Below are 57,671 nucleotides of genomic sequence, written 5' to 3' on the forward strand. Positions count from 1 at the left end.
TTAAAATTGACACCCTTCGGGATTGAGATAAATGGAGGCCTAAGGGTTTCCGAATATACTTTTATCCTTAGGAGAGGGTGGAATGATAGTTACTAATAATGAAGAATTACACAGAAATGCACTCTTATTACATAATCTTGGAGCTAGTAAGAAGATTGCTAATCAATATAGTGTTAATTTGAATTTAGGATGGAATTTTAGGATTCCTGAATTGGTATCTGCAGTTGGATTAACGCAATTAAAAAAAATAAATGAAATTATAAGCTATCATAAGTTAATTGGAGATTGCTTTAATTCTATTTTAACAATTGATGATTTTATTCCACAAAAACATATGTATAGTAATCATGTTTATTGGAGATGGGTTTGTAGGGTTAAAGATCCAGGTAGATTTTTGTATCTTGAAGAAAAATTTAAAGATAATAAGCTAATGCATTTTGGACATAATAGAAAAAACACCGTAAATGACTTTGAACTAATAAAAAGATATAGAAACAAAGATAATTGTAGTTTACTAATTAATGCTAATAAAGTTGTAAATGAAATATTAAGTGTTAAAATCTTTTATGGAGTAAAGGTTGATGAGTATAAAAATTTAGCTATGGCTATATTAAAGTAAAATAATTAGTTGGGTAATTATTTATTACAATCTATATTCAGAAAGATAGTAACAATAAGGTCTATTGGACATGAAGAGTTAGGAAGAAACTCAGTATATTACATTCCTGAATATGATGTTATATTAAAACTATATAAAGATAAAAGAAGATGGGAAAGAGAAGTAGCATCCCTTACTTATCTTAATGGTAAAAAAAGTATTCGTGTTCCATGTATAATTAATTATGGAGTTTTTCAAGAAAGAAATTATTGGATTTTAATTGAAAAGTTAGAAGGCATTAATTTATCTGATGTGATTTGTGATTTAGATGAAAGTCATAGATTGGATATACACAAGGAAGTCGGCAGTTTACAGGCAGCTTTCCATAAGGAGTGTGCTATGGATGTATTTGGTGATTGGGACATAAATGGCAATATAGTGGATGTAAGAGAATCATATTTTTTATATGCTAAAGAAAAAAATAATAAGCAAGCTAAAAAGATAATTTCAAAGGGTTATCCGGATACTAAGCTATTTATTACATCAGCAGAAAAACTAAGTTCTTTGGAATATACTATAAAAGATTGTAATGAGAAATCATTATGTCATAACGATCTTACATTTAGGAATATTTTAGTTGATAATAAATATAACTGTAAAATTAAAGGTGTTATTGATTTTGAAAAGTGTTATCCAAGCGACCCTGAAACAGATCTCACACCTATGTATCTATATATTTATATGAAAAAAGAAATGGATTATTTTTTAAATGGTTATACAAAAGTACGTACATTAAGTAATACATTTGATGATAAAATGAAATACTATTTAATTGGATTTTGTTTAGAGGTATGTAGTTGGTCTTATAATGTTAACATTAATTACTACCATAGAGCAAAAGAAATGCTAGAATATTTAATTAATAAGTAATAAATCATGAGAATACAAATCTATAATAAATAATTTATCGGATAGTTCTTTTGAGTTATAACTATGATAATATTGCAATGTAATTATGTATCTTTCTAAATGTACTATCTTGCTGTAATCTTTATTAATTCAATGAGATGGCATTAGTTAGTAGAATGTACGTTTTCGATGGAATAATAATATGTTTAAGTAAAATAAAGTATAATAATATGGAGGAGAAAAAATGTATGATGTTTATTTTGATAAGTTAGAAAATGGTTTTAATATTAATGAAATGCTAGACAATTTTACTTACTATGAAGATGATGTAATATATTTAAGTGGATCGTTAGTAGAAGGACAAATGTGCAAATATTCAGAAGGTATGGGAAATAAAAAATCAGATGTTGACGTTTTTATCTTGAGAAATAAAAAGCATATGGAATCCAAATCGTACACATATAACGAATTGATTAAAAGAATATTTTTCTTTACTCATAATAATATTAACTTTGATGTAGAGGTTTTTGATAAGGAAGTAATAGAACAAATAATATCATCCCTAAATGATGTAAATTTAGACATAAATACAAAAACTTTAAACCTTATTAATTTACCAAGAGGTTGGGATATTGAAAATCTTAATTCATTCATTAAAAGAATAAAATATAGCACATGCATCTTTAATAAAGGCGATTATAAAAAAATAATCAATAATATTGATCAAGATAAGTTTGCTAAAATATTTATTAGATATTTAATTAATGATATTGATCAATATTATGATGATGCATTGGGAAATATGGAAAGAGATACTATAGATACTTCTTTGTATGTAACAAGGAAAATGATTTACTTAATGTTAAATACCGTTTTATATCGTAATGGTAGTTATACTGATAAATTTACTTAGAGTATAATTTTAGTAGGCGAAGGTAGTAGTAATTACTGTTTAAAAAAATAAAGGAGATACAAAAAAGTATCTCCCATGTACACAATATATCCATTATAATGTAAGTTGAAGAGACTATACAGAAATGGGTGATATTATGTACATTATAAGTTTAAATGATAAAGCAATAACTTTCAATGATTTAGAGAAAAAAATATATAAATATGCATGTGAGGAAGCATGTAGGTTCATGAAAAAGGTGCTAACGCACCTAGACCGAAGGTTGTTGGATGAAAGAGATACTAAGGTTTATAGAAATAAAGGTTTTAAACATACCTGCTTAAAAACTATCATGGGAAATATAGAGTTTGATAGACGTATATATGAGTATNAATTTAAAAAAGTGTAAAAGTAAATTCAAAAACTATATTATAATGGATAAAATTTTAGAAAATAAAATTGCCCACTAGAACTTGACACAAACATAAATTTAAGTGGATTGGACTAAAGTTTAAAAATCTTGTAAAGTATGAAAAGAAATATCAATACTTATTTGATGTATATAATTTATGTATTAAGTCAGATGTATCAGATTCTGACTTACAGACAGTAATATGATAAATTCATGATTTTATTCATAAATTAACTTGAACTTCATTATATTTGAAATGGAATAATATAAAAAAATATACTCAAAGTCTTCAAATTTGTTGAATATAAAAATATTGGAAATTAATAAATGTATAAATATCCTATAATAACTCAATATTTTTTTTAATTTTACCCCAAATTATATGTCATATAGTACAAAATCAAATTTAAGCTTGTACTTATTTCTATCAGAAGTATAGCATCTATTAAACCATTTTAATCCACTTCTAAATAAGCTATAAATCCTAACAACTTTATTTTTAATTTTTTTAGTTGCACCTATTATTTTACTTTTTTTATTTTTAGAGCAATCAGCTCCCAATATTATCATCCAAGTATATGCTATACTTAAGCATAAATATAAGTTTTCAAAGTAAGTTAAATCTTCAGTCCAAGTATCTTCCATATTGAAACCCGCTGATTTCAAATCTCTAAACATTTCTTCTATAACAAATCTTTTCTTATATTCTCTAACTGCTTTTTTACTATCCATATTAGTTGCTAAATACCAAGTATCATTAGAATCAATATCCTTACAAACTGCTAAATTACACTTATATTTCTTAGCTGTTAATAATACAGATTTGAATTTTTTCACTCCATTTTTTAAGGGTTTTATGTCCTCTAGATATTTAATCTTCCCTTTACCTTGTATCTCTACAAGTAAATCTTTTGTGCATCTTATGCAGTATTTCCATCCAAGCTCCTGTATAAATTGAAATAAGTCTACACTTTTGAAACCCCTATCTCCTAATAGAATAACATCATAATTATAGGAAGAGAAAATTTCATAAAGCTCCGCTATGCCTTCTTTTACATGTTTAAAATTTTTATTATCTTTTTCATCATATTCAAATATTTTGTACCACAAGGGTATAGCTCTTTTACCTACTTTAAGTGAAAATTTAAGTATTAAAAATCTATCATCAATCGTTGTATGGTCAAACATTATGACAATCTTCTTATTAGCACTTCTCTTTACATATTTTTTTAATAATTCTTCTATAAAAAAGCTATATAAATAATCTGGATTTATTGGTTTTGAAGTGAAAAACCTCTCTATTTTTTTATTTTACTAGCTTCAGTTGCATCAGTATAAGAATCATTCAATTTCTCTGATATCTTCGATATTATTACAGATTCAGAAAGTATTATTCCTATGATTATATTTACTAGATTCTTTAACCGTTTACTTGTTATGGGTAATATTTCATATAGCATTTTTTCTAATTCTGCTGTAATATATTCTTGTGAATTGGTCATAGCTATCTCCTTTTTATTAAGTTATTGTTGTTTATAACTTATATTTTAAGGCGGTAGCTATATTTTTTTAACCCTTTTTTTATTGGTAATTTAAACCTTGGATAGTATCCCCTTTTTACTGTCTGTAAGTCAGGTTATACAACATATTCATATTGTGAAAATATTTTACAAAATTATAATTAAGTAATGTGCCATTTGTATCCAAACCAGGCAGTAGAGAAATATTATAGTCGTTACATATTGATAGTACATTATCATATAAGTATTTAATTTGTTGCATTGCTAACAATGGTTCGCCCCCTATAAAATCAAGTCGAACCGTTGAAAATGTATTTATTGTTAAGCAGTTTCGAATATAATTTATTAATTGATTCATTGTTGTTTTATCAATTATGTGTCTTTTTGTCCAATTATGTTGATAACAATACTTACAATTTAAATTACATTCAGTTGTTAATTCAACTATTATTACTAATGTATCAGAGGATTCATTAAATTTTTTTTGAAAATGCTCAATATTAGTTTTATAATCATCCAAATAGCCTAAATGTTCTAATGTATCAATATTATTTTTGTCGAGTCTATCGAAAATTAATTCATTAGTATCATTAAAATATTTTTTTTCTATTTTTACTATGGATCCTGTAAAAGAATTATATAATATATTAAATAATTCATTGTAATCAAAAGTAAAAGTATATTTTGATAAATTCATAAAATCACCCCTTACTGTATATCTACAATTATTAGTTAAATATGATATAATAACAATAAATAGTTAAAGATAATATAATATTACATAATATCAAATATAAGGGATATAAAGGAGATGAATTATGGGTATTATTAATATTAAAGATTTAAGTAAAGAATATATTTACAGAAAAAATATAAACAAAGCATTAAATAAGGTTTCTATGCAAATAAATGAAGGGGAAATTGTAGCAACAAGAAAAAGTTTTTCGCTCCGCTACAACCTTTTTCTGGCAGTACCCCAGGGGTCGTGACATAAACTGGAAGTAATATATAAAGAATTGCCAGAAGAAAATTAGATCAATTGTAATTGTAAATGTTTTTTATAGGGCAAAAGATAACTCAACGCCAGCGAAGCATGGCATTGAGTGGAAAAAGAAAAAATTTATATGCATTATAACTGTCTATTCAAATAAGAATGGGCAGTTTTTTTATGTTTGAAATTAAATATTAAGGAGGTCGTATCATGTACAATAAATTAGAATTATCAATTTCAGAAGAAATAAAAGGTGATATAAAAAATAATTTGTTATCAAGAATTATCTTTACCTACAAGAAATTAAATAAGGAAGAAAGGGAGATTTTACAAAATCTAACACCAGAATATGTATCAGCTTATTATGCAATCTATAGCAAAATCAATGATGAATCACAGGCTAAAAATAATATAGTTTGGATTAAGAGAGCTTATTGTTTCCTTTGGGATGAATTAAAAGGTTGGAAAAATTTAAAGCATGAATGGACAGAAATTTGTAATAAGAATCTTATTGCAATCAGAAGGGATTTAGGATTGGATGGAGATGAAGTATTAAATATAGAACAGATTACAAAAGAAGAATATGATGATTTAATGTATCTTAAAGAGCAGATAGATAAAAGTGATAAAAATAAAAATTATGTGGAAGGGTTGATAATTGCACTAAATGAAAAATTGATTGAATGCTGTAAATATATAGAGAATATATCTTTCGAAGACTTTTGTTCACTTGTAGGAATTAATAAGGTTACAGCAGATAAAAATTTAAAAGAGGATTATGACTATACCAAAGATGGAAGTTTTCCTTATTATTATAGTTTGCTTTGGTGGGGAATAGAGGATGGTAGAGAAGAGGAAGGCTGGAAGAGTAATAGAAATGGAATGCCATACTTTGATATTTGTACGAAGGCTTTTGTATTTGAATTAGATAGAAATAAGGAAGTTAAGAAAAAGGTTGATGATTATTTAATTTATGAAATGGGCTTAGGAAATGCCATGTATACTGTAAAAACAAATGAAAATGGGGAACAAAGTATTGAAAAATATTATCCACCATTAAAGGTGATTAAATAGGAGTGTCTCATAGTAGATACTCTTTTTATGCCTAAATTTAAAAGAAAGAAGGGACTATTATTGAAAATAGAAATGTTATCAGTGAATCAGCTTGTGCCTTATACTAAAAATGCTCGTCATAATGAAAAGGCAGTTGATAAGGTTGCAAGTAGTATAAAGGAATTTGGATTTAAGAATCCTATTATAATAGATGCAAATAATGAAATTATTGCAGGACACACTCGATTGATGGCTGCTAAAAAATTAGGTATCGATGAAATACCAACAATTAAGGTAGATGATTTATCACCAGAGCAAGTGAAGGCTTTTAGAATTGCAGATAATAAAACAAGTGAGTATGCAGAGTGGGATTTTGAATTATTGGCAAAAGAATTAGAGGATTTAAAGAATGATGGATATTCATTGGATTTAACGGGATTTGATTTTAGTGAAGCAGAGAAGCTGATGGATGATTTTAAAGAAGAAGTAGAATCAGATGAAACAGAAGAAGAAACTGTACCTCCACCTCCAGATGATCCGATTACAAAGAGAGGAGATATTTGGCTATTGGGTAAGCATAGACTTATGTGTGGAGATAGTACTGTTAAAGCTGATGTTGAGAAATTGATGGATGGTCAAAAGGCAAATTTGATTGTGACAGACCCTCCGTATAACGTGGATTATACAGGTAAGACAAAGGATGCTCTAAAGATTGAAAATGACAAAATGGATAACGACAGCTTTTATGATTTTCTATTTGATGCATTTACTAGACTTTATGAAGTAGCTGAAGATGGTGCAGGTGTCTATATATTTCATGCAGATAGTGAAGGATTAAATTTTAGAAAAGCTATGATAGAATCAGGGTTCAAATTAGCTCAATGCTGTATATGGGCAAAGCAGACAATGGTTATGGGGAGACAAGATTACCATTGGCAACATGAACCTGTACTTTATGGATGGAAACCTACAGGAAGTCATTATTGGAATACAGACAGAAAGCAAACTACTATATGGCATTTTGATAGACCTTTTAGAAACGAATATCATCCAACGATGAAGCCTGTGGATTTGATTTGCTATCCTATTAAAAATTCAAGTAAATTAGGAGATTTAGTACTTGATACGTTTGGAGGTTCAGGTTCAACTCTTATGGCTTGCATAGAAACTGATAGGATATGCTATACTATGGAGCTTGAAGAGAAATATGCAGATGTAGTAGTAAATAGATATATTAATAAAATTGGTTCAAGTGAAGATGTTTATTTGATTCGAGATGGTAAGAAATTTTCATATAAAGAATTAACAGAACAATTCCTTTAATGTATTGATTTAAGTGTGTTTCAGAGGTATGATGTGACACACTAAATACATTGGAGGGATGTTTTTATGGATAGAAAAGAAATCATTAGGGCATTAGAAAATCATTTTGATGTAAAAGCGAAGTATATGAAAGCACCTAGTTTTGCTTATGAAATTGAAGCAGGAGATAAAGTATTTACTATTGGAAGAGAGGGTGAAATTACTGATGCAAATGGCAAGGAATATGAACTTGACGAGGTACTAAATCCAAAAGAAGAAGCAGAAATTGAATCAGAATGTAGGTTTGAAGTAGTAGTAGATTTTGATGGACATACAGGAAAGAGCTTAAGAAATCTGTTGAATATGCTGTATAGCAAACAAAATTTTATTAAGAAGGCTTTTCATATTGAAGATGATTTTATAGATAGAGAGGTTATTGAAGAACTTGCTGGAACTAATATTAATGATATTGGAGATTTTCAGAAGGCAATATCAGAAATTGATGATAATAAGTGCTTTGGTATAGGCTTTGATTTTGAAAATGAAAAGATTACTTTTAAATTTTATGAGGGAGAGATAAAATCAGAACGCACTACAGCATATACTCAATTAGTTAGCTTGGTAAATATAAGAGCAAAAGAAATCAAAAGGGCAAGTAGCAAGATAACTATTAGTGATAATGCCAGATATACTTTTAGGACTTGGCTTTTAAGGCTTGGAATGATAGGGGATGAATACAAAGTAACAAGAAGGATATTACTTGCAAACCTTGAGGGGAATATAGCCTTTAGGAATAAGAATTAACTTGATGATTTCAACACCCAGAGGTATCATGTGAACACTAATTGAATATGGAGGTGCTTGTGATGAAAGAATTCTTGATAAAGACAACTTTGCAAGGATTGATATTTACAGCTAAGGAGAAGGTATGTGTACTAGGAGATGAAGCTAACGATGATGTAAATCAGCTTAGGGAGATATATGAAGAACTGGTGAGGTTTTGGGAATTTGATGAAAGATATATTGATGAATTTGATATGGAAGTAGGAAGTATGGGAGCTGAGTGATCAGTTCCTTTTTTAGTCGTTTTATTTGGAGGGATGCTAATATGTTTAATTTAAAAATAAACAATACAAAATGTTTGAACTGCATTTTATTTAAGGAAGAAATATGTGCAGGAAAGATATTTTTGTCTAGAAAACCATGTAAAAAACTAAAAGCCACAAAGGGCTTTTAATTATACAGTCATACTAGAAACTAAATTGTTATCAGAATCATAAAGACAAGCAGTATCACCGTCATTATTCCAAACAAACCAATCTTTATTCCAATATAAATGATATTGTGGTAATGCATTGTTAGAAGGTTGAGAATTGTACCAGTCAGTTCCATGTCCAGTCATAACAAAAATTAATTCATTAGGTTTTAAAACTAAATCGGTGGTATTACTTACACTTGAAGGAAATGTATAAACATGAATATGTTTTTGACCTTCACGATAATCTGTTAACTTCCAGCTAGAAACATCAACGTTAGAATCTCCTGTGTTTTTAATTACAACATATTCATCGTTTAATTTCTCTTTAGTGTCAGTTCCTTGTGGGTCTTTGTTGATTTTGATAATTTTAACACTCATTTCAATATCCCCCTTGTCTAAATTTGTAATACAGTAACATTATAAACCTATTTATGGAAAATTAAAATGATTATACAGTAATAATTAACGTAAAAAAGAAAGGTGGTGAGGATTATGGCAAATGTGATTACAAAATATGATACCCATGTAAAGCCTAGATTTAGTGAAATATATAAATGGGTACGTGAAGGATTAACTGATGTAGATATGGCTAAAAAGCTAGGGATACATGAGTGGACACTTAGAGATTACAAGAAAAAGCATGAAGAACTAGCAAAGGTATTAGAGCGACCTACCTATTGGGAACTCAAGGTACAACCACGCTTAGTTGATATAAAACAGTGGTGTGAAGAAGGTGCTACAAATGCAGAGATTGTAGCTAGATTAGGGATATCAGAAGGCTTATGGTATGAATATATAAATAAGTATCCGATACTAAATGAGTTCGTTTCGCTGGGCAGGTCTGTTACTAACGCAGAGGTGGAGAAGTCACTTTATAAACTTTGTACTGGATATGAATATGAAGAAATTAAAACAGTTATTGAAGAAGCACCAAATGGTAAAAAGAAAACTAGAATTGAAAAGACTAAAAAATATGTTCCACCTTCCTCACAGGCGATACAGTTTTATTTGAAAAATAGAATGCCTGAACAGTGGAACGATAAGAAGGAATTTATATTTGATACCAAAGAGAATGAAGAGGCTAGGAAGAAGCTATTCCTTGAAATGATTGATGATGACTTAATTGAAGCAGATTATTCAGAAGTAGAAGATAGTATTGTTGAAGTATCTGAAGAAGAACAGCAATCTACTGATTAGATAGAGATTATGTATTGAGTTTTTAGGGAGATAAATGCCCTTTTTATTGAAAATATTAGCCTGAATAAGCCAAAACTGACAACATAATTACGGTTATGTATTGAGTTTTATCTTTACTTTCAGTACCTACAGAGGTAACATTAACACACCAAATAAAGTGTGGAGGTGCTGAATATGTCTTGTATCAAAGCTTTTAAGCAATATCTATTAGGTCAAGACAAACGTGATAATACTATTTCCTGCTATATCAGGGATACAAAAGCTTTTATTGATTGGTATAGTAGTAGAACTGATTATGGTTTGGATAAACTTATAGAACTAGATGCAGTTGAATATAAAAAGTATCTGCAAAATGGTTCTGATTCAATCATAACCATAAACCGTAAGATTGCAAGTATAAATTCCTTTTTATCTTGGCTTTATAGAGAAGAAAAGATTGAAAGGGAACTTAGTATCAAACCTATTAAAAACAAGGACACAAAGCAATATAAAGGGCTTGAGGATAGAGAACTAAGGAAGATAAGGGCAGAGATTCATCGCCTTGGTAAACCAATGCATATAGCCATAATAGAGATATTACTTGGAACAGGCATTAGGGTAAGTGAACTTGTAGATTTAAAGATTTCAGATATAGAAATATCCGATAGAAAAGGCAAAATAGTGGTACTTGGCAAAGGAAATGCAGTAAGAACTGTTCCTTTAAATAAGGATACTAGAAAAGCTATCAATGAATATTTGAAAGTGAGAAAGCAATCAGCAGAGGATCATTTATTTATAGGGCAAAGAGGAGCTTTAAAAAGAAATGCCATCAACCTTATATTAAAAAAATACGGAGATAGATTAGGAATAGACATAACTCCCCATAAATTAAGACATACACTAGGATATAAGCTAGTCCGAGAAGGTAAGCCGATAACAACTATCCAGCAGATACTTGGACATGATAATATTCAAACTACTAATATATATACCTTAACTACTGAAAGTGATAAGATAGAAGCACTTGAAGGATTAGAGTGGTAGAGATACCATTCTTTTTTTGTCTTCAAATGGGAGGGGTACTTCTATTTGAGGGAGAGAGGCTGCCAGTAGGAGGGGTGGAAATTTTTTTGATAAAAATTTTGTCTAACTTTTTAATATATTTAGTTATGAGGAAATATTTTCTACCTTGATGTATAATTATATTATTAAAGATAATCATTGGAGGAGAAAACATGAGTAATAATACATTAGAAAATATTTTAGACAATTTTTTTAAAGAGTTTGATTCAGAATTTCAAATTTACTACATTATACGAGAATATGATAAAGTTGAAAAAGATTATATTTATGATTCTTTTTATTGTAATATGCCTAATGAACTAAAGAAATCATTAATTAAAGACTATCGAGAAAGCATAGACAAATATAAAAATATAGTAATTAATGATTTTGATGTGATAGGTTCTGAAGCAGATTGCATTGAAAAATTGGATACGAAAAATATTGATACTATGAGTAAGTTTATAAAACTTACAAATAATATTCATTCTAAAAAAGCTTCTGAAATTGATGTTGATATAAATAAAATATGGGGATATGCAATAGTATTCAAAAATAATAATGATGAAAAAATGACATTATTTAGAAAGTATTCGATTTCAAAATCAATTAATGAGAATAGAAAATTAAGTTTTTTAAATGGAAACATTGAAGAAGTAAATAAAGAGATTTTTTCTTTAGATTTGAAAATTGATGCTATCGAAATTAATGACATTACATATATTATTAGTAAGTATTATTTTGAATTATTTTTTTCTTTTAAAGAAGAGTATGTGAAATATGTAAATGAATCACTTGAAGATCTAAAGAATGAAGATGTTATTGAGAATTTTGATGAATTTTCATTGAGATGTCTTGACAGTGGTAATCTTGTAAGAAAATTAGTTTATGTAGTACAAAATGATAGATTGAAATGGCTTAAAAATAATATTAAATCTGCAAAAGAGGTTGTTGATGAATATGGTTTAAAAGTTAAAGTTGAGGATAATAAAATAAATTATTCAAATAAACAATGCAATATATCCGATGTAATGAAGTTGATTTGTGGCTGTTGTGTTAAAGATGCTGTTGACATGAGAAAATATTTTGCAACAAGTGTCAAGGCTGTAAGTTAAGTAAAGTCAAGTTTGCTAGAGGAGGTGACTACATGTTTAAAAAATCAAAGCTTCGAAATAGTCGAATTTTATTTATATCATCTTATTTTCCTCTATATATTATTATTCTTGTTCAAAATGTAAGTTCTTTAGGAACAAAGTGCTTAGAAATATTAAGAAGAAAAGATATTGAATTAAGTCAATTGTTTCAATCCACGCAGTTATTAAAAAAGGCTATTAAAGGTATGGCAATGTATCCAAAGACTTATTTGATTATAGCTTGTTTGGGATTGATAATTTTTTCATATTTTTCAGTTAAATATATGCTAAAAGACATGGCGAAATATTCAGGAAGTGCATTTAAAGTTAAAATAGCTAAAGCTACTAGTTTGAATTATGAATATGTGTTGACATATTTTTCAATATACATTTTTCCTTTCATTACTTTAAATTTGAGTAGTTTTTCAGGAATAATTCAATTTTCAATATTATGGATATTTATCGGATATATATACATTAAAAATGATTTAATTTATATTAATCCAATGCTTAATATTATTTTCAAATACAATATATATAAAACTACTATTGAATTCAAGGATGGTAAGGAAACCTATAAAGAAGAAATTATTTTATGCACTAAAAAAGATAAGTATAAATTAAGTAATAGATCGATAAATGTTATAAAAGAAAATAGTCAATTTTACATTGAGCTGTGAGAGGGGGTGATGATTATTGAAACAAGAATTTAAAAGGCAAAACCAATTACTAAAACAATACATGGAGAAGAATTTCTCTCCATCAAAAATAAAAGAACTAATAGAAACATTTACATTTTCAGAACTCCGAAAACTTCTTGGAGAACTTGATATCGAATTTTTTGCTCTCTGCTATTTTCCTAAGTATTTTGATAGACAATTTGGGAAATTTCACAGGGAGCTTTTTACTGAATTAAAATATATGCTAAATAATAAAGGGTTGATTGAGGCTTTTGGACTCCCAAGGGAGCATGGAAAGTCAACGATTAACTCTTTTTTATTTCCTTTATATTCTACACTCTACAATAAATCTCAATTTACATTAATCATTTCAGCTACAGAACAAATTGCATTACCATTCTTGGATATGATAAAAGATGAACTTGAAAACAATCAATTACTAAAAGAGGACTTTGGAATTGAAAAAGGCAGTCGCTGGAATAATAATGAAATATGGATTAAAAGTAGAGGAGGACTTGATTCTTGTATTATGATTAGAGGAATAGATGGTTCTTTAAGGGGAATACATTATAAGCAGCATAGACCAACATTGGTATTATTGGATGACCTATTAAAAGATGATACAGCTAAATCAGAAACAAAGCGTGACCAAGTAAAAGCTACATTTAGAGATGTAGTAATACCAATAGGTACAAAGGATACCAATATTCTTGTAGTAGGAACAATTCTTCACGAAGAGGATTTGATGTCTGATTTACTTAAGGGAAGAATTCCAGGGGTTAGAAGTATAAAGAAATCAGCTATTATAAGCTGGTCAGCACGAGATGATTTATGGAGTGAGTGGGAAAAACTATATAATAATTTGAAGGACTTAGACAGGATAGAAACTGCTAAGTCTTTTTTTTATGCCCAAAAACAAGAAATGCTTGAGGAAACAGAAATATTATGGGATGAATATTTGGACTATTATTATCTAATGTGTAAGAAGCAAAGTATGGGAGATAAATCTTTTTATAAAGAAATGCAAAATGATCCAAGAAGTACAGATGATTATGTATTTCAGGATATTGGATATTGGGAGAAGTTACCTGAGTTTGAAGAGATGGAAATTGTGGTTTATATTGACCCAGCTATTAAAGCAGGAAAAAGAAATGACTATAGTGCCATTACGGTATTGGGTCAGCATAGAAAAACAAAGCAGATGTATGTGATTGATGGGAATATCTATAAATTACTTCCTGATGATTTATTTAAAGTGGCTATTGAAAAGATAGAAAATTATAGTCCTGATAAAATTGGATTTGAAGTCAACCAAGCACAAAGCTATATGAAGCAGAAGTTTGAAGAGGAACTTTGGAAAAATAAAATATACACACCAGTGGATGAAGTGAATAGTAGAGGAAACAAGCATGAAAGAATTATGAGCCTTGAGCCAGATGTAAAGAAAAGACGTATACTGTTCAATTCTTCCAATGTGAGTTATAACAACCAAGTGAAGGATTATAATAAATTTGCTAAAAATGATGATGCACCAGATAGCTTATACGGAGCTGTTCAATTGATTCAAGGTGTACAGAAATTGAAGTTTTATGATAGAAAATTATTATTTTAGGAGATGATTAAGTTGGAAAACAAGCTAATTAAACAAGTAGCAGAAGAAATGTTAGAAATAATTGATAAGTATGAATTATCCATAGATGAATATAAAACTATAGTTAAAAATACTATTTAAGTAATGGAGAATATCGCCATTATACCTAAGAACAGACGATATTCTCGAATTGATAGAAGTTTGTAAATAATTAGCCATCAGGATTCATGCAATAGTCACATTCTTCTTTATAAGATTCATGTTTTTTGATTTCGCTATATAGATAATCTGATAGATAAATATGTTCTTCTTTGATTTCGTCAATTTTACAACCATCTTCATTTTTGGTTAAATTATGTGCTACTCCAGTATTTGTATTAAGTAAGTATCTTTTACCGAAATCCCCTGATATATCTCTACTCATATATTTATCCCCCTTTCTTGAAATATTTTGACAAATTAATCGTACCACTAAAGGAATTTGTTGGCAATATATTCGACAATAAAATATAAAAAAGGAGCTGATAATTTGCAAGTAAAAGAAAATTTAATATTAGAATGTTTAAAGGAACTTGAAAAAACAGCACTATCTAAGCAAACATATCGAGACTACTATGAAGGCAAACATAGTATTTTGAAAGAGTATGCCATGCAAGATAGTAGGAGCAATATGAAGTTGGTTTTTAATTTCCCTAGAAAATTCGTTGATAATGAAACAGGCTATCTATTGGGTAAGCCTGTTAATTTTGTGTCTAAAACTGATGATGAAGCTATTATTGATGCTATTGATAAAAATATGAGCCATTGGGATAAGGAACACAACATTGTACTTCGAAAACAAAGTGAGATATTTGGAGAGAGCTATGAATTGAATTATATTAATCAAGATGGAGAGTTTTGTTCTACTGTTTTAAATCCACTGAATTTTTATGTATTAGAAGATGGTACAGCAGATAGGAATGTATTATTAGCCATTAACAAATTTAAAAAACAGTTTGATGGTAAGACGTATTTGGATGTCTATACAGATAATGAGATTATACATTATGAAGTAGAAAATAGAAATGGTCTAAAGGAAATAGGAAGGCATAACCATATATTTGGAAGAGTTCCTGTTATAGTATGTCCAGCAAATACTGAGAGAAGTAGTGGTTTTCAAGATGTAATTTCATTATTAGATGCCTATAATGCTATTAATTCAGATTTATGTAATGAAATAGCAGATCATAGAAATGCCTATCTAGTCATTGAAAATGCAAAGATTGAAGAAGAGGATTTACTTAAAATGAAATCAATGGGAATCATTCAAGTACCAAAAGGTGGAGCAGTCAAATGGCTTACTAAAGATATTAATGATTCCTTTGTGAAAAATGAGTTAGAGAATATTGAAAGAAAAATCTATGACATGATGGATGAAGTAAATTTCAATGAAAACTGGGCAAGTAACACATCTTCACTAGCACTTAGAAATAAACTTTTAAATCTTGAAAATAGAGTGGCAATGAGACAGGCGATTATGGAAAAGGTAATTAGGCAGAGGCTTAAGAACCTTTTTATTTTTTTGTCTAAAAAAGAAGGTACACAATTTGATTATAGAGATGTGGCAATAAAATTTACAAGGAATCTTCCAACTGATTTAGTAGGACTTGCAGATGTAATTGTAAAGCTTCAAAATGTATGCTCACAAGAAACCTTGCTGACGTTATTGCCATTTGTAGAAAATCCTAAGCTTGAAGTTTCAAAATTTGAAGTAGAACAGAATCAAATTGATTTTGAAAAATGGAAGGAGGAAGTAGATGTTGAAGGAAAAGATACTAGAAATTAAAAAAGAAGCAATAGAAAAAGCAAATGCTGAAGCTGAGGAAGCTAAACAAAGACATAAACGATTGAAAGGAGTGTTTCTTCTATTATTAATGGATTATTTTGAGAACTATTCTAAAGATGGAAGGTTCTCAGTTAATAGATTTCAAAGGAAAGCAATATTGAGTGAAGTAGAACAGAAGGTTATAAAGGAAACAAAAGCATTAGCACAAGAAGAATTGCAAATCGATGAAAATGTTTTAGACGATATTGTAAAAAATGCTTATGAGAAACACGTTGATGTGATTGGAGGTGATAAAAATATATTATTAAATCCAGTATTCACTCATGAAATAATATTTAAGGATTATAGGGGAGATAGCTTTGAAAATAGAATTTTAAATAATAAGAGAAAACTTGCTGGCAAGCTATATTCAGCATTTGATAAGGTACTACTTAATAATTCTACTTTGGGAGAAGCATCTGAAATAATCAAAGAAGTATTTGATAAATCAGATTATGAAAGCTATAGATTATTAATGAATGAACAAGGAAGAGTTTTTGATGCAGTACAAACTAAAATATTTATTGATGAAGCAACCATTGAAAAAGTTATGTGGGCATCAGCTTTATGTCCAAATACCTGTCCTTATTGTGAGATGATGGATGGAAGTGTATTTGAAGTTAATGATCCAAATAAACCAGAAATACCAGTTCATGTATTATGTCAGTGTTGCTGGATTCCAGTGTAAAGAATACTAAAAATTAATTGTCCTGAACAAGACATTAAACTGTTCTTTTTTTATACCCAAAATTAATGTGTCTTTGGTTCAAAGAGTCAAAGGGGCAAATTCAAGGAGGAAAATATTATGCAATTTGAAGAAGTAAAAAATTTTATTGAAGAAAACAAGGAAACAGAGGAAGTGAAATCATATCTTCAGGAGTTAAATCCATTGACTGTTGAAGGTGTGAAAGGTTTTATTGAATCAGATGCGAATGCTAAAAGCTGGATTGATTCAGTTAAGGATAAGCATTTATCAAAAGGACTTGAAACATGGAAAACTAATAATCTTGAAAAGATGATTGATGAAGAAGTAAAGAAGAGGTTTCCAGAGAAGGATGAAAAGGATATAGAAGTTGAAAAACTTAGAGCAGAAGTAGAAAAAATGCAGTTTGAAAAGCAAAGAGAAGTTCTTACAAATAAAGCCATCAAAATAGCTAATGAAAAGCATCTACCAATTAATTTGGTGGATTTTTTTATTGCTGAAAATGAAGAGGTTACAGAGAAGAATCTATCTGTGCTTGAATCAGTATTTAGTCAATCGGTTCAAATTGAAGTTGAGAAACGATTGAAAGGTGACGGCTATACACCACCAAAAGGTGAAAAGAAATCAAACATTACATTAGATGCTATCAAAACTATGTCACAAAAAGAAATCAATGAAAATTGGAACAGTGTAAAAGAACTATTAAAAAACAAAAAATAGAAAGGTAAAGGTGATATTATGTCAGTACAAAATTTTATACCAACAATATGGTCAGCGAGATTAAATGAAGGATTTAAAAGAAATTTAGTTTATGGAAATTGTGTCAATACAGACTATGAAGGAGAAATAGAAGGACAAGGTTCAAGTGTCAAAATCAATTCTATAGGAGCTGTGACTATAGGTGATTATGATAAATCTACAGGCATTGGGAAACCAGAGGAGCTTACATCAGAGCAAAGAACACTTCTTATAGACCAAGCAAAATACTTTAATTTTCAGGTAGATGATATTGACAAAGCTCAGGCGAATGTAGACTTGCTGGAAGAGGGAATTAAGGAAGCTGCATTTGGACTTGCTAATACTGCTGATAGATATATTGCAGGGTTTTATACAGAAGTAAAGGCTGGAAATACAATTGGAGATGATACAACTCCTATAGTTCCAACTAAAAGTGATGCTTATGATTATCTAGTAGATTTAGGTGTAATTCTTGATGAAAGCGATGTTCCAGAAGACAATAGATTTGCTGTTGTTCCTGCTTGGTTCTATGGACTTTTAGTAAAAGATCCAAGGTTTACAAAGGAAATGGATGTGATGAGAACAGGATTTGTGGGCAATATTGATAATATGGCAGTTTATAAATCCAATAATGTTCCAAATACTACAGGAACAAAATATAAGATTATAGCAGGTCATAAGAGTGCAATTTCATTTGCAGGTCAAGTAGATTCAGTAGAGGCTTATAGACCAGAATCTCAATTTAGTGATGCGATTAAAGGTCTTCAAGTTTATGGTGCTAAATGTGTCAAACCTGAAGGGATTGCAGTTCTTACAGCTAATAAAGCATAGAGTGAAAATAGAATAAAACTATTAGGGGTGTGCCATTTGGTACATCCCTTTAATATTGAAAGGAGCAGATTGTATGGCTTGGTATGTAAATAAAGAAACAAAATTAAAATGGGAAGTTACAGATGAGGAGCTTATAAAAAGACTTTCTAAAGATGAAAATTATGAATTATTTGAAGAAAAGAAAACAAAATCAAAGACTACAACTAAGAAGTAGGTGACGATATGGATAGCTTAATATTAATGAAAGAACTTTTAGAAATGGATGAAGGGGATACTTCGAAAGATAGTATTCTTAATCATTTTCTTAAGAAATCAAAACAGATTATATTGGCATATTGCAATGTTACAGAGTTATCAGAGAAATACGATGCAACTATTGTTGACTTTGCAATTTATCTATATAAGAACAGAAATGATACAGGAGTAATCAAGAAAACAGAAGGAGAAAGAAGTGTTAGCTTTGAGATTGGAATTCCTGAAAATATTAGAACTGCTTTGCCACTACCTAAAATAAAGGTGGGTGGCTATTAATGTTTTATGATACAGAAATAAAGGTGCTCGATAAAAATTTAGTGGAGGTCAAAACAATTATGGGAGATTTACAGCCTTTTGATAAGATGATGAAATTTGAAGATGGTATAGAGGTTGAAATTAGAAATAGGATATTCTGTGACCGAGAACCTTCTATTAATAAGAAAAGTTATTTGCAGATTGAAGGAATTAAATATAAGGTCATGGACATTAAAAAATGGAGTGATTATCTTGAATTGTTCATATACGAATGTGGCGGGTAGGTGAGTGAATTGAAAAAGATTGATGATTATTTAGAATTTCTACTTCAAGAAAAAGGAGAAGAGGTTCAACATAAAGAACAGCTTAAAAAAGCTTTGATTACGGGTGCAAGAGATAAGATTAGTTTTTATGATGATAAATTTATAAGAACTGATTTTGAAATTCGGACAGGAGAAACGATTGAGTATCAAGGAAGCAAATGGATTATAATAAGTGAAATTGATAAAAGTAAATTTTCCTACAGAGCAAGGATGAGAAAGAGTAATTATAGAATAAAGATGGTTATAGATGAAGTGCTGTGTGAGTTGGATACTATTATTGTAGGCATTAGTTTTGGGATAGAAGAAGGAAAATATATGAATTTTGAAGATGGGAAAATAGAAGTAACTATTCCATCTGATGATATTTCAAATAAAATTGATGCAGATATGAGATTTATAAAAATGGATAAAGCATGGAACGTTGTGGGAGTTGATAAAAGTAGAATAGGTCTCAATATCCTCCATTGTGAAAAGGATTTATTTGGCTCTAATGATGACAGAGAAAATGAAATTGCTGATAAGGATAAAATTGCTATATGGGAAATTAAAATTAATGAAGAAAATAGACAAGTAGCTTTGGACAAGGATTTTATATTTACTGCTACAGTGAAGAAAAATGGAGAAGAGGATACAAGTCAGATAGTGGCATGGGAATCTTCGGATGATTCTATTGCTTTTATTAATAATGGTATTGTTGATGGACTCGCTTTAGGGAATGTCATTATATCGGTATTTATTCAAGATAAACCAAGTATAAAAACTAGTATTCAATTGGAAGTAGTTGAGAGCTTGCCAGATATAATAACCTATAAAATGTGGAGTTCCTATACAGATGGCAGTGGTAAAAGCTATGAGGATTTTTCAATTCAATTTAACAAAAAATATTACGGTGTAGAGAAGTATATTAATGGAATTATTGCAGATGAAAATGATACTTATATATTTACTCTTGATCCTAATGGTGTACCGACTTCCAAATATGGATTTAGGGTTATTGATGGATATAAATGTGAGATAGAACATAAGGAATATCATTATCCTGAAAAACTAAAGTTAAGTGCTGAAAGTAATGAAAGTGGAGAAATAATAGAAGTGTTAATAGAACTTAAAAGTTTATGGTAAGACTTACTTGTTTTAATCTAGTAGGTCTTTTTTTATTGGTAATACAAATTTAAAAAGGGGCGATGTTGATGGTAGAAATGAAATCAAATAGCAATGTAGAATATTTGATGAGTGTACATTTGTTAAAAAAATTAAAAGCAAATCATATGATTTCAGATGAGGAATTTGATGCGATAGATAAAGAAAATAGAAGAGTATTTTTAAAGGCTGAAAGCCTTAAAATTGCTTGATTTATGGTAGTAGTGATTGTAATATGTGTGTAGGTTGAAACAATATGAAAGGAGAAATTTTATGGCAAAGAATGTTCAAGTAATAGAACCAATTAAGAAATTTGATAATACAAAAAAAGATGATAATACTGTTAAGAAAAAGGTCTGTGCTTACTGTAGAGTAAGTACGGACTCAGGGGAACAGATGGAAAGTTACAATGCTCAAGTAGATGAATATACAAAAATCATAAAAGAAAATCCAGCATGGGAATTTGTTAATGTATATGCTGATGCAGGAATAAGTGGTACAAACATAAAAAATAGATTAGCTTTCAATAGAATGATTAAAGATTGCTATGAGGGTAAAATAGATATGATTATAACAAAATCTATTTCCAGATTTGCCAGAAACACAGTTGATTGCTTAAACCATGTAAGGATGCTAAGGAATCAAGGCATAGAAGTATTTTTTGAAAAAGAAAACATATATACCTTTGACCCTAAAGTAGAATTGCTTCTTACTATGATGAGTTCAATTGCTCAAGAGGAAAGCAGAAATATTTCTGAAAACTCCAAGTGGGGGATAAAAAAGCGATTTAAGGATGGTGTGGCAATTTGTAATACCAATCGATTATTAGGATATGACAAGGATGATGAAGGAAATTTAATTATCAATGAAAAACAAGCAAAAATCGTAAGAAGGATTTATAAAGAGTATTTAGATGGCAAGGGATATGGTTCTATCGCTAGAGGATTAACTGCTGATGGAATTATAACTGTAGCTGGAGGCAAAACATGGTATGGTTCTACAGTTAGTAAAATATTGAGTAATGAAAAATACAAAGGAGACCTGCTCTTACAAAAAACGGTTACTATAGATTATCTATCGCATAAGAGAGTAAAGAATAATAATCTTGAGCCACAGTATATGATAGAAGACAATCATGAAGCGATTATTTCAAAAGAAATATGGAAACAAGTACAGCTAGAGAAGAAAAGAAGATACTCGCTAACGTGTGGTAATGATCCTAAAGATAGAAGTAAGTATACCAATAAATATGCTTTTTCAAGTAAGCTGTATTGTGATAAATGTGGAAGAACTTTAAAAAGAAGAAAATGGAATGCAGGAACTAAATCTGAAAAGATTATGTGGCAGTGCAACAATTATATAAAGGGTATTGAGAACTGTGATTCAAAAGCAGTAAGCGATACAATATTAAAGGAAACCTTTGTCAAAGTGTATAATGATATGCTTAAAGACAAAGGTTCTTTTATTAAAAACTTTATGAAGAATATCGAAAAAATATTGGCTGGAAATAAGAATATAGATAAAATAAATAGTGTGGTAAAGCAAATATCTGAACTGGAGCAAGACTTAAAAGGATTGATACAATTACAAATAAAGGGTAAAATAGATGAGAAGTACTATGATGAAGAGTACACAAGGATAAAAATTGAAATAGATAAATTGAATGACGAAAGAGTAAAGTTTGAAGAAGAACACATCAAAGAAGTTGATTATAAACAAAGGCTAAAAGCCATGATGAAAATATTAGATAGTAGTGATGAGCTGCTAACTGAATTCGATGATGAAATATTTAAGGCAGTAGTAAAGACGGTAATTATAAAAGCTCCAGACCATTTTGTATTCATACTTGAGAATGGTTTGGAGTATGAAGGGAAATCTTATGGTAGTAAACAACACGCAGCGCACGTGGAAACTGTGGTTAGCCTAACTAAGAGAATTGTAGCCACCCACTAAACCATACCGATTCCGATTAAACCCTGGCGATTTCCACTAAACCTTGACGGAATCCCCGTAGGGGGTGGAATTATCTACAGATAAAAGATTAAACAAAAAACCAGAGCTGAGAGCAAAATCTCAGCTCTTTTTTCATGCTCTGAATTAGATTAAATTATGGTTAAGGGAAGATATAGCAAGGGTTTTAGTAGGTTTATAAGGAGATTTATGGTAGGCTTCGGCTACGCCTTAATAGGAGTTAAGGATGATAGAATTAAGGTGAAACATAGTCCTTATTCCTAATAGATTTTGTCAAACTTTATTAGAATTGACCGAGAAATGCGGGATGGAGGGGTGGATTTTCGTCAGGGTTTATTGGGGGAGTACAGAAGATACCTTATAATCCTTAAATTTATGCACTTTACCAGCTTTTTTAACTTTAACACAAAAGGTGATGATTTTAAGAATAAAAAGCAAATTAGTGGTGTTAAGGTAAGAGTTGGTATTTGATAGGGTGTAGGGGGATATGTTGTTGTAAATTTAATATAAAGTAGAGAAAGATCATGAAGAGCTATTATGGCTGAAACTTCATGGTCTTTTTGTGTTTTATAAGATTGCATATTGGTAAATTAATGTTTATTTTATATGTTGATGATAATATATAAATATATTGGAATATTTACTGATATTTAAAAGGTATAGCTAGAAGTTTGTAGAATATTATAATGAATTGTTATTTTTAAGAAATCAATTAATAGTATTTAAGTAATTTATATCTTAATGAAAGGAAATAAATTATGAACACATATAAAGAGGAAACATTAAAACAATTAATTAAATATATTAACGGGAAGAATGAAAATTTAGATAGAGCAGCAATATTAGCTAGTTCTGTTATTGTAGCAGGCACAATTTGTGGAATAGAATTTGTTCAAGGAGTATCAACTGCATTTACAATTTTGGGAGCAAGTATTGCTCCAGAAATAAAAAAAGTATTCGAGTACTTTAATAAAAAAAGTAAAGAAAATGAAGCTTATGCTAATTATAAAAGATGCAAATTTGCTGAGAGCGTTTTAGCTAGACTTGCAGTGAAACATGCTGTTGAGAATATGACTCAAGGTAAAGAACGGTTTATTAGCAGATGGAAGATATCTAATACATTGCGTGAAGATAAAAAGCAAGAAATCTGTGAAAAGGATATGCAGAGAGAAAATAAATATAATAAATTATTCATTGATACTTACGAATTTAATCGTGATAATTATTGGGATGAATTAATTGGAGTTATTGAAAAGGTTATAGAGATAAAAGAAGAAGAAGTTTTAAAATTTAGAGATCTAATGAAGAAACAGATTAAAGCGTGTTATAGGGCTTTTAAAATTCAAATTGAACTAGAATCTGAGTTGTTTTATAAATATAATCATATTATAGAATCTGACAAAAATATCGAAGAGATAGAAGCAATTCTTAATAATTCGCTTGCTTATATGTCCTCTAGAATTATTCCGTTAAGAGGAAAAATAGTTACAAAAATGAATGAACTAAATGAGGAATATAAAAAAGTATTTAGTCCAGTCAGTGGACAATTGTTACCAAGAAGTGAATTTGAATTTTGTATTGATAATATAAAAGATGGAAAATCAATAATCATTCATGGAAAAGCAGGAATAGGAAAGAGTGGATGTACTCAAGCAATTGTTTCATTTTGTGAAAAAAATATAATTCCATATGTAGCTATAAAGTTGGATAAAAGAGTACCTAGCGGATGTGCTGAAAAATGGGGAATGGATTTAGGATTACCAGATTCTATAGCACATACACTAAACGGTATAGCTAAAAATGAGAATGCTGTAATTATTCTTGACCAATTAGATGCTTTGAGATGGACACAATCACATTCAAGAGATGCGTTGATTGTGTGTTCAGAAATAATACAGCAAGTGAAAGAGCTTAACCAAGCTCGAAATAAAAAAATATCTATGGTTTTAGTATGTAGAACTTATGACCTTGAGAATGATAATAATATTAACTTTAAATGAGCAAATTTCATAACAAATTATGGAATAAAAATAGACATTCATAATATCCTAGTGTATTATATTTCTGTCAGAAAACATAAACAAAGGATGAATATAAATGTCTACAGAAAATAATATACCATATAATAAAGAGATTAACAATTTCATAATTAAACTTGGATTATCATTATATTTAACACTGCCTCAATTAAAACATGTTTGTGAATTTATCTTTGCAGCCGTAGGTCGTGGGTATGATGGCAAAGTTATTCATATAGCTGAAAGTTGCTATCAGAGTACTTATAGAACATCCATAGGTCAATTTTTATCCAAAAGCCCATGGAATGAAGATTATATTTTGAGAGCATTACAAAAGTTCGCAGTTAATAAAATTTGGCAGTTATCTCGTGATACAGGAAAGCCTATTTATGTGATTATTGATGATACTATCTGTAAGAAGACAAAGCCTTCGTCACGGGCTAAAAATCCTATAGAAAAGTGTCAATTTCATCAATCACATTTAGAAAATAAAAAAGTCTATGGACACCAAGTTGTAGGTGCTTTACTACAATGTGGCGATGTTACAATTCCTTATCAGCTAACGCTTTATGATAAGACTAAAGTCGATAAAGACAATAAAAAATTTACTAAGATTAATATTGCTGTAAATATAATATCTTCATTACCCGAACCACCTATTCAAGGTTTCGTCTTAGGGGATAGTTGGTATAGTGCTGAAATAATTATAAAAACAGCAAAGGCAAAAGGCTTTGAATATATAGGAGCGTTAAAAACTAATAGAATTATATACCCAAAGTGCTCGCGCATGAATCATAAAATTAATGGTTTTGCCAAAACTATAAACAAGGAAGACTTTCACCTCGTAACAGTGAATAAGCACTCTTACTATGTTTATAGATATGAGGGCAAAATCAATGGTTTTAAAAATGTTGTAATTCTTATTAGTTATCCTAAAGAAGCTCTCTATAATGAAAAAGCATTAAAATCTTTTATATCAACAGATATAAATCTCACAACAGAAGAAATACTTTTTCAATACCGTGAACGTTGGACAATTGAAGTATTTTTCCGTCAAAATAAGATGGAATTAGGTTTTGATAATTATCAAGTTCGTGGTGAAAAAGCCATAAAGAGATTTTGGATTTTAACTCAATTGACTTATCTTTATTGTACTTGTTGCATAAGCACAGATTGTTCTAAATTTGGAGAAGGTTTAAAAATAGCTCGTAAACAATCCCAACAAGAAGTAATTGCTTGGGTATATTCTCAATATAAAAAAGGAGTTAGTTTAAATGCTATTTTTGATACTCTTAAATTATCACACAATAAGTGTGCTTAAGTAATGTAAAATAATGTAAGTGTTTTTGCTCATTTAAAGCCTTTTAACAATATTTTTTCTCCAATTACCATAAATACTGTGAAAATTAAAAATAGATTGGTTATGGCACCCATGGGAAATTTACAAATGTGCGAAGAAAGTGGACGTCCTAATAATAAGATGATTGAATATTTTACTGAACGTGCAAAGGGTGGCACTGGACTTTTGACTACAGGATTAATTCCAATTTCTCATGGAGTAGATCCAACAGTTACTGAACCTGGGAAATTATCTTATTTTCCAAGAATAGATAAAACAAGAACCAACTTAGTGGGATGGAGAGATTTAGCAACAAGTGTTCACACATATGATTCAAAAATATTTATACAATTGACACCAGGTCTTGGTAGGGTTGGTGCACCAATGTGTGTTATAAATGACAAAAAATTACCAGTTTCTGCATCTTGGAATAAGAACTTTTATATTCCAGCTATTCCATGTGTACGTCTTTCTGATAGAAAATTGAATACTATTATTAAAAATGGAGCACAGGCTGCTTTAGATGCAAAATGTCAGGGTATTGATGGTGTATACTTACATGGTCATGAAGGTTATTTGCTAGAACAGATGACTAATCCAGCATTTAATCGTCGTAAGATGGGAAAATATTCAGATCCTTATAGATTTGGGGTAGATTTAGTTAAGGCAATCAGGGACAAGGTAGGTCCACATTATCCAATTATGTATAGAATAGATTTATCCCTAGCATTAAACGAAACTTACAAAGATATTGAAAAGATGCCTTCAATGCGCAAATTTACAAATGGAAGAACAATTAACGACACATTGAAATTTATGGAAGCTTTAGTGAAAGCAGGGGTTGATTGCTTTGATGTGGATCTTGGTTGCTATGATAACTGGTGGTTACCACATCCACCTGCAGGAATGCCAGCAGGCTGCTTTAAATTGATATCTAAGGCTGCAAAGGATTATTTTAATAAAAACAATATTAAAACCAATAAAGGTCAAGATGTAGTAATTGTTGCAGTAGGAAAGCTTGGATATCCAGATTTGGCAGAAGAGGTAATTAGAGATGGCATGGCTGACATGGTAATGTTAGGACGTCCGCTACTTGCTGATCCTTATTGGCCAAATAAATTATATAATAATAAAATTGAAGATATTCGTCCTTGTATTGGGTGTCAAGATGGCTGCGTAAATGAATTTGTAGAAGGAGGACATATTCAATGTGCTGTAAATCCAAGATGTGGATTTGAGGACAAGTATTCTAAGAATTTAAAAACAGAAAAAACTAAAAATATAGCTGTTATAGGTGCTGGTCCAGCAGGATGTGTTTTTGCTATTAATGCTGCCAGAAAGGGGCATAGGGTGACTTTATTTGAAGCAACTGATAAAGTTGGCGGTAAGCTTATATCTGGTGGTGCTCCAATGGTTAAATTTGATATTAAGAATTATGTTTCTTATCTTAATTGTCAGATTGATAAAGCAGCAAAGGAATATGGCTTGATTAAGAAGTTTAATACAAAGGTAGATATGGAATTAATAAAAGATCAATTTGATGCAATGGTATTTGCTAATGGTACAAGGGATATTGTTCCACCATTTGAAGGTTTAAAAAATACTCCTTATGCAATGGCTACCGAGGCCCTTGTAGATGCTTCTATTTTAGATGGAAAAGAGAAGATAGTAGTTATAGGCGGTGGTGTTGTAGGAGTTGAAACTGCATATAAATTAGCTTATGAAAATAATAAAAAAGTAGATGTATTAGAAATGGCAGATAATTTTATGGAAGGTGTATGTACAGCTAATCGTGGACATTTATTGAATTATTTAAGATTAAATGATAATGTGAATTTATATAATGGTTGTCGTGTTGAAAAGTTTGAGAATGGCAAGGTTATTGCAGCAAAAAAGACTAGTAAATACTTACCAGACCCTTATATGAGCTGGACTCCATTACTTCCTAAGAATACAGAAAATCCACTGGCAAAGTCATCTGGAACAGAAACAAAACAGGTTTCAATAGATGCTGATTTTGTATTGCTTGCGCTAGGATTCAAATCAGAGAATGAGCTGTATTATAAGGCTCTTAAAAATCATATTGCAGAAGAAATCTACTGCATTGGAGATTCACTTAAACCAGCAAAAGTAATTGATGCAGTAAGAAGTGCTTATGCATTAGCAGTAGAAATTTAATATGGACATAAATATATAACTTTTTCTGGTACGACCTTAGGAAAAGTGACATAAACTAGAATTTTATGTTTGCTAAGGGGGCTGTGGCACTAGGGAATTTACATACAATATGTTGATTTGCAAATTAAAAATTAGCATAATATATTGTAGCGTTTATTCTTAACGCCACAGCCCCTTTCACTTACCAAAAACAAGATAAAAAGCTTGAAATAATGGTTCGAATAATGTATCATCAAAGAGTTATAGGGATAAAAATAGGCGGAAATCTCAATAAAAAAGAGAAGAGATACAGAAGAAAAGCAAGAAGATATAGATTGACTTTTTTATGAAGATTAATTAGAGGAGGATACATTATGAAAATTTCGAAGAAAGATGCGTTAACATGGTTTGAATTTTTTTCCATGTTACCAGAAGAGCAGGAAGTTATGATAAAACAACAAGAAATCATTTATGCTACCTTTGCACAAATTGAGGAAGCAATCAATTATAGAAATGATATGTTAATGTCGGAAATTAAAGGTTTGAAAACCTTAGAGAATAGAACTTTTTTTGTAGGAAATGACAGCAAATTTTCTAAGGGATGTCGTTCTTGTCTCTTAGGAACTGGTTTGAGTGCAATTAGGAAAACCAACAAATGTAACATACAGTGTAAGTTTTGTTATAACTATGGAGAACTAGATGATATTCCTCCAATTGGTGAAGGTATGTGGGAAATCGGAGGCACAAAATTTTATGAGAAGGATATTGATTTACTTCTTTCCATACACCAGAAACCTACTGGAATTTCCTACGTTTATTTAGAACCATTTATGGAAATTGAAAAGTACTATTCGGTTATAAAGAAATTTAGTGATGCCCAAATTCATCAACATCTATATACAAATGGCATTTTAGCTACAGAAGAGACATTGAAAGCGTTAGGTGAAGCCGGTCTCGACGAGGTGCGTTTCAACCTAGGTGCCTCTAATTGTTCAGACAAAGTTATTGAAAATATTAGAATAGCGAAAAAATATATTAAAAATGTAGGAATTGAAACTCCAATGACTCCTGAGTTTTTCGAAGCATTTTTTAAGAAAAAGCAAGCAATCTTAGATACAAAACTTGATTTTATAAACTGTGCAGAATTACATTTAAATGAGAACAACATAGACAATTATTATGGGGAAAATATGTATATTTCCAGACATGGTTATATTTCTCCAATTTGGAGTAGGGAATTAACTCTGAAATTCATGAAAATAGCCGATGAAGAAAACTGGGATTTAGCAGTTCATGATTGCTCAAATCATACAAAGTTTGCCAGAGATTTAAATTTAAGTAGCAAAGAGGGTAAGTGGTTTGGAGCCAGTAATTATACTTGTGAGTTTTCTAAGATACCATATGAAGTATTTTTGCCAATACTACGTGATGACAATTTCAAATTTTTAAGTGAAGAAGAATTACCTTCTGGCTATAAACCAGGAGAATTGATTTTTTAGAATGATGAGATGAACCTTTTTTTAGCAGCGCATTAGGGGTCGTAACATAAACTAGAATTTTATGTTTGCTAATCTAAATGAACCTATTAAACTTTATAAGGGGGCTAATCTTTTGAGTCCTTTTGTTACTTTGAAGGACATATAGAAAAGGGTTTATATTAGAAGTTTATTAGGATATAATATAATAAAAGTGTTATTTATCGGAGGATTGTTGTGGGAAAATAAAAAAGGCCAAAGAAAAAGGTTATTTTATAGTTGGCAATCAGAAAAAGTCCCTTGTTCCGCTATAATATTTTTGTGGCAGTACTCCAGCAGGTTGTGCGCAAATTATTTTCAATGCAATATTTTCATAATTAACTTTCAAAAATAACTTATGTTTTATCTTAAATTAATAAAATAAGACTTTTTAAAACTATTTTAAAGGCACATTTTTGGTTTTTTTATCAAAAATAAAATGCTAAACTAAAAACTTGCAAGCAATTTTGATTTTCGCACAACCTGCCAGGGGTCATTATATAAACTAGAAGTTTATGTTTGCTATTACTTTTAAGTTAAATATATAATTAAAACATTAAAAAATATTAAAATCAATGGTAGTGGCATTCTGCAACGGACTATATTATAATACATGGAAAGGAGTGATTTTAATGTCTTTAGCAAAAAAACTTATAGAATTATCTAAGGATATGTCAGAAGATATGTTATCAGAAGTTATAGATTTTGCAGAATATCTAAAAGAAAAAAATAATAACGAGCATAAAAAGTTAGTTGATGAATTTATAGAAGAAAATGACGTAGCTTTAAAGGAGTTAGCTAAATGAAGATGATAAGTTTAGAAGTTTTAATGTACATTCATAACAAAACAATTTTAAAACATGGAGGAAAAACAGGAATTAATAATATGTCTTTAATAGAAAGTGCATTAGAAACTCCATTTTTAACTTTTGCCGGTGAAGATTTAAATAAAACTGTAGAAGATAAAATATCAGCATTAACGTATTCACTTATAAATAACCATGGATTCAAAGATGGCAATAAAAGAGTTGGAACTATAGTTATGGGTGTATTATGTAGAATGAATAAAATCAACTTAAAATTTTCTCAAACAGAATTAATTGAATTTGGACTTAATGTAGCTAATGGATCTTTTTCTAAAGATGACATAAAACAGTGGATATTAAACCATAGTATTTAAGCATAAGATAGCAAATAGTTACTGTCTTATTCTTAAATTTTTTTGTTATAACCTTTTTCTGGTAGTAATCTAGGGGTCGTAACATATGAAAATGCACATAATTTGAGGCAGAGTAATGCAGTGTCTTTACATAGCAATTTTTGTATGTTAAAATAAAAAAAGATTATGTAACTGGCGGAAATGGAATTAACCATAGGGAGCATAATCCGAAAATTGTATCGACCGCCTGGGTAAATAGTATTTACTCAGGCTTTTTTGCGTTTAAAAATTATTTTATGGAGGTATTAATAATGAAAGAATTTATTTTAAAATATGGCTGCAATCCACAACAAAAGCAAGCTAAAATATATTCAAAAGATGGAGATTTGCCATTCAAAATATTAAATGGAACTCCAGGATATATTAATTTCCTAGATGCATTTAATTCTTGGCAATTAGTTAAAGAACTAAAAATAGCATTGAAAATGCCGGCAGCGGCTTCTTTTAAACATGTTAGTCCAGCTGGAGCAGCAGTAGGACTTCCTTTAAATGATACATTAAAAAAATCATATGCTGTTGAAGATATAGAATTATCTTCTGTAGCGGCTGCTTATGCCAGAGCTAGAGGGGCAGATAGAATGTCATCTTATGGTGATTGGGCCGCTATAAGTGATGTAGTTGATTTACCTACAGCTAAAGTTTTAAGTAGAGCTGTTTCAGATGGAGTAATTGCTTCAGGTTATACAGATGAAGCCTTAAAATTATTAAAGAAAAAGAAAAAAGGTAAATATTGCATAATAGAAATGGATTTTAATTATGAACCTAAAGGCATTGAAACTAGAGATGTTTACGGTGTAATTTTTGAACAAAATAGAAATGATGGTTTAATTAATTATGATATGTTAAATAACATAGTAACAGAAAACAAGGATATGCCAGAAAAAGCTAAAAGAGATTTAATTATAGCTATGATTACTCTTAAATATACCCAATCAAATTCTGTATGTTATGCTTTTGATGGGCAAGTTATTGGCTGCGGTGCTGGACAGCAATCTCGTGTTCATTGCACAAGACTTGCAGGCTCGAAGGCTGATATATGGTACTTAAGACAGCACCCTAGAGTACTTAACTTACCTTTTAAGAAAGGTATAAAACGTCCTAATATTGATAATGTTATAGATCAATTTTTAAGGGATGATGTAACTGAAAGTGAAAAAGAAGGTTGGAATGATATTTTTGAAGAAATGCCAGTTCAATTAACTAGAGAAGAAAAAGATCAATGGCTTTCAACTTTAAATGGAGTTTCATTAGGTTCTGATGCCTTTTTCCCATTCCGTGACAATATTGATAGAGCGGCTAAAAGTGGGGTAAAATATATTGTTCAACCTGGTGGATCCATAAGAGATGATATTGTAGTACAAGCATGTAATGAATATGATATGACTATGGCATTTTCAAATTTAAGATTATTTCATCATTAAAGAAAAATTGGTAATTTGTAGAGGGGTATGAAATATGTTAATAGAAACACAAAGATTAATTATTCGTGATTTTCAGCATAAAGATGAAGAAAACTTAATAAAAATCATATGGCAAAAAAACGTAATACGATTTATGGGAGATTGGTCTGAAAATAGTGCTGTTGAAGGAAGAATTTAATGCTTGCTCTAGCTTACTAAAATCATATGTTCTTTGAGTGTAGTCGTTGAAGGTATTGGATTTACAGCTTTTTCTGTAGCTAGTATGGTCATTATTTACAGAATCTTTATTAGAGTCACTTTTTCTAGTTTTTAATGCAACCCTAAAAGCGTTGCATTTTTCTTGTATTTTTGGGGCAGTTTTCGGTACTTTTTTATTAAGTTTCTTTGGCAATATGTATAGGTTACTGGTAGAGCCACGTCTTTTTATTATAACAAGGCCTAAATCTTTTAGGGTTCTTAGGTATCTTTGTATTGTTCTTATACTTTTATTCATTCTAGTAGCTAATTACTTAAAAATTAGTGATTAGAAATTAGTATAAATATATTTAGTTTTTTATTTATTCTTTTATATTTATTATGGTGAACGCAGATGTCGTATTGCAGAACACAAGGAATGTCGTGTTAGATGCGACAAAGACTACCTACCTTAGGAGTGCAAATTTTTTCTGACAATATCCTATGTGACGTGATACAAACTGGAAGCTTATGTTTGCTAATAAGCATATATGAGCCATTTTTAATAAATGATAGGAACATAGAGTGAAAAAATGTGATAGCTTAGCATTTAAGTTATCACATTTTATTTTTACTTAGTTTTTATGTTTATCCTTAAGTACGCCAAACTTAGGGAACTAAGCTAGTTTGCCACTCAATGGCAAGCAAGTTCACTTAAGGTAAATTCCTGATTTATCTAGGAGGGTGTTGTTCAGCAGCTTCTGCATCAGCTTTAGTTACATGAACTGTGCCGTGTGGATGCTGAGGAGGTGCATAAATAGAGTACAATTTAATTGGTTTATTACCTGTATTGATTAGATTGTGCCATTTACCCGCAGGTATGATGAAGGCAAAATTATCATAGACTCTTTCTTGAAAATTCAAGTAATCTTTTCTATCGCCCATTTTAACAATGCCTTGACCTTCTTCAATACGTATGAATTGATCAAGGTTAGGATGAATCTCTAAGCCTATGTCTTCTCCAACAGGGATACTCATTAAGGTAAGTTGCAAATGGTCTCCCGTCCATAAAGCAGTACGGAAATTATTATTTTGTTTAGTAGCTTCTTCAATATTAACTACAAAGGGGTGTGGTCCATAATCTTTCAATTGAATTTTTGGAAAGTCTGAGTTATACATTGGTGCATCAAAGCAGTAAGGGCAGCGGTACATGTTGTAAGCATTATACATAATGTCTGAATTATACCATAATGTATTCATATAATAAGGGCAAGGATATGTTTGGTAAGCATTATACATATGATCATTCCTTTCATAGACTTATAATATTATCCTATGATTAAGGTTTAGAGGAGGTGCTTTTATTTACAGAAAGTATATAATCGCAAGATTAAAGTGTTTAAATTAAAAATTCATGAATTTCACGCTCCTTTACTTTTGTATTTTAAATATGCTTAACAAACCAATCTAGGTTTTGTTCCATAATGGCTCTGTGGAGACCTGGCTTTGTTGGACCGTGTTTCATTCCTTTGAATATTACAAGTTCAGTTTCTACTCCCATATCCTTTAAGCCTCTGTATAGCTCAAATGCATTTGGAGTTGGAACTCTTCCATCCTTGTCCCCATGCTGAATTAGTGTTGGTGTACATGCTGAATTTATATAGGTCATAGGCGATGTCTTTTCATATATCTCTTTATCCTTCCAAGGATTATTTCCAAGATATTCTCGTGTAAATGTTGTAATATCCGTATTTACATAGTATGTAATCCAGTTGCTTATACCAGCTCCTACAGATATTGCTTTAAATCTATTGCTGTAGGTTGCACAGAAGGCAGATATATATCCCCCTTGACTCCAACCCATAACACCAATTCTTTCTCTGTCTGCAATGCCCTTTTCTATAAGCATGTCCACTCCTGATATAACATCCTCATAGTCGCCAATTCCAAGCATCCTATAGTTCGCAGTAAGGAATTTATTTCCATAACCGGAGCTACCTCTGTAATTTGGCTCTAATACAATAAATCCCTTTTCTATGAATTGCTCAATAGGATAGTTTCTAATCATATTGTGTACTGGGAAGGATGCCCACGTAGGTCCTCCATGTATTACAACTAATAAAGGGTAAATCTTCTTAGTATCAAAATCTTGAGGAAGTGACAATACTCCTTCAATCTCAAGACCATCCTTTGTTTCCCATGTAACCAATTCCTTACGACTTAAAAGCTTATTTTCATATGCCTTAGAATCAGAAGTAATTTTTCTTTCATTTAAATAAAATTCACAGGTTTCATTTTCTGCTATCTTTATATATGCAACATTTTCTCCATCTGAAGTTATTGCAGTATCCAAAATAAGGCATATTGCATCATCGCATAAAAGCTTTGTTTCTCCATTTCCTAAAATAAATCCCGCTAATATACGTGTTCTATCCTGCCATAATGCAAATATACCTTTACTTGTCCACTTAAATTTTATGATACCTGCGTCAAATTCTTTAAAACTATTTATTATCTTGTTTTTATCTAAATCATATATCTCTAATACATAGTTTTCTTCAACATTTGTCTCATAATATTTTTTATCCCTTGGTGCCCTTAGATATGCTACCTTTTTTCCATCTGGTGAAAAGGATACAGAGGAACCTAGCTTTGCGGTAACCTTTAATTTTGTAACACTCTTTGTTTCTATATCAAGAATACATAAATCAGTATTATCATCTATTATGCTGCTTGTTGGAGTAGCTACAAATATAATTTTTTTTCTATCAGGTGAGATATTGAAGCCCGATATATGAAAATCCTTTGGGTTAGTTAGCTGAACTGCGTAATCCTTAGCTTTCTCTTCTTTATGATTTTCAGCTATATTTTTAGGAGCATTTCTTGATTCCTTCATTTCTTTTAATACCTTATCTATTTTAATATAATATAGTGAATGGTTTTTATACTCTTTGTCTATATATTCAAAATCACCATAAATTTCTTTTCTTCTCTTAAGCTCTTTTGAATCTTCCTCTGTGGTTGTATAAAAAATACCTTTACCATCGGGAGACCATCTAAACCTGTTTATGCCCTCTTTACTGTTGGTAATCTGAACTCCATTCAGCTCATCAAAGGATTTAAGAAATATCTGAGCTCTTTCTTCATCCTTTTCTCCAACCTCAGCGGTATAAGCTAAGTAGTTATTTTTAGGATTCCACAATGGATTATTACTCTCATTCTTTCCAGTAGTTATTGGATAGTGTATCTTGCTTTTCTTTTCATATACCCATATATGATTTCTATATGCATTGTCCCTCCAATCAGTAGTTCTTTTTACATAGGAAGCATACATGCCATCTTGGCTAATACTAACGGATTCCATCCATGGCAGTGAAACTACATCTTCAATTGTCATATATTTGTTTTTATTCATAAATCAACCCTCCTATAATGTGAAAATATCCATATAATTCACAACTTTCTATTATTTTACCATATTTATAAAGACATTGGGACTCTTTATAAAATATTATTAGACATGTTTGCATCAGCATGTACTGATAATAATAGAAGTTTATTTCACTCTTGACTACTGACTAATATGCTTGTATGAATGCATTTCAAATATATCTTTCCTTGCTGGGAGGGAAAATCCCTCGGGAAACGTGAACGAATTGTAATACAATTTGTTTTGCTAATAAATTATGATTTATCAATAAATGGATTTTTAACAATTACAATACAAAAAGATGATTTGAATAATACTTTTATTAGGTAATAATTTTTAGTGTAAAAAACAATATAGAAATATTTTTTATCTTTGATTTAGTATTAGAATGATTTAAACTAATACTGTATATAACTTATTTTAGGGTATATGGGAGGTATATATATGATTATAAAGTTTAGAAATTATACAAACAAAGCAGGAATTACTGATGATTATCATAAGGTTAGAGAATTCTTGGTAAAATTAGGATACTCAGAATTTACGTATGCAAGATGGGACTGGATGACTACACATTCATATCTAGATAAGTTATCAGTAGGTAAAATTGGTATTTGGGAAAATGAAGAAGGTATTGTGGGTTTGGCAACTTTTGATTGTAGATTGGGAGTAGCTTTTTGTTTAACTTTACCACAATATGATTATTTAAAAGAAGAAATATTGTTATATGCAAAGGACAATCTTTCAAAGGATGATAAATTTGGTGTTGTTATAAGAGATGCTGATGTATATTTTCAAGATATTGTAGCAAGACAAGGTTTTATAGCAACAGTGGAAAAGGAAAATGATGCAGTTTTTTATACAGATAAAACCTCAATGGAATATAACCTACCTGAAGGATTTCATATAACTACTATGCAGGAAACCTTTGATCCTTACCAATATGAACGTGTACTATGGAAAGGATTTAATCATGAGCTTAATGGTGAAGGAGAAGTTAAATTTACAGAGGAACATGAGAAAGATATAAAAGCATCTATGATAAGGCCTAATGTAGATTTAAATTTAAAGGTAGCAGTTGTTAATTCAGAGGGTAATTTTGTTTCTTATTGTGGTATGTGGTATGAATCTAAAGCTGGTTTTGCTGTTATTGAGCCTGTGGCAACTGATCCAGCTTATAGAAAGCTAGGATTAGGGAAGTGTGCAGTTTTAGAAGGAATTAGACGAGTAAATTTACTTGGAGCTAAAAAAGCAATAGTGGGTTCATCACAACAATTCTATTACAGTATTGGATTGCACCCATTTTCTACATCTACAATGTGGAGAAAAAGATAGGTGTAGATTTTATTTTAAATTGGTGTGTATCTTTTAGCAGAAATAGGATACCATTTAGCCATAGAAACCAGAAAAAGTCATTAGCTCCGATATAGCCTTTTTCTGGCAGTACCACAGGGGTAGTTACATAATAATTTAAGAGCAATTGTTCTATATTGTTCAAATAAAAAAGGGGGATAAATTAATATGTTAGAAGATAATATTATTTCTGAAAGATTAAGTCTTCGTGATATTGTACAAGATGATGCTAAAGATGTTTGGGAGATATGGAGTAATAGTGAGAATGAAAAATATATGAGTGACCCTGTTGAATCACTAGAAGAGGTTGTAGCTATATGTAAGAATAATAAAAACAATAATGGCTACTTAACAGTTGCAACTTTAAAAGATACTGGTGAAATTATTGGAACTTGTTGCTTCGGTTCTACAAATAAAAAAAGGTGAGTGGGGTTTAGGTTATTCAATTAAACACGAATGCTGGGGTAAAGGCTATGCTACTGAAATTGTAAAATCGGTTATTAAATTTGGATATAGTTTAGGGATTGTAGATTTTATTTCAGAGTGTGCTATAGAAAATTTTGCATCTGGGAAGGTCATGGAAAAATGTGGAATGCATATAGACCATAAAAGTAGCTTTAAACAGCCTAAAGAAAATATAGTCTATGAATCACATGTTTATAAGTTACATTTAGATTAACACTAAATATTTCATTATATAAGTAAATTCTAATTTATAGGTTGAAATTTTTGTTTAAGAAGGTGAAATTATGGAAAGCATTGCAGAATTGATTGAAAGATTATATTCTAAAGATAGTAAAGTTGCGTACCAAGCATTACAGATGTTAGAAACTGAAAGCGAAAAATCTAACACTGTCTATGAATTTTTTGATAAGTTCGCTGAAATGATTGAAAATAGTAATTGATATATCAGAACCAGAGGTATTATCTTAATATCTGTTAATGCTAAGTGGGATACAGAAAATAGAATTGATGAAATTATAGATGATTATTTAAAACACATTTTAGATGAAAAGCCAATTACATCAAGACAATGTATTAAGGCATTGCCCAGTATTGCACGATATAAACCGGACTTGGTTGAATGTATCCGAGAAGCTCTAATGAAAGCAGATATGGAGATATATAGTGATAGTATGCGAACATTGGTATATAAAGACATTTTATCTTCCTTAAAGAAAATCAAATAACAAATTCGAAATTTGTAGAGTTAGAGTAACATAATTTTAACTTAAGGGGTAGCGTATTTCTATTAAACTATAGCATAATATTAATCTAAATCAAAGGGGCTTATCACTTGATCCTTTTGATTTTTATAAATAACAAATTATCTATATTTTATAATCTCAAATTCAAATTCGTTGGATTATATGTGCAATTCTATTACCTGTTGTAGTTTCAACAGTATTATTGTGTACTTCAGGTGAATTGGTAAAAAATAGTATGGATGCTACACATATAGTAAATATAGTGGTAGGTGCTATTTTCTCATATAAATTATTATCAAAATCATTTATTTTAACGGGAGGAAAATTTGGAGTAGAGTCATCAATAGTTGCAGTATTAGGATATATTATGGTTATAGTTTTCACATTGTTTTCAATGAAGAGAAAATCCAACAGTGTACAAGCTTAAATTATATAGGTATGTTGAATTGATTATAAGCTATAGATTGTTATATATGAGAGTCGTAAAATAATTCAGTAAATAGGAATTTGTAGAATGTATGCAACCACTGGTAGCATAATTGCATATTGTAAGTTGGTAGTAATATACATCATTTATATATATCATTATTCTAGGAGGTGTTGGCGATGAGTGTTGCAGAAAATATACAGATGTTACGAAAAAAAAATAGTCTTTCACAAGAGGAACTGGCGGTAATATTAAACGTTTCTAGGCAGGCAGTAGGAAAATGGGAAAATGGAATAGCTTATCCTGATTTAGAAAGATTGATTCAGCTAAGCGACTATTTTAAAATTTCATTAGATCGTTTAGTTAAGGAAGCTGAAAATTGTGATTTACATGTAAAGAATAAAGAAAATCCAGACAAAAGCCAATTGATTCAGTTTCTTCTCAGGGCTAAGAAAGGAACATATGCAGGTCATGGAAAAGAAACAAAAGCAAGTAGGATTGCTTCACATGATTTGGAGTATAAAGAGGGGGAATTCTATTATTACGATACTTATATTGGTGGAGAATGTTTTGGTGGTGAAGAGGCAGTATGGATAAAGAATGAACCATATTGGTGTATGAATTACTATGGAAGAGTTATAGGAGAGCATTTCAATGGAGACTTTTTAAGAGATGCTCTGTCAAATGCACCATATGATTCACCATATAGAGGACCAGCATTATATCAAAATGGAGGGTATACATATCACTGTAAAACAGAAGGAAGTTTCGAATTCTATCAGGGATATGAGGAAATTCTTTATGATGGGAAAAAGATATATGAGTGTATTTTTAATGGCGGAATAGTAATTTAAGAAGGTGTTATAATGAAAAACATTTTGTTTTTATGTGGTCCAAATGGAATAGGAAAAACTACTATTTGCAAAGAAATTATTAAACAATTGCCAAATTCAGCTTATGTTGATTCTGATCCATGTAGGGTGATGAATCCGTTTGTTTTAAATGATGACACCATACCTACAATCGCAAAGAATATTAGCGATTTACTTATCAATTATTTACAATGTCCTATTGTTAATACTGTTGTTTTTTCATATGGTTTTCATGGACGAAGAAGAGAAGTGTTTCAAAGGGTCCTGTTAGAAATTTCCAAAAACGAACATGACTTTATTCCTTTTTTACTTTGGTGTAGTGAAGAGGAAAATATCAATAGAATGAATGCTGATAACAGGAGTACTAATCGTATTAAAAGAACTTTGAATGAATCTCGAAAAGCTTTTGACAGTGTAACTTATCCTAAATTAGATATAACTAATTTGTCTGTTTCTGAAGCTGCAAAAACTATAATTACTAAAGCAAAATTATAAGTAGCTTCGAATGACAAATTTGTAGAGTTAGATTAATATATAAATATATCCAAAGGCTCCATTTTCAATATTACAGTTGATTTATATAGTGTTTTATGAATTAGATTGTGTTAGTAGTGCTTAAATATGTACAGTTGTAGGAAATAATGGTATTATATTCATAAAGAGTGTTACATAATAGTAAAAAAGTGTGAATTACCATTATTTATATTAGGGGGAGGTATTATTATGGATTTTAGGAAGGTTTTTGACAGCATTCCTGAAAAATTTGATAAATGGAGAACCCGTTATTGTGATGAACTTTTCGCCGATGTTATAGAATACTCAAAGCTGGATTCTGGCAAAACAGCTCTTGAAATTGGTCCCGGAACAGGCCAGGCTACTGAATCGATATTGAAAACAGATTGTTCGTATTTGGCTATTGAACTTGGCCAAAATCTTGCAAAGTATACAAAAAATAAATTTAGTTCATATGATAATTTTAAAATTGTAAATGCTGATTTTGAAACATATGATTTTGGGTATCATCAATTTGATTTGGTTTATTCAGCGGCAACAATCCAGTGGATACCGGAGGAAATCGGCTTTCCAAAAGTTTATGATATATTAAAAAGCAATGGAACATTTGCGATGATGTTAACTAGAACAGATGAAAAAAGTGCTAATGAGCCATTATATTCGAAGATACAGGAAATATACTCTGAATATTTTCATCCAAAAGCAGAATATACATGCAATTTAAATTACAACAATACTGAAAAATATGGCTTTACTGATATTGAATGCCGTCATTATCATAAAACAAGAGAACTTAACGCTGATGAGTATGTTTCATGGATAAGTACACATGCTTGTCATATAACTCTGCAGGAACCGTATAAATCAAAATTTTACGCAGGCATCAAGGACGCTATTTTAAGTTTTGGTAATAATATAAAGCTTTACGATACAATAGTTTTGTATTTGGCAAGAAAGCCATAACCTCGTAGTATAAGCATAATTTGAAGTTCACTATCTTCTTAAGTTATGACATAACACTAATATAAAGTAAAAGGGTTTCATCATGAAATTCTTTAAATTTTTATAAATAGAAAATTATCTATATTTTAATAGTTTCAAATTCATAATTCCTATGAATATTGGAACCTTTTTTCAACAATCCCTCTCCAATATTTCTGTTGGTTTATATAAATATTTTATGTGTTAGGCTGTGCTGTAAAGTTTTAAATATATACAATCATAGAAGATCAGATGTCATCAAGAGTTGCATACATACCACAGGTGAAAATGAAACAAATCGAAAGTCATATATTAATAAGCTGAAAGGGCTTACAAACTATTATCACAAAGATATTAGGGCACATTCAAATAAATACCAAGTCAGTATGCTAGTCTATTTTGCGTCATACTGCGTCAGCAGAACCCACCGATAGTTCTACTAGCGGCGGAACCTGCTTCCTTGTCTGACACAAAATATACCAGCATCTTTCACTTGTTATTTATTTTCATGTACCTTATGCTATAAGTGATGATGGGGCTATCTTGATTGAGAGAAAAACTAATCAATTTGAAACATTTGGAAATGTGCGGAAAAATTCTTCCAATAATGTGGAATTTGAAAATAATCAATAGTCGAAGTAATACGTAACATTCTTATATTGAAATATAAATATTACCAATGGTTCAATAAATAGTAATTTGTTGAAGTTAACTTTGGAGGTATAGAAATGATTGAGGTTGGATTTGCTACAGTTTCAGATTTTTTATCTTGGATGGAATTAGTGCGGCTTGTAAGTTGGAATTTCCCCGGACTTGAAACAAAAGAAAATATGTTAGAATATGAAAAAACATTGTTTAAAAATATAAATAGACAAAGTGCTATTTGTGCAAAAGAAAATAGTAAGGTCATTGGAATACTAATTTTTTCTGTAAAACATAATATGCTTTCTTGTATGGCTGTTCATCCAGAGTATAGACGAAGAGGTATTGCTTGCCAAATGATATCTTTAATGTTTACCAAGCTTGATATTACGAAAGATATAACAGTATCTACTTTTAGAGAAAATGATGAAAAAGGAATTGCTCCTAGAGCGTTATATAAAAAATTAGGATTCGTTGAAGATGAACTTATTGAAGAATTTGGCTATCCAAATCAAAAATTTATTTTATATGCAAAATGATCATACTAAGAACATTAATAAATTCCAATTTACAGAGTTGAAGTAACATAATTATATATTAAGGGATAGCATATTCTTCTTAAGCTATAATATTAATTTAAAGTAAATGGTCTCTCATCATGAGGCCATTTAAATTTTTATCTACCGCCTTTCATATTGGAGCCTTTTCCAAAGGGTCTTTCTCTAATATTACAGTTGGTTTATATAGGGGTTTTATGAATTAAGTTGTATTAATAGTGATTAAAATATGTACGGTTGTAGGAAATAATGGTACTATGTTTATGAAGAGTGATACATAACAGTATAAAAAGAGGCGTAAAACAATTCAGTAAATAGTAATTTGAAGGGAAGGTTTACTATGGGAGAATTATCAAAACTACCTAATATTGGAAAAGAAGTTGAAAGGCAGTTGAATAAAGTAGGCATATTTACTTATGATGAATTAAAAGATATTGGCGCAGAACAGGCTTGGCTGAAAATACAAGAGATTGATGCTTCTGCATGTATTCATAGACTATTAGCACTGGAAGGTGCAATTCAAGGTGTTAAGAAAACAGCCTTACCACAGGAACGAAAAGCAGACCTAAAAGATTTTTATAATTGGAAAAAATGTAAATAGTAAATTTGAAAGTGGGGTGTTAAAATCAGAAGAGAATTAGGAATTGCGCGTTGTGGACTTGCTTGTTGTCTGTGCTCAGAGAATATAAAATGTTCTGGTTGTAATTCAGGTGAATGTCCAGATAAAGAATGGTGTGAAAATCGTAAATGTTCTATTAAAAAAGATATAACTGCTTGTTATTTATGCAAGGAAGAATGTCATAAGGGGTTATTAAACAAAATAAAGCCTTATGGATTTACTTTATTTATTAAGAGATATGGAATTGAAGAGCTTCTTGATTGTTTAGAGAGAAATGAAAAAAAGGGAGTAGTATATCATAGAGAAGGAATAAATGGAGATTATGATGATTTTGATAATGTTGAAGAACTAATATCTTTCATTAAATTTGGGATTCTATAAATAGTAATTTGTAGGTGAGTTCTAAATGATAAAAATTAAACTAGATGAAAAAATAGGCATGTTTTTGAAATCGTGTATTATCTGAAAGAATATATACCACAGAAATATTTTGATAAATATGAACAATATATTGAGATACATTTTCTTGAAGATTTATTTACTCAAGATCTAAAGATTAAATTTTTAGAAAAACAACATAACATATGGACGATACATTTTGATTATGAGTATGAGGGCAAGAAATTTGCAATGGTATTGGATGAGGGTTATGGTAGTATTTCTTTTTTTACTGAAAAAAGAAATGATAGAAAAGTGATAGCAGAATATTTGGTATCACTTATTGAAAAGTTTAAGCGATAAATATATTATAATTTATTAAAATCAAATAGTAATTTCAAGTGCAGATTATTTATATAATTTTTTAAAAAACCATTGACTTTGACGTCGTGTCGTCCATTACAATGATTTTAGAGAGGAGGGGCGAGAATGAAATTGATGAAAATCAGTGAGGTAACTAATACCTTTAATGTTTCGACAAGAATGCTCCGGTATTATGATGAAATTGGGCTTTTGCCCAGCAATCGCATGGAAGGTTACGCTTATCGAGTTTATGACGAGTCTGCTGTAAGACGTCTGCAACAGATACTTACATTGCGAAAACTGCGTATCCCGCTAAAAAAGATTGCTTTGATTTTAGAGTGCCCTGAGCAAATGAAAATTGTCGAAGTATTTCATGAAAGCATGAATGAACTTGATGATGAGATATCGGCGCTTCAAACGATACGAGATATTTTATGTATGTTCATCACACGATTAAACACATCGGCACATACCAATGTCAAGCTCGACATGTTCAATGATGCTGAAATTATGAGTGTCATTCAAACTCTCAGCCTTTCTAAAATCAATTTTAAGGAGGAACGTTCAATGGACGACCTTAATAAAGCAAATGAAACTTTATCAACCTTAAAGAATGTGCGTATTATTTATTTGCCTCCATGCACTGTTGCAGCAAGTCACTATTTTGGTGAAAACCCAGAAGATAATGCCTGTAAATCTTTGGATGAGTTTATCAGAAGAATTGAACTTCAAAAAATGAAACCCGATTTGAGAATGTTTGGATTTAACAATCCATGTCCAAAGGGTAACGAAACATATGGATATGAATTTTGGGTGACCATACCCGAAGAGTTAGATGTGCCAGCACCGCTTCAAAAGAAGAATTTTGTTGGTGGACTGTATGCAGCGCATTGTATCAAAATGGGCAATTTTCATGAATGGCAGCTTCTTGGCAAATGGGTTGAAAATAGCACCGAATATGAATATGACGCGCGCGAGCCGTTTGGAATGGGCGGTTGCTTGGAAGAACACCTCAATGCATATTCATACTTTGCGGATAATGAAAAAGCGGAGAGGTTTATTCAGCTTGATTTGCTTACACCTATAAAGGCAAAATAAATATCTATGTTCTCACATTTTGAGCATAACGCAAAGCTGACAAATTCTAATTTGCAGAATTAAATTAATATAATTATAGCTTAAGGTATAGAGTATCCTTCTTAATCTATAATATTAATCTAAAGCGAAGGGGGTCTCATAACGAGACCCTTTAAATTTATATAAGTAAAAAAACATCTAAGATAAATCATTGGAAGAGTGTATAAAATTATATATCATTGACCATATTTTCTAATAGTTTTATTGAATGATTAGTAGCATCTAATCGTGTCCTAATTCCTAAAGGGCTCCTTTTCAATATTTCAGTTGGGTTAGGTTATGTAGTAACGCTCAAAATATGTACAATTAAAGGAAAGGATGGTATTATATTTATGAAGAGCACCACGGAATAGTATAAAGCTGTTAAATATAGATTACTTATATAATCCACAGGCAATTAGTAATTTGAAGTAAAGATTATTTATATAACTTTACATAGAGCAGGGGAGGGGATCTATATGGAATTAAGGAAAGTAGATTCGAAAAATATCTGGAAAATAATCCAATTATCCGTAAAGGACGAACAATCAGATTTTGTAGCTACGAATACGGAAAGCATACTGGAAGCGTATACCGCCATTACTTCGGGCATTGTTGCGCTACCGTTTGGAATCTACCACGAGAACACCTTGGTTGGTTTTATTATGTTTGGGTATGATACCATAGGCGACGAAGATGAACCTAACATTGCTGCAGAAAATTATTGTATTTGGCGCTTTATGATTGATAAGGCATATCAGAAACAAGGCTTTGGGAAAAAAGCGATGCAGGCAGCAATTGATTATTTGCGAAGTTGGCCATGCGGAAAAGCAGAATATTGCTGGCTTTCTTACGAAACTGATAATGTAGGAGCGAAGGCACTTTATCATTCCTTTGGTTTTGTCGAAAACGGCGAAATGGACGGGGAAGAAATGGTGGCTGTTTTGAAGCTTTAAAATTAGTATATATTTGCATTGGATTATGAGCATAATCTCCAGACAAATTCAAATTTAAGGTTGATTATTATAAATGGGAATTTTATTTACCAAAGGATTTGCCTCATTTTTGCTGTGGATGTAAAAATTGTTTTTTTAAAGGTGAGCAGTTCTGTCCTCACGCAGAGTATGTTATGCCTATCTGGAACGCTATTTTGAATGCTGATTTGCTTATATTTGCGTCTCCGGTTTATGCACTAAGAACTACTTCGCAGATGAAAACTTTACTTGATCATTTGTGCGTGCATTGGATGGTACATAGACCTGATGAAAGAATGTTTAACAAAAGAGCTGTGATTTTGACAAATGCTATAGGGATATTTAATGGTGGAGCACAAAATGACATTGCAACAAGTCTATCTTGGCTTGGCGTCTCGGATATTAAAAAGTTGGGCATAGGATTACTTGAGGGTGTTATTTGGAATGAACTATCCAATAAGCGTAAAAATATTATTATAAGAAAAACGAAAAAGGTTGCTGAAAAATATAAAAAAACCCATACAGCACATAAGGGAATAAAAGTAAGGATTAAATTTGCCATCACTAAAATGATGCATCAGGCTATTGCCAAAAAAGAAAGAATATTATCGGTTGATAATAAGCATTGGGTGGATAAAGGATGGATAAAGATATAAACGATTATTTTTAGATTGCTTGTGAGTAAATCTGTGATCGTAAAATTCCAATTTGTAGAGTTAAATTAACATAATTATAACTTAAGGGATAGTGTATCCTTCTTAAGCTATAATATTAATCTAAAGCAAAGGATTCCTCTCCAATATTTCAGTTAGTTTATATAGGAGTTTTATGTATTAAGTTGTGTTAGTAATGCTTAAAATATGTACAGTTATAGGAAAAAATGGTATTGCGTTTATGAAGAGTGCTACATAACAGTAAGTCATTGCGAAGAAAAAGTTAGTATTTATCAGATAGTGTAAAGTGAAATATGAAAAAGCTAAGTTTAAAAATGTTTTGCCCGAAGGACGCAGAATAATAAAATACTTTGTGATTTGAAGATGAAATAACGAATTTTAGGCATGACAAAAAATCCTTTTGAGTGAAGGAAAATTTTTGATATTAGTAATCTCTACATTGAGTTATTCACGTAGTGGTTAATAAATATCCCATATTTACTTTACAACTAAATTAAGCAGAATTTTCAGTTTGCATCTTTAATATTGTTTGTTGACCAAGGTAAATAAGTAATTGCCACTTAGCAGGCATATTGCCCGCATTAGTTAAAATATCTATCTCATTTAGTGGCTTCCAGTAGTTATAAGGATGAGGACGTAGAAAGTTATAATAGGCAACCCAAAGGGAAACGCCATAAAGTGCACCATTCTCGCTTCCATAACCGCAGGTAACGCGATAAGAAGACTTGAAGGTGCGGTTAAGCCGTTCTACTACTTGCTTTACCCAACGAAATTCGGTGGATACAGCATCATTATTGGTGAGTCCGATAACTTGAGTAACATCAAAGTCCCAGCCATTAACGAGTTTACACTGCTGACTTGCAAGAGGGTAGGCACTATAGCCATCTGCAATGAATTTTAAGGCTTTATTAGGGAAGTTTTTAAACTTCTCAAAAGCCATACGCATAGCGAGGATACATGGACCTACAGCACGAGTATCGGATACTTGGTAGCCAAGAATAGACTTTTTACAAGCATCCATGATAATCCAAACATAATGCTTTATGCCTTTTNTATCACTTGGAGGTATAGTTATGGCTATAAATACTTTTAGATGTGGGATAGATGAAATAAAATATATTAATGATGCAATTGGTAGTGTTAAAGATGAAGAAGATTCATGTTTTTTTAACAAAAGAGCAATAAAAAAGTTTTTATTAAATGATGATAATTGGTTCTATGTTGCAACAATTGATGAGAAAGTGGTTGCTTATGCAATTGCTTATGTCCAAAGGCGACTTGATACCATGAAAAATATGATTTGCTTATATGAAATAGGTACATTAAAATGTTATAGAAAAATGGGACTTGCTAAAAGAATAATTAATAAAATTATAGAGGATGGAAAATTAAATGATGTAATGAAAATATGGATACCAACAAATATGAGTAATGAAGCAGCATGTGCATTATATAGAAGTATTGGAGCAGAGGAACCAGAAATAAAAGATGAAATTATCTATAATTATAGATATTGAGTAAATTTGTCAAATATCTTGTTACGCAATGTTCTTAAGTTATTACATAACACTAATATAAAGCAAAATGGTCTTATCGCAAGAGCATTATTTTATATAAATAAAAAATCATCTCAAGAAGCTTAGCAACCAGAAAAAGTTTTTCGCACCACTACAACCTTTTTCTGGGGGTACACCAGGGGTCGTGACATAAACTGGAAGTTTATGTTTGCTAAATCCCTACAATAACTTTACGCTAACTTAATAGAAATTTAATACTTATATATTAAATTATACCATAAATCATGGATTTTCGCACAACCTGCCAGGGGTCGTCACACGGCCGTGACACAGACTGGAAGTTTAGGATTGCTAACATGTTATATGTATCAAAAAATAATTATTCTACAAAAATGTTCATTTTTTTGAATGCAACATAAATTTCTTTGTTTTTTCTTAAGTCTTCTTGAATTTTATTACTATTTTTAACAATAGCAATAGTATCTTTAGACACATCCTTAATCATATATTCATGTGGAAAGCATGATTTCATTGGACTAAGGCACATTTAAATAACAAGTCAGTATGCTAGTCTATTTTGCGTGATACTGCGTCAACAGAACTCGACGATAGTCATACTAGGGGCGGAACCTGCTTCCTTGTCTGACACAAAATATACCAGCATCTTTGACTTGTTATTTATTTTCATGTACCTAATAGGAAATTCCCCACAATATATTCTTTTACCATTAACTGAACTTAATAATTTAAATGCAAATAAATGTTTGGTATAATAAAGTATATGGCTAGTACAACTGTAAGAAATTAAGAATTGTAATATGAATAATTTGGGTAACAAGTAGAGTAAATGAGTATTAATAACAGTTTTATATTTTGAATTATTTTAGAATAAGGAGTTAAAAAAATATGGTAAAGATAATGTTTATATGTCATGGTAATATTTGTCGCAGTCCTATGGCTGAATTTGTATTTCGTCATATGGTGGAAGAAAAATGTCTTTTGGACAAGTTTTATATAGCGTCATCTGCTACCAGTAGAGAAGAAATAGGAAATTCTGTGCATTGGGGTACAAAAAATAAGTTATGCGAAGTGGGAATTTCTTGTGAGGGAAAGACTGCAGTTCAACTTACTAAAAAAGATTACGAAATGTATGATTATATTCTTTGCATGGAAAGGTATAACATTAAAAATGCTTTACGCATCGTTGGAGATGACAAATACGGAAAGATTTATAGATTACTTGATTTTTCTATTTGTCCTCGAGATATTGCTGACCCTTGGTATACAGGTAATTTTGATGAAACCTATAAGGATATTAAAGAGGGATGTGCTGCACTACTGGAGCATATTTTGAAAACAAAATTTTAAAAAAGTTTAGCATTTTCATAGTAATAATTTTCTTTTGAAACTGTAAAAAAGATAAAATGCTGAAATAAAATTTAAAAAATTTACCGCATAATTTAGTAAGCAAGAGTATAAGTGGAAGGGAAAGAAGATAAATGAATTTTGTAGCTATAGATTTTGAAACTGCTAATGAAAAAAGAAATAGTCCATGTTCTATTGGCTTGGTAGTTGTTAAAAATGGTGAGATTATAGAAAAAGTATATCATTTAATAAAACCTAAGGAAATGAGATTTATGCCAATAAATATTGGGATTCATGGAATAAGACCTCATATGGTTAAGGATCAATTAGAATTTGATAAAGTTTGGGAAAAAATTAAACACTATTTTAATGATAATTTAGTCATAGCTCACAATGCTTCATTTGATATATCTGTATTAAGAAATACGTTAGAACTTTATGATATAAAAATGCCAAGCTTTAAGTATATATGTACAATGAAACTTTCTAAAAATTTTTACAGTAACATTGATAATGCAAGACTGAATACAGTAAATAATTTTTTAGGATATGAGTTTAAGCATCATGATGCTTTAGCAGATGCAATGGCCTGCAGTAATATCTTACTTAATATATCACAAGAATTAAATTCAAAGAATATCAATGAAATATCAAAATTACTTGGAGTTACTTTAGGATATGTAAATGAAAATGGATATAAATCATCTTCAACTAAAGGAAGAATTTTTAGAAAATCTAATAAACAACCTTCAAGAAAAAACATAATAGAAAGCTTTAATTTTACTGCATTTAAAGATGAGATTGTTGTATTTACAGGAAGATTAGCTTCCATAACAAGAGATGAAGCAATGATATTAGTTAGAAAGCTTAGCGGTAATGTTGGAAGTTCTGTAACTAAGAAAACAACATGTATAGTTACTAATACAAAAGACATAGAGAATTTAAATAGGGAAGAGATGAGTAATAAGCTTAGGCGAGCAGTAGATTTAAAGAAAAATGGACAAGTTATAAAGTTTTTAAATGAAGAAGCATTTTTTAAAAAATGTAGAGGTAAGTAGAAGTAATATGATTTAGCTAAAAATTAGAAAGGATTTTGATAATGGATTACGTAAAATATATACGGGATAGAGTTGGACATGATCCAATAAATCTAACAGGAGTAAATGTACTCATCATAAATAAAGACAACAAAGTTTTACTTCAAAGAAGAGGGACCTTTCCATACAAGTGGGGTCTGGTCGGGGGTATTACAGAATTAGGAGAAGCTTTGGAAGATACCGCTATTAGGGAGGTAAAAGAAGAGAGCGGATTAGATATTAAGGACTTAAATTTACTTGGAACTACCTCAGGGGAAAATTGTTATATAGATTTTCCTAACGGTGACAAGGCATATTTTTTAACTGTAGTATATTTTACTAAAAATTTTAGTGGTACATTGAAAATAGATGATTTAGAAACTAAAGAATTAAAATTTTTTAGTTATGAAGAATTACCTGATAATATACCGAATAGCCACAGAATAATGCTAAATAAATATTATCTTAAATAAAAGTTTTTATTTTATGAAAATTTTATGAATTTAGATAGGCATTAAACAGTATAATAACACTTAAAATAAGATAATATTAATGTAAAAATATGTGATACAATAACATATATATATAAATTTAGTTATTATTTAAACTATTAAGAATATTTTTTAAGGATGGAATTTTAAATGAGTGAAAATATTAATAATATTTTATATGAGGTATCTAAGCTCTATGAATTAGATATTGATATGGGTAATTTCAATAAAATCGGCAATTCTAACAATGTTATTTATGAATTTCAATATAAAGGAGAATATTTTATTTTAAGAATTACAAAAAAGTCCATAGAATATTTATCAAGCTATGAAGAGGAAGTAGATTTTATTGATTATCTATCTAAAAATAAAGTTATGGTATCAAAAGCTATTTCATCAATAAATAATAAATTAGTTGAGAATATAAACTTTAACAATTCACATTATATAAGGCACATTCAAATAAATAACAAGTCAGTATGCTAGTCTATTTTGCGTCATACTGCGTCATCAGAACCCACCGATAGTTCTACTAGCGGCGGAACCTGCTTCCTTGTATGACACAAAATATACCAGCATCTTTGACTTGTTATTTATTTTCATGTACCTAATTTCAATTTTTGAAAAAGCTCAGGGGCATGCTCCCTTAATAAATTCAAGAGAAGAGTGGAATAGCACATTATTTCATAATTGGGGTCAAACTATGGGGCAGATTCACGCTTTATCAAAAGAATATAAATTTACCAAGAGAAAACAGTGGAATGAAGATATTTATTTCACAGGTGAATATAGCATTTCTATAGCAGATAAAAAAGTCCTTGATGTATGGAATAAAATTGTAAGTAAATTAAAAGCTTTACCTAAAGATAAGGATTCTTATGGATTAATACATAATGATTTTCATCAATATAATTTTTTTATTAATAAAGACAATAAGTTAACAGTTTTTGATTTTGATGATTGCTTATATAGTTGGTTTATCTATGATATAGCTATTGCATTTTATCATGTAGTAGCTTGTGTACCGGCAAATGAATTGCAAAATCAGATTAATTTTGCATGGAGCTTTATAGGAGCATTTTTACAAGGATATACAAAAGAGAATGTAATTGATAGTTATTGGATTGAAAAAATTCCTTTATTTTTAGAATATAGAAGGCTATGTTCATATATGTTCTTCGTAAAAATGTGGAGTCAAGAAAATATAGAGCCATGGCAAAAAGAGTATCTTGAAAGAATGAAATATAATATAGAAAATGAAATTCCTTATATAGAAATGGATTTTAAAATATTAAAAGAAAAATAGGATTAGGGGAAAAACCGTGGATTTTACGAATCTTACTGAGATTATTGTAGCAGGGTCTGAAGCTGATGTTTAATGTTGAACAAGTGGTAAATATTATTATAAAAAATAATTCGTTAAAAACTATAAAATTAAGAATAGTACAAATTCTAATTTAAAATTAAGTATTATAAATAGTAATCTGCATGAGAGGTGAGTGGGCCATTATGGAATATATGGAAGTATTAAATAGCATATATGAACCTATATGTAAACAGTGTGAATATATTCAAAATAATTTAAAAAATAATGGATATGTAACTAAAAAAGGTTTTTATAATAATCATTCGGTGAGAGATAAAAGTGGTAATTGGATTACTGAGTATTTCCCTATTCCTGTAATAACAGTAGAACAACTCTGTGATATTTGCATTGATATGGAATCTATATGTATTGAAACGAAAATGAAAAGGGAAAAAGCTATTGAATATGATTTTAGTCGATTGTTGAGGTATAAATTTGAAGTGTACGGCATTGATGAATATTTAAATGATTTTTACAATGCTACTTTAATGGTTGAAGATATAAGAAAAAGAATTGAGATTAGTGAAGAAAAAGAAATTGGAATAGAATTTGAAATAGAAAAAGGCTATATAAATGATATAATACAAATTATTAATGAATTAAAAGAACTTGAAACCTACATATAGATTTCAATTTGTAGGGTTGAAGTAACATAATTATAGCTTAAGGGATAGAGTATCCTTCTTAAGCTATAATATTAATCTAAATCAAAAGGGTCTTGTCACGAGCCCCTTTAAATTAGTATTTGTAAGTTAGTTGAACGGGAAGTTTGCACTTGTTATGGTATCATGTGCTTTAAAAGTATGGGAAAAAAGATTATAATGTGAAGATTGTTTATATAATGTTATGATAAGGAAGATGATAATGATTTATTTAAATGTTTTTATATTTCCAAACGATGATATGGAATTTGATTTTTTTATGGAGGAAAAAAGGACGTGCTACGATTCGTTTTATCCATTTAAGATATTATCAAAACATGGTTTTGAAAGAATTGATTTTGAGCCAGTTACCATTTTATATGGTGGAAATGGTTCAGGAAAATCAACGGCATTAAATGTGATAGCAGAAAAAATAGGAATCACTAGACAGGCTGTCTATAATAAATCTAATTTCTATCAGGACTATGTCAATATGTGTGATATGGAGATTGAAGAGGATATTCCTAAAAATAGTAGGATTATAACAAGTGATGATGTATTTGATTATATGTTGAATATACGTAACCTCAACGAAGGGATTGACCAAAAACGGGAAAAACTTTTTGAAGAATATTTGGATGCGAAATATTCTCATTTCCAAATGAAGTCTATAGCAGATTACGAGCAACTAAAAAAAGTAAATACAGCTAGAAGTAAAACACAGTCACGGTTTGTGAGAAATGAATTGATGGATAATGTGAGGGAATATTCAAATGGAGAAAGTGCATTTCGATATTTTATTGAAAAAATTGATGAAAATGGATTATATATACTGGATGAGCCTGAAAATAGTCTTTCTCCAAAACGTCAGATGGAATTAATGAAATTTATTGATGACTCTGCACGATTTTTAGGCTGTCAATTTATTATATCCACGCATTCACCATTTCTACTTGCTATGCACGGAGCAAAAATATATGATCTTGATGAAGATCCAGTTGATGTGAAAAAGTGGACAGAATTGGAAAATGTGCGTACATATTATGAATTTTTCAAAAGATATGAAAGCGAGTTTTGATGTTGTCCGGCACTTGTACCAAATTACTTACAGTGCTATAAGGCACATTCAAATAAATAACAAGTCAGTATGCTAGCCTATTTTGCGTCATACTGCGTCAGCAGAACCCACCGATAGTTCTACTAGCAGCGGAACTTGCTTCCTTGTCTGACACAAAATATACCAGCATCTTTGACTTGTTATTTATTTTCATGTACCTAATACACAGGAAAAATTTAATTATTTTAAATTTAGGGGGAGATACATATGAAGAAGATAGAAGTAGTGGCAGCGATTATAAAAAATCATGATAAAATATTTGTTACCCGTCGTGGTTATGGTGAATTTGAGAACCTTTGGGAGTTTCCAGGTGGAAAAATAGAAACGGGAGAAACGGAGGAAGAAGCTCTTCAGCGTGAAATTAAAGAGGAACTAGAGTTAGATATCTGTATAAATAAATATTTAACTACTGTTGATTATGATTATTCAAGTTTTCATCTTACAATGCATTGTTTTATATGCAATGTATGTGGTGGTGAATTGCATTTAAACGCCCATAATGATGCTAAATGGATAACCTTAGAGGAAATAGACAAGCTTCCTTGGGTACCAGCGGATTTATTAGTCATTGAAAAACTTAAGGAAATATAAAATAAATTTAAAAGAAACTAAGGAAATCTAAAAGAAAAAGCATTACATTACCTGAATTATGAAATTTCTTTGGAATGACTTGCATAAAAAGCAAAGGAACTGTTTAAATTTATTGTTCCGAGCTCTTATGCAAGTCATGGAAGAGGAATTTCATAATTCCACCACAGTGTACCTTTTTATGGTTTAATCATGAAATAATATATTCATAAATATCTTCTCTTACAGGAGTGTGTAATTTATATTTAATTTCCACAGCAGTTTTATTAGTATTTTTCATCATAATGGTTTTGGGGTTTCCTGTAGCATTAATCTTTCCTAGATAATAAAACTCTTTTGATATTTTATCATCTTTATTCTTTCTAACAAATAAACTCATTTCAACTCCATCTTTTTCAGCATTATATGCTTGTACAACATCATCGGAATTTTCGGTTCTTCCTGATTTTGATAGTGCAATTAATTGAGAAGAGGATTGAAATCTATCTTCGTAATTTATGGAATCTACAACATCCTCAGATTTTTTGTAATTTATAAAAACGGGATAGGTTTTTGTTTTTTGATTAAATTTGTAACCTCCAATATTAAGAGGTACTTCACCCTTTTCCCATTCTAATAATCTGCATACATCTTCATAGGTATATTTTTGATATAGCTGAAAACTTGTATTCATATAGCGCTTGCTATAAAATTTTTTATATCTATTTATTCCGAAGTCTATTAATTCAACAACCATTTGTTTAAATGCTTCATTTTTAAGATTTTCTTTAAAGACTTTTGAGATTTGATAGTCTAAACCGAATTTTTCTAAAAAAATGCATTCTCTATAGGTTTTCTTACCAGAGCCGGTGGCAAACTGATTTGTAAGTACATTGACTATAGAGGTTTCTGTAGTATCCTTAAAGCTTATATCATATTCTTTTTTTAGAATATGCCTTAATTTGCACATTAAATTGAAATTATAATTCAATGCACATTTAATCATCTCTAGCTCATGAATTCGCTTTCCAGAAGCAAGTTTTTTTGAAATGAATTCTATGAATAATTCTTGTACAGTACTGAGCTCTGCATTGTATTCACTTTCATATTTTTTTAAAAACTTATGATAAGAACCTAAGTTTTTATTGTCAAAAATTCTTAAGGGATCAATAGATTCATATAAATCAAAGTCCTTTAGTTTAGGAATTCTACCTAATTTTTGTTTTAAACTATTATAACTCTCTTTAATAAGTTTCATATCATTAAAGTTAGCTTTATCAATAGATTCAAAAATACGATTTTTAGAAATTTCATCAAAATTTACAGTAGAGCAGCCTGGAATGACTCTATTTCCTTCCATAACATATCTTCTAATAGTATCTTTATTGTAGGTTCTATCCCCTGAAAGAGCTATTGGAATTAGAAAATTATTATTATAGTTTCCAACAAAGTCTATAATAACAACATATTCTTTACTATTATATTTCCTAAGGCCACGTCCTAATTGCTGTACAAAAATTATGGCTGATTTAGTAGGTCGTAACATGACCACTTGATTAACTGCTGGTATATCAACACCTTCATTGAAAATATCCACTGTGAAAATATAATCTAAACAGTTAATAGTTTCATCTTGTTCCAAGCGTTCAATAGCCTTTTCACGTTCATTTTGCGAATTTTCTCCTGTTAATGCCAATGTTTTAAATCCTCGTTCATTGAACTTATAAGATAATTCCCTAGCTTCTTTTTTATCGCTACAAAATATTAATCCTTTTACTCTATCTCCACAATATCCATAAAAATTAATTTTATCAATAATATGATTAACCCTTTCGTCAGCCACTAAATATTTAAAATCTGTATTATCATCTAAGTCATTGCCATCTATAGATATATCTGTGATTCCAAAATAGTGAAAAGGGCAAAGTAAATCTTCCTCTAAAGCCTGTTGAAGACGAATTTCGTATGCAATATTATAATCAAACATTTTAAAAATATTAAATTCATCATTTCTTTCTGGAGTAGCTGTCATACCTAATAAAAATTTAGGCTCAAAGTAATTCACTATTTTTTGGTAGCTCGCAGCACCGGCTTTATGGACCTCGTCTATAATAATATAGTCAAATTCATTTTGGGGAAAGTTTAGTAATACTTCATCTTTTGATAGAGTTTGTACTGTTGAAAATATAAATTCACTGTTTGAGTCTTTTGAAGTACCTGAAAGAATGCCCATGTTTTTAGTATCACCAAAAACATTTTTGTAGCTTTCCAAGGCTTGTTTTGCAATTTGTTCCCTATGTATAATAAATAATGCTCTTCTTGGATTAAAGTTTCTAACATCGAAGGCGGATAAATAAGTCTTACCTGTTCCTGTAGCTGAAATTAATAGAGCTCTTTTAGCGCCATTTTCTCTTACCTTATCTAAAGCTTGAATTGCGGATACCTGCATTTTATTTGGCTTTAGTGTATATTGTGAAACTCTTGGAACTTTACTTTTTCTAAAATATTCTCTTTGCTTTAGATATATTTTTTCATAGGTTTCAATCCAATCTAAAGTTAAATCATCAGCATCGATGGATTCAAATTCATTTAATACTCCTTCTGTCAAAGAGCCTTCCTCTAAAGAAGATACTTTGATATTCCATTCTTTATTTTTAGTTAGAGCAGTTTGAGTTAAATTAGAACTACCCACAATAAGTTTATAATGATCACTATGTTTAAAAATATATCCTTTAGTATGAAAGCTGTCTTTTAAGTATAGTTTAATATGAAGATTAGAAAATCCTAGAAGTTTTTTTAATGCCTTTGGTTCACTAAAGTTCAGATAATCTGTGGTTAAAATTTTACCTTTAACTCCTTTGCTCTCTAAGTATTTTAGTGTTTCTAAAAGAGGAGTTACACCACTACTTGTAATAAATGCCACAG

The 57,671-nt window shown here is 30.1% G+C and carries 64 protein-coding genes, 2 pseudogenes and 1 riboswitch (1 of these 67 running past the window's edge); of the genes and pseudogenes, 56 read left to right on the plus strand and 10 right to left on the minus strand.

The window, feature by feature from the left end; translation table 11 throughout:
• Positions 1-55: 55 nt before the first annotated feature.
• The 4 genes from C1715_RS09510 to C1715_RS09525 all read left to right on the plus strand — a co-directional run bounded on the left by C1715_RS09510 (position 56) and on the right by C1715_RS09525 (position 2,808).
• Complete coding sequence (locus C1715_RS09510; protein WP_278320135.1) at positions 56-619, plus strand: DegT/DnrJ/EryC1/StrS family aminotransferase; 564 nt, start codon at positions 56-58, stop codon at positions 617-619.
• A gap of 9 nt (positions 620-628) precedes the next feature.
• Entirely contained in the window at positions 629-1,528 is a 900-nt protein-coding gene (locus C1715_RS09515) for a phosphotransferase family protein (RefSeq protein WP_102400267.1), read from the plus strand.
• A gap of 223 nt (positions 1,529-1,751) precedes the next feature.
• Positions 1,752-2,420, plus strand: coding sequence for a hypothetical protein (locus tag C1715_RS09520; RefSeq protein WP_102400268.1), 669 nt, complete (start codon positions 1,752-1,754; stop codon positions 2,418-2,420).
• A gap of 136 nt (positions 2,421-2,556) precedes the next feature.
• Positions 2,557-2,808 carry a UPF0236 family transposase-like protein gene (locus C1715_RS09525; protein WP_423240834.1) on the plus strand — a complete coding sequence of 84 codons (252 nt, stop codon included), beginning with the start codon at positions 2,557-2,559 and terminating at the stop codon, positions 2,806-2,808.
• Positions 2,809-3,189: 381 nt separating this feature from the next.
• On the opposite strand, the gene C1715_RS09530 is transcribed toward C1715_RS09525, so the two are convergent.
• From C1715_RS09530 to C1715_RS09540, 3 genes are all read right to left on the minus strand, one after another.
• Positions 3,190-4,113, minus strand: a complete 924-nt coding sequence (locus C1715_RS09530; protein WP_146005381.1) for a transposase — start codon at positions 4,111-4,113, stop codon at positions 3,190-3,192.
• Complete coding sequence (locus tag C1715_RS19790; RefSeq protein ID WP_102400271.1) at positions 4,110-4,313, minus strand: hypothetical protein; 204 nt, start codon at positions 4,311-4,313, stop codon at positions 4,110-4,112. The genes C1715_RS09530 and C1715_RS19790 overlap by 4 nt, the downstream gene beginning before the upstream one ends.
• 115 nt (positions 4,314-4,428) lie before the next feature.
• Positions 4,429-5,028: a 4Fe-4S cluster-binding domain-containing protein gene (locus tag C1715_RS09540; RefSeq protein ID WP_102400272.1), complete on the minus strand. Its 600-nt coding sequence runs from the start codon at positions 5,026-5,028 to the stop codon at positions 4,429-4,431.
• Between the two features lie 121 nt (positions 5,029-5,149).
• Between C1715_RS09540 and C1715_RS19385 the strand changes: the two genes are divergently transcribed.
• The 6 genes from C1715_RS19385 (at position 5,150) to C1715_RS20055 (ending at position 8,914) form a co-directional block, all read left to right on the plus strand.
• Complete coding sequence (locus C1715_RS19385) at positions 5,150-5,320, plus strand: hypothetical protein (RefSeq protein WP_180964039.1); 171 nt, start codon at positions 5,150-5,152, stop codon at positions 5,318-5,320.
• Positions 5,321-5,532: 212 nt separating this feature from the next.
• Entirely contained in the window at positions 5,533-6,396 is an 864-nt protein-coding gene (locus tag C1715_RS09545) for a hypothetical protein (protein ID WP_102400273.1), read from the plus strand.
• Positions 6,397-6,423: 27 nt separating this feature from the next.
• On the plus strand, positions 6,424-7,698 hold the full coding sequence (locus C1715_RS09550; RefSeq protein WP_207654970.1) for a DNA modification methylase: 1,275 nt from the start codon (positions 6,424-6,426) through the stop codon (positions 7,696-7,698).
• Positions 7,699-7,764: 66 nt separating this feature from the next.
• Positions 7,765-8,481, plus strand: coding sequence for a virulence-related protein (locus C1715_RS09555; RefSeq protein ID WP_102400274.1), 717 nt, complete (start codon positions 7,765-7,767; stop codon positions 8,479-8,481).
• A 62-nt stretch (positions 8,482-8,543) separates the two neighbouring features.
• Positions 8,544-8,744, plus strand: coding sequence for a hypothetical protein (locus C1715_RS09560; protein ID WP_102400275.1), 201 nt, complete (start codon positions 8,544-8,546; stop codon positions 8,742-8,744).
• A 41-nt stretch (positions 8,745-8,785) separates the two neighbouring features.
• Positions 8,786-8,914 (plus strand): hypothetical protein, encoded by a 129-nt coding sequence (locus C1715_RS20055; protein WP_278320102.1) that lies wholly within the window; start codon positions 8,786-8,788, stop codon positions 8,912-8,914.
• Here the strand turns inward: C1715_RS20055 and C1715_RS09565 are convergent, their stop codons facing one another.
• A complete protein-coding gene (locus C1715_RS09565) occupies positions 8,915-9,313 on the minus strand; it encodes a lamin tail domain-containing protein (RefSeq protein ID WP_102400276.1) in 399 nt (132 codons plus the stop codon).
• A 114-nt stretch (positions 9,314-9,427) separates the two neighbouring features.
• Here C1715_RS09565 and C1715_RS09570 point away from each other — a divergent pair, with 114 nt between their 5' ends.
• From C1715_RS09570 to terL, 5 genes are all read left to right on the plus strand, one after another.
• Positions 9,428-10,132 (plus strand): transposase, encoded by a 705-nt coding sequence (locus tag C1715_RS09570; protein ID WP_102400277.1) that lies wholly within the window; start codon positions 9,428-9,430, stop codon positions 10,130-10,132.
• A gap of 174 nt (positions 10,133-10,306) precedes the next feature.
• Positions 10,307-11,155: a tyrosine-type recombinase/integrase gene (locus C1715_RS09575; RefSeq protein WP_102400278.1), complete on the plus strand. Its 849-nt coding sequence runs from the start codon at positions 10,307-10,309 to the stop codon at positions 11,153-11,155.
• A 191-nt stretch (positions 11,156-11,346) separates the two neighbouring features.
• A complete protein-coding gene (locus C1715_RS09580; RefSeq protein WP_102400279.1) occupies positions 11,347-12,288 on the plus strand; it encodes a Kiwa anti-phage protein KwaB-like domain-containing protein in 942 nt (313 codons plus the stop codon).
• A gap of 32 nt (positions 12,289-12,320) precedes the next feature.
• A complete protein-coding gene (locus C1715_RS09585; RefSeq protein ID WP_102400280.1) occupies positions 12,321-12,986 on the plus strand; it encodes a hypothetical protein in 666 nt (221 codons plus the stop codon).
• 16 nt (positions 12,987-13,002) lie between these two features.
• Positions 13,003-14,598, plus strand: a complete 1,596-nt coding sequence (gene terL / locus C1715_RS09590) for a phage terminase large subunit (RefSeq protein WP_242971937.1) — start codon at positions 13,003-13,005, stop codon at positions 14,596-14,598.
• 190 nt (positions 14,599-14,788) lie between these two features.
• On the opposite strand, the gene C1715_RS09595 is transcribed toward terL, so the two are convergent.
• Positions 14,789-15,001, minus strand: coding sequence for a hypothetical protein (locus C1715_RS09595; RefSeq protein WP_102400281.1), 213 nt, complete (start codon positions 14,999-15,001; stop codon positions 14,789-14,791).
• A 105-nt stretch (positions 15,002-15,106) separates the two neighbouring features.
• On the opposite strand from C1715_RS09595, the gene C1715_RS09600 reads away from it, so the two are divergent.
• The 18 genes from C1715_RS09600 to C1715_RS09675 all read left to right on the plus strand — a co-directional run bounded on the left by C1715_RS09600 (position 15,107) and on the right by C1715_RS09675 (position 32,503).
• Positions 15,107-16,402 (plus strand): phage portal protein, encoded by a 1,296-nt coding sequence (locus tag C1715_RS09600; RefSeq protein ID WP_102400282.1) that lies wholly within the window; start codon positions 15,107-15,109, stop codon positions 16,400-16,402.
• Positions 16,374-17,129, plus strand: a complete 756-nt coding sequence (locus tag C1715_RS09605) for a minor capsid protein (protein ID WP_102400283.1) — start codon at positions 16,374-16,376, stop codon at positions 17,127-17,129. The genes C1715_RS09600 and C1715_RS09605 overlap by 29 nt, the downstream gene beginning before the upstream one ends.
• Positions 17,130-17,246: 117 nt before the next feature.
• Positions 17,247-17,864 (plus strand): DUF4355 domain-containing protein, encoded by a 618-nt coding sequence (locus tag C1715_RS09610; RefSeq protein WP_102400284.1) that lies wholly within the window; start codon positions 17,247-17,249, stop codon positions 17,862-17,864.
• Positions 17,865-17,882: 18 nt separating this feature from the next.
• Positions 17,883-18,713, plus strand: coding sequence for a phage major capsid protein (locus tag C1715_RS09615; protein WP_102400285.1), 831 nt, complete (start codon positions 17,883-17,885; stop codon positions 18,711-18,713).
• A 73-nt stretch (positions 18,714-18,786) separates the two neighbouring features.
• Positions 18,787-18,927: a hypothetical protein gene (locus C1715_RS19390; protein ID WP_180964040.1), complete on the plus strand. Its 141-nt coding sequence runs from the start codon at positions 18,787-18,789 to the stop codon at positions 18,925-18,927.
• 8 nt (positions 18,928-18,935) lie between these two features.
• Complete coding sequence (locus tag C1715_RS09620; protein ID WP_102400286.1) at positions 18,936-19,244, plus strand: phage head-tail connector protein; 309 nt, start codon at positions 18,936-18,938, stop codon at positions 19,242-19,244.
• The gene (locus C1715_RS09625) at positions 19,244-19,507 is read left to right on the plus strand and encodes a hypothetical protein (RefSeq protein ID WP_102400287.1); all 264 of its coding nucleotides are present in this window, start codon (positions 19,244-19,246) and stop codon (positions 19,505-19,507) included. Before C1715_RS09620 ends, C1715_RS09625 begins: the two co-directional genes overlap by 1 nt.
• A 9-nt stretch (positions 19,508-19,516) precedes the next feature.
• Positions 19,517-20,668 carry an Ig-like domain-containing protein gene (locus tag C1715_RS09630; protein WP_146005382.1) on the plus strand — a complete coding sequence of 384 codons (1,152 nt, stop codon included), beginning with the start codon at positions 19,517-19,519 and terminating at the stop codon, positions 20,666-20,668.
• A gap of 68 nt (positions 20,669-20,736) precedes the next feature.
• On the plus strand, positions 20,737-20,898 hold the full coding sequence (locus C1715_RS19395; RefSeq protein WP_180964041.1) for an SHOCT domain-containing protein: 162 nt from the start codon (positions 20,737-20,739) through the stop codon (positions 20,896-20,898).
• A 61-nt stretch (positions 20,899-20,959) separates the two neighbouring features.
• Positions 20,960-22,639, plus strand: a complete 1,680-nt coding sequence (locus C1715_RS09635) for a recombinase family protein (protein WP_102400289.1) — start codon at positions 20,960-20,962, stop codon at positions 22,637-22,639.
• Between the two features lie 776 nt (positions 22,640-23,415).
• Complete coding sequence (locus C1715_RS09640; RefSeq protein ID WP_102400290.1) at positions 23,416-24,657, plus strand: hypothetical protein; 1,242 nt, start codon at positions 23,416-23,418, stop codon at positions 24,655-24,657.
• A 97-nt stretch (positions 24,658-24,754) separates the two neighbouring features.
• A complete protein-coding gene (locus C1715_RS09645; protein ID WP_102399572.1) occupies positions 24,755-25,996 on the plus strand; it encodes an IS701 family transposase in 1,242 nt (413 codons plus the stop codon).
• A gap of 63 nt (positions 25,997-26,059) precedes the next feature.
• Positions 26,060-28,192 carry an oxidoreductase gene (locus C1715_RS09650; protein WP_278320136.1) on the plus strand — a complete coding sequence of 711 codons (2,133 nt, stop codon included), beginning with the start codon at positions 26,060-26,062 and terminating at the stop codon, positions 28,190-28,192.
• Positions 28,193-28,545: 353 nt separating this feature from the next.
• Positions 28,546-29,670, plus strand: a complete 1,125-nt coding sequence (locus tag C1715_RS09655) for a radical SAM protein (RefSeq protein ID WP_102400291.1) — start codon at positions 28,546-28,548, stop codon at positions 29,668-29,670.
• A gap of 647 nt (positions 29,671-30,317) precedes the next feature.
• Positions 30,318-30,491, plus strand: a complete 174-nt coding sequence (locus C1715_RS09660; protein WP_102400292.1) for a DUF2281 domain-containing protein — start codon at positions 30,318-30,320, stop codon at positions 30,489-30,491.
• Entirely contained in the window at positions 30,488-30,865 is a 378-nt protein-coding gene (locus tag C1715_RS09665) for a type II toxin-antitoxin system death-on-curing family toxin (RefSeq protein ID WP_102400293.1), read from the plus strand. The genes C1715_RS09660 and C1715_RS09665 overlap by 4 nt, the downstream gene beginning before the upstream one ends.
• A 157-nt stretch (positions 30,866-31,022) precedes the next feature.
• Positions 31,023-31,104, plus strand: a riboswitch (ZMP/ZTP riboswitch).
• A gap of 51 nt (positions 31,105-31,155) precedes the next feature.
• Complete coding sequence (locus C1715_RS09670; protein WP_102400294.1) at positions 31,156-32,325, plus strand: phosphoribosylaminoimidazolecarboxamide formyltransferase; 1,170 nt, start codon at positions 31,156-31,158, stop codon at positions 32,323-32,325.
• Between the two features lie 34 nt (positions 32,326-32,359).
• Positions 32,360-32,503, plus strand: coding sequence for a hypothetical protein (locus C1715_RS09675; protein ID WP_180964042.1), 144 nt, complete (start codon positions 32,360-32,362; stop codon positions 32,501-32,503).
• A gap of 728 nt (positions 32,504-33,231) precedes the next feature.
• Here C1715_RS09675 and C1715_RS09680 read toward each other — a convergent pair.
• Positions 33,232-33,798, minus strand: coding sequence for a cupin domain-containing protein (locus tag C1715_RS09680; protein WP_102400295.1), 567 nt, complete (start codon positions 33,796-33,798; stop codon positions 33,232-33,234).
• A 145-nt stretch (positions 33,799-33,943) separates the two neighbouring features.
• Complete coding sequence (locus C1715_RS09685; protein ID WP_102400296.1) at positions 33,944-35,914, minus strand: S9 family peptidase; 1,971 nt, start codon at positions 35,912-35,914, stop codon at positions 33,944-33,946.
• Between the two features lie 459 nt (positions 35,915-36,373).
• On the opposite strand from C1715_RS09685, the gene C1715_RS09690 reads away from it, so the two are divergent.
• From C1715_RS09690 to C1715_RS09760, 14 genes and pseudogenes are all read left to right on the plus strand, one after another.
• Positions 36,374-37,264 carry a GNAT family N-acetyltransferase gene (locus C1715_RS09690; protein WP_102400297.1) on the plus strand — a complete coding sequence of 297 codons (891 nt, stop codon included), beginning with the start codon at positions 36,374-36,376 and terminating at the stop codon, positions 37,262-37,264.
• Between the two features lie 186 nt (positions 37,265-37,450).
• Positions 37,451-37,708: a GNAT family N-acetyltransferase gene (locus tag C1715_RS09695; protein WP_102400298.1), complete on the plus strand. Its 258-nt coding sequence runs from the start codon at positions 37,451-37,453 to the stop codon at positions 37,706-37,708.
• Positions 37,668-37,961, plus strand: coding sequence for a GNAT family N-acetyltransferase (locus C1715_RS09700; RefSeq protein ID WP_180964043.1), 294 nt, complete (start codon positions 37,668-37,670; stop codon positions 37,959-37,961). The genes C1715_RS09695 and C1715_RS09700 overlap by 41 nt, the downstream gene beginning before the upstream one ends.
• A gap of 70 nt (positions 37,962-38,031) precedes the next feature.
• Positions 38,032-38,472, plus strand: a pseudogene (locus C1715_RS09705) (SufBD protein).
• A gap of 253 nt (positions 38,473-38,725) precedes the next feature.
• Positions 38,726-38,917: a hypothetical protein gene (locus tag C1715_RS09710; protein ID WP_102400300.1), complete on the plus strand. Its 192-nt coding sequence runs from the start codon at positions 38,726-38,728 to the stop codon at positions 38,915-38,917.
• A 179-nt stretch (positions 38,918-39,096) separates the two neighbouring features.
• Positions 39,097-39,771: a DUF5680 domain-containing protein gene (locus C1715_RS09715; RefSeq protein ID WP_102400301.1), complete on the plus strand. Its 675-nt coding sequence runs from the start codon at positions 39,097-39,099 to the stop codon at positions 39,769-39,771.
• 12 nt (positions 39,772-39,783) lie between these two features.
• Positions 39,784-40,284 carry an ATP-binding protein gene (locus C1715_RS09720; protein ID WP_102400302.1) on the plus strand — a complete coding sequence of 167 codons (501 nt, stop codon included), beginning with the start codon at positions 39,784-39,786 and terminating at the stop codon, positions 40,282-40,284.
• Positions 40,285-40,512: 228 nt separating this feature from the next.
• Positions 40,513-41,265: a methyltransferase domain-containing protein gene (locus tag C1715_RS09725; protein ID WP_102400303.1), complete on the plus strand. Its 753-nt coding sequence runs from the start codon at positions 40,513-40,515 to the stop codon at positions 41,263-41,265.
• A 746-nt stretch (positions 41,266-42,011) separates the two neighbouring features.
• Positions 42,012-42,464 carry a GNAT family N-acetyltransferase gene (locus tag C1715_RS09730; protein WP_102400304.1) on the plus strand — a complete coding sequence of 151 codons (453 nt, stop codon included), beginning with the start codon at positions 42,012-42,014 and terminating at the stop codon, positions 42,462-42,464.
• 358 nt (positions 42,465-42,822) lie between these two features.
• The gene (locus tag C1715_RS09735; RefSeq protein WP_102400305.1) at positions 42,823-43,083 is read left to right on the plus strand and encodes a TfoX/Sxy family protein; all 261 of its coding nucleotides are present in this window, start codon (positions 42,823-42,825) and stop codon (positions 43,081-43,083) included.
• Between the two features lie 471 nt (positions 43,084-43,554).
• Positions 43,555-43,842, plus strand: a complete 288-nt coding sequence (locus C1715_RS09745) for a hypothetical protein (RefSeq protein ID WP_102400306.1) — start codon at positions 43,555-43,557, stop codon at positions 43,840-43,842.
• A 126-nt stretch (positions 43,843-43,968) separates the two neighbouring features.
• Positions 43,969-44,940, plus strand: a complete 972-nt coding sequence (locus C1715_RS09750) for a MerR family transcriptional regulator (protein ID WP_102400307.1) — start codon at positions 43,969-43,971, stop codon at positions 44,938-44,940.
• Between the two features lie 497 nt (positions 44,941-45,437).
• Complete coding sequence (locus tag C1715_RS09755) at positions 45,438-45,914, plus strand: GNAT family N-acetyltransferase (protein ID WP_102400308.1); 477 nt, start codon at positions 45,438-45,440, stop codon at positions 45,912-45,914.
• A gap of 98 nt (positions 45,915-46,012) precedes the next feature.
• Complete coding sequence (locus C1715_RS09760; protein WP_242971938.1) at positions 46,013-46,588, plus strand: flavodoxin family protein; 576 nt, start codon at positions 46,013-46,015, stop codon at positions 46,586-46,588.
• A 511-nt stretch (positions 46,589-47,099) separates the two neighbouring features.
• On the opposite strand, the pseudogene C1715_RS09765 reads toward C1715_RS09760, so the two are convergent.
• A pseudogene (locus C1715_RS09765) lies at positions 47,100-47,657 on the minus strand (transposase); the annotation flags it as partial.
• Between the two features lie 22 nt (positions 47,658-47,679).
• Here C1715_RS09765 and C1715_RS09770 point away from each other — a divergent pair.
• Entirely contained in the window at positions 47,680-48,123 is a 444-nt protein-coding gene (locus C1715_RS09770) for a GNAT family N-acetyltransferase (protein ID WP_180964045.1), read from the plus strand.
• A gap of 379 nt (positions 48,124-48,502) precedes the next feature.
• Here C1715_RS09770 and C1715_RS19400 read toward each other — a convergent pair whose 3' ends face one another.
• Positions 48,503-48,655, minus strand: a complete 153-nt coding sequence (locus tag C1715_RS19400; RefSeq protein WP_180964046.1) for a hypothetical protein — start codon at positions 48,653-48,655, stop codon at positions 48,503-48,505.
• A 374-nt stretch (positions 48,656-49,029) separates the two neighbouring features.
• Between C1715_RS19400 and C1715_RS09775 the strand changes: the two genes are divergently transcribed.
• The 8 genes from C1715_RS09775 (at position 49,030) to mutT (ending at position 54,770) form a co-directional block, all read left to right on the plus strand.
• Entirely contained in the window at positions 49,030-49,491 is a 462-nt protein-coding gene (locus C1715_RS09775) for a low molecular weight protein-tyrosine-phosphatase (protein ID WP_102400310.1), read from the plus strand.
• Positions 49,492-49,622: 131 nt separating this feature from the next.
• On the plus strand, positions 49,623-50,546 hold the full coding sequence (locus C1715_RS09780; RefSeq protein WP_102400311.1) for an exonuclease domain-containing protein: 924 nt from the start codon (positions 49,623-49,625) through the stop codon (positions 50,544-50,546).
• 41 nt (positions 50,547-50,587) lie between these two features.
• On the plus strand, positions 50,588-51,037 hold the full coding sequence (locus C1715_RS09785; RefSeq protein WP_102400312.1) for an NUDIX hydrolase: 450 nt from the start codon (positions 50,588-50,590) through the stop codon (positions 51,035-51,037).
• A gap of 168 nt (positions 51,038-51,205) precedes the next feature.
• The gene (locus tag C1715_RS09790) at positions 51,206-51,541 is read left to right on the plus strand and encodes a hypothetical protein (protein WP_102400313.1); all 336 of its coding nucleotides are present in this window, start codon (positions 51,206-51,208) and stop codon (positions 51,539-51,541) included.
• A 115-nt stretch (positions 51,542-51,656) separates the two neighbouring features.
• A complete protein-coding gene (locus C1715_RS09795) occupies positions 51,657-52,361 on the plus strand; it encodes a phosphotransferase enzyme family protein (RefSeq protein WP_146005385.1) in 705 nt (234 codons plus the stop codon).
• Positions 52,362-52,564: 203 nt separating this feature from the next.
• A complete protein-coding gene (locus C1715_RS09800; protein WP_102400315.1) occupies positions 52,565-53,047 on the plus strand; it encodes a DUF3201 domain-containing protein in 483 nt (160 codons plus the stop codon).
• Positions 53,048-53,285: 238 nt separating this feature from the next.
• On the plus strand, positions 53,286-54,140 hold the full coding sequence (locus C1715_RS09805) for an AAA family ATPase (protein WP_102400316.1): 855 nt from the start codon (positions 53,286-53,288) through the stop codon (positions 54,138-54,140).
• A gap of 246 nt (positions 54,141-54,386) precedes the next feature.
• Positions 54,387-54,770 (plus strand): 8-oxo-dGTP diphosphatase MutT, encoded by a 384-nt coding sequence (gene mutT, locus C1715_RS09810; protein WP_102400317.1) that lies wholly within the window; start codon positions 54,387-54,389, stop codon positions 54,768-54,770.
• 187 nt (positions 54,771-54,957) lie between these two features.
• Here mutT and C1715_RS09815 read toward each other — a convergent pair whose 3' ends face one another.
• Positions 54,958-57,671, minus strand: the 3' portion of a protein-coding gene (locus C1715_RS09815; RefSeq protein WP_102400318.1) for a DEAD/DEAH box helicase. The gene runs 259 nt beyond the window's last position; the window shows 2,714 of its 2,973 coding nt (coding positions 260-2,973); its start codon lies beyond the right edge, outside the window; the stop codon is at positions 54,958-54,960.

It is taken from the genome of Haloimpatiens massiliensis (genome assembly GCF_900184255.1).
In the GTDB taxonomy this organism is placed as follows: domain Bacteria; phylum Bacillota; class Clostridia; order Clostridiales; family Clostridiaceae; genus Haloimpatiens; species Haloimpatiens massiliensis.

Excerpts from the sequence above, each read along its gene's own strand:
- C1715_RS09520 (WP_102400268.1), top strand. The coding sequence starts at position 1,752 with ATGTATGATGTTTATTTTGATAAGTTAGAAAATGGTTTTAATATTAAT.
- C1715_RS19790 (WP_102400271.1), bottom strand. The coding sequence starts at position 4,313 with ATGACCAATTCACAAGAATATATTACAGCAGAATTAGAAAAAATGCTA.
- C1715_RS09540 (WP_102400272.1), bottom strand. The coding sequence starts at position 5,028 with ATGAATTTATCAAAATATACTTTTACTTTTGATTACAATGAATTATTT.
- C1715_RS19385 (WP_180964039.1), top strand. The coding sequence starts at position 5,150 with ATGGGTATTATTAATATTAAAGATTTAAGTAAAGAATATATTTACAGA.
- C1715_RS09545 (WP_102400273.1), top strand. The coding sequence starts at position 5,533 with ATGTACAATAAATTAGAATTATCAATTTCAGAAGAAATAAAAGGTGAT.
- C1715_RS09550 (WP_207654970.1), top strand. The coding sequence starts at position 6,424 with ATGCCTAAATTTAAAAGAAAGAAGGGACTATTATTGAAAATAGAAATG.
- C1715_RS09555 (WP_102400274.1), top strand. The coding sequence starts at position 7,765 with ATGGATAGAAAAGAAATCATTAGGGCATTAGAAAATCATTTTGATGTA.
- C1715_RS09560 (WP_102400275.1), top strand. The coding sequence starts at position 8,544 with ATGAAAGAATTCTTGATAAAGACAACTTTGCAAGGATTGATATTTACA.
- C1715_RS20055 (WP_278320102.1), top strand. The coding sequence starts at position 8,786 with ATGTTTAATTTAAAAATAAACAATACAAAATGTTTGAACTGCATTTTA.
- C1715_RS09565 (WP_102400276.1), bottom strand. The coding sequence starts at position 9,313 with ATGAGTGTTAAAATTATCAAAATCAACAAAGACCCACAAGGAACTGAC.
- C1715_RS09570 (WP_102400277.1), top strand. The coding sequence starts at position 9,428 with ATGGCAAATGTGATTACAAAATATGATACCCATGTAAAGCCTAGATTT.
- C1715_RS09575 (WP_102400278.1), top strand. The coding sequence starts at position 10,307 with ATGTCTTGTATCAAAGCTTTTAAGCAATATCTATTAGGTCAAGACAAA.
- C1715_RS09580 (WP_102400279.1), top strand. The coding sequence starts at position 11,347 with ATGAGTAATAATACATTAGAAAATATTTTAGACAATTTTTTTAAAGAG.
- C1715_RS09585 (WP_102400280.1), top strand. The coding sequence starts at position 12,321 with ATGTTTAAAAAATCAAAGCTTCGAAATAGTCGAATTTTATTTATATCA.
- C1715_RS09595 (WP_102400281.1), bottom strand. The coding sequence starts at position 15,001 with ATGAGTAGAGATATATCAGGGGATTTCGGTAAAAGATACTTACTTAAT.
- C1715_RS09605 (WP_102400283.1), top strand. The coding sequence starts at position 16,374 with ATGTTGAAGGAAAAGATACTAGAAATTAAAAAAGAAGCAATAGAAAAA.
- C1715_RS09610 (WP_102400284.1), top strand. The coding sequence starts at position 17,247 with ATGCAATTTGAAGAAGTAAAAAATTTTATTGAAGAAAACAAGGAAACA.
- C1715_RS09615 (WP_102400285.1), top strand. The coding sequence starts at position 17,883 with ATGTCAGTACAAAATTTTATACCAACAATATGGTCAGCGAGATTAAAT.
- C1715_RS19390 (WP_180964040.1), top strand. The coding sequence starts at position 18,787 with ATGGCTTGGTATGTAAATAAAGAAACAAAATTAAAATGGGAAGTTACA.
- C1715_RS09620 (WP_102400286.1), top strand. The coding sequence starts at position 18,936 with ATGGATAGCTTAATATTAATGAAAGAACTTTTAGAAATGGATGAAGGG.
- C1715_RS09625 (WP_102400287.1), top strand. The coding sequence starts at position 19,244 with ATGTTTTATGATACAGAAATAAAGGTGCTCGATAAAAATTTAGTGGAG.
- C1715_RS19395 (WP_180964041.1), top strand. The coding sequence starts at position 20,737 with ATGGTAGAAATGAAATCAAATAGCAATGTAGAATATTTGATGAGTGTA.
- C1715_RS09635 (WP_102400289.1), top strand. The coding sequence starts at position 20,960 with ATGGCAAAGAATGTTCAAGTAATAGAACCAATTAAGAAATTTGATAAT.
- C1715_RS09640 (WP_102400290.1), top strand. The coding sequence starts at position 23,416 with ATGAACACATATAAAGAGGAAACATTAAAACAATTAATTAAATATATT.
- C1715_RS09645 (WP_102399572.1), top strand. The coding sequence starts at position 24,755 with ATGTCTACAGAAAATAATATACCATATAATAAAGAGATTAACAATTTC.
- C1715_RS09655 (WP_102400291.1), top strand. The coding sequence starts at position 28,546 with ATGAAAATTTCGAAGAAAGATGCGTTAACATGGTTTGAATTTTTTTCC.
- C1715_RS09660 (WP_102400292.1), top strand. The coding sequence starts at position 30,318 with ATGTCTTTAGCAAAAAAACTTATAGAATTATCTAAGGATATGTCAGAA.
- C1715_RS09665 (WP_102400293.1), top strand. The coding sequence starts at position 30,488 with ATGAAGATGATAAGTTTAGAAGTTTTAATGTACATTCATAACAAAACA.
- C1715_RS09670 (WP_102400294.1), top strand. The coding sequence starts at position 31,156 with ATGAAAGAATTTATTTTAAAATATGGCTGCAATCCACAACAAAAGCAA.
- C1715_RS09675 (WP_180964042.1), top strand. The coding sequence starts at position 32,360 with ATGTTAATAGAAACACAAAGATTAATTATTCGTGATTTTCAGCATAAA.
- C1715_RS09680 (WP_102400295.1), bottom strand. The coding sequence starts at position 33,798 with ATGTATAATGCTTACCAAACATATCCTTGCCCTTATTATATGAATACA.
- C1715_RS09685 (WP_102400296.1), bottom strand. The coding sequence starts at position 35,914 with ATGAATAAAAACAAATATATGACAATTGAAGATGTAGTTTCACTGCCA.
- C1715_RS09690 (WP_102400297.1), top strand. The coding sequence starts at position 36,374 with ATGATTATAAAGTTTAGAAATTATACAAACAAAGCAGGAATTACTGAT.
- C1715_RS09695 (WP_102400298.1), top strand. The coding sequence starts at position 37,451 with ATGTTAGAAGATAATATTATTTCTGAAAGATTAAGTCTTCGTGATATT.
- C1715_RS09710 (WP_102400300.1), top strand. The coding sequence starts at position 38,726 with ATGGATGCTACACATATAGTAAATATAGTGGTAGGTGCTATTTTCTCA.
- C1715_RS09715 (WP_102400301.1), top strand. The coding sequence starts at position 39,097 with ATGAGTGTTGCAGAAAATATACAGATGTTACGAAAAAAAAATAGTCTT.
- C1715_RS09720 (WP_102400302.1), top strand. The coding sequence starts at position 39,784 with ATGAAAAACATTTTGTTTTTATGTGGTCCAAATGGAATAGGAAAAACT.
- C1715_RS09725 (WP_102400303.1), top strand. The coding sequence starts at position 40,513 with ATGGATTTTAGGAAGGTTTTTGACAGCATTCCTGAAAAATTTGATAAA.
- C1715_RS09730 (WP_102400304.1), top strand. The coding sequence starts at position 42,012 with ATGATTGAGGTTGGATTTGCTACAGTTTCAGATTTTTTATCTTGGATG.
- C1715_RS09735 (WP_102400305.1), top strand. The coding sequence starts at position 42,823 with ATGGGAGAATTATCAAAACTACCTAATATTGGAAAAGAAGTTGAAAGG.
- C1715_RS09750 (WP_102400307.1), top strand. The coding sequence starts at position 43,969 with ATGAAATTGATGAAAATCAGTGAGGTAACTAATACCTTTAATGTTTCG.
- C1715_RS09755 (WP_102400308.1), top strand. The coding sequence starts at position 45,438 with ATGGAATTAAGGAAAGTAGATTCGAAAAATATCTGGAAAATAATCCAA.
- C1715_RS09770 (WP_180964045.1), top strand. The coding sequence starts at position 47,680 with ATGGCTATAAATACTTTTAGATGTGGGATAGATGAAATAAAATATATT.
- C1715_RS19400 (WP_180964046.1), bottom strand. The coding sequence starts at position 48,655 with ATGAAATCATGCTTTCCACATGAATATATGATTAAGGATGTGTCTAAA.
- C1715_RS09775 (WP_102400310.1), top strand. The coding sequence starts at position 49,030 with ATGGTAAAGATAATGTTTATATGTCATGGTAATATTTGTCGCAGTCCT.
- C1715_RS09780 (WP_102400311.1), top strand. The coding sequence starts at position 49,623 with ATGAATTTTGTAGCTATAGATTTTGAAACTGCTAATGAAAAAAGAAAT.
- C1715_RS09785 (WP_102400312.1), top strand. The coding sequence starts at position 50,588 with ATGGATTACGTAAAATATATACGGGATAGAGTTGGACATGATCCAATA.
- C1715_RS09790 (WP_102400313.1), top strand. The coding sequence starts at position 51,206 with ATGAGTGAAAATATTAATAATATTTTATATGAGGTATCTAAGCTCTAT.
- C1715_RS09795 (WP_146005385.1), top strand. The coding sequence starts at position 51,657 with ATGTACCTAATTTCAATTTTTGAAAAAGCTCAGGGGCATGCTCCCTTA.
- C1715_RS09800 (WP_102400315.1), top strand. The coding sequence starts at position 52,565 with ATGGAATATATGGAAGTATTAAATAGCATATATGAACCTATATGTAAA.
- C1715_RS09805 (WP_102400316.1), top strand. The coding sequence starts at position 53,286 with ATGATTTATTTAAATGTTTTTATATTTCCAAACGATGATATGGAATTT.
- mutT (WP_102400317.1), top strand. The coding sequence starts at position 54,387 with ATGAAGAAGATAGAAGTAGTGGCAGCGATTATAAAAAATCATGATAAA.